This window comes from Kribbella sp. NPDC051770 (genome assembly GCF_040681455.1).
In the GTDB taxonomy this organism is placed as follows: domain Bacteria; phylum Actinomycetota; class Actinomycetes; order Propionibacteriales; family Kribbellaceae; genus Kribbella.
Window position 1 is genome coordinate 1,031,513 of sequence record NZ_JBFAYT010000001.1, and the last position, 53,553, is coordinate 1,085,065.

General features: G+C 70.0%; 62 protein-coding genes and 2 tRNA genes (2 of these 64 only partly in view). 29 read left to right on the plus strand and 35 right to left on the minus strand.

Going from position 1 to position 53,553, the window contains the following annotated elements; all coding sequences use genetic code 11:
- The 10 genes from AB0M01_RS04925 to AB0M01_RS04970 all read right to left on the minus strand — a co-directional run.
- Nucleotides 1-1,187, minus strand: partial view of a discoidin domain-containing protein gene (locus tag AB0M01_RS04925; RefSeq protein WP_363665543.1) — the 5' portion only. The gene continues 2,323 nt to the left of window position 1, outside the view; only the first 1,187 of its 3,510 coding nucleotides appear in the window; it begins with the start codon at nt 1,185-1,187; the stop codon falls past the left edge of the window.
- A gap of 70 nt (nt 1,188-1,257) precedes the next feature.
- A complete protein-coding gene (locus tag AB0M01_RS04930; protein ID WP_363665544.1) occupies nt 1,258-1,980 on the minus strand; it encodes a hypothetical protein in 723 nt (240 codons plus the stop codon).
- 186 nt (nt 1,981-2,166) lie between these two features.
- Nucleotides 2,167-2,239 (minus strand) — tRNA-Ala (locus AB0M01_RS04935).
- Nucleotides 2,240-2,310: 71 nt separating this feature from the next.
- A complete protein-coding gene (locus AB0M01_RS04940) occupies nt 2,311-3,171 on the minus strand; it encodes a hypothetical protein (RefSeq protein WP_363665545.1) in 861 nt (286 codons plus the stop codon).
- A gap of 98 nt (nt 3,172-3,269) precedes the next feature.
- Nucleotides 3,270-3,887, minus strand: a complete 618-nt coding sequence (locus AB0M01_RS04945; RefSeq protein ID WP_363665546.1) for a GNAT family protein — start codon at nt 3,885-3,887, stop codon at nt 3,270-3,272.
- Nucleotides 3,887-4,375, minus strand: coding sequence for a MogA/MoaB family molybdenum cofactor biosynthesis protein (locus AB0M01_RS04950; protein ID WP_363665547.1), 489 nt, complete (start codon nt 4,373-4,375; stop codon nt 3,887-3,889). The genes AB0M01_RS04945 and AB0M01_RS04950 overlap by 1 nt, the downstream gene beginning before the upstream one ends.
- The gene (gene moaC, locus AB0M01_RS04955) at nt 4,372-4,890 is read right to left on the minus strand and encodes a cyclic pyranopterin monophosphate synthase MoaC (protein WP_363665548.1); all 519 of its coding nucleotides are present in this window, start codon (nt 4,888-4,890) and stop codon (nt 4,372-4,374) included. The genes AB0M01_RS04950 and moaC overlap by 4 nt, the downstream gene beginning before the upstream one ends.
- Nucleotides 4,887-6,113 (minus strand): gephyrin-like molybdotransferase Glp, encoded by a 1,227-nt coding sequence (glp, locus tag AB0M01_RS04960; protein WP_363665549.1) that lies wholly within the window; start codon nt 6,111-6,113, stop codon nt 4,887-4,889. The genes moaC and glp overlap by 4 nt, the downstream gene beginning before the upstream one ends.
- Entirely contained in the window at nt 6,110-6,589 is a 480-nt protein-coding gene (locus tag AB0M01_RS04965) for a GNAT family N-acetyltransferase (RefSeq protein ID WP_363665550.1), read from the minus strand. Before AB0M01_RS04965 ends, glp begins: the two co-directional genes overlap by 4 nt.
- 37 nt (nt 6,590-6,626) lie before the next feature.
- Nucleotides 6,627-8,015 (minus strand): UTP--glucose-1-phosphate uridylyltransferase, encoded by a 1,389-nt coding sequence (locus AB0M01_RS04970; protein ID WP_363665551.1) that lies wholly within the window; start codon nt 8,013-8,015, stop codon nt 6,627-6,629.
- Nucleotides 8,016-8,081: 66 nt separating this feature from the next.
- On the opposite strand from AB0M01_RS04970, the gene AB0M01_RS04975 reads away from it, so the two are divergent.
- Together AB0M01_RS04975 and AB0M01_RS04980 are read left to right on the plus strand one after the other, a co-directional pair.
- A complete protein-coding gene (locus AB0M01_RS04975) occupies nt 8,082-8,633 on the plus strand; it encodes a 5-formyltetrahydrofolate cyclo-ligase (RefSeq protein ID WP_363665552.1) in 552 nt (183 codons plus the stop codon).
- Nucleotides 8,634-8,660: 27 nt separating this feature from the next.
- A complete protein-coding gene (locus AB0M01_RS04980) occupies nt 8,661-9,584 on the plus strand; it encodes a phosphotransferase (protein WP_363665553.1) in 924 nt (307 codons plus the stop codon).
- A 3-nt stretch (nt 9,585-9,587) separates the two neighbouring features.
- Here AB0M01_RS04980 and AB0M01_RS04985 read toward each other — a convergent pair whose 3' ends face one another.
- Nucleotides 9,588-12,119, minus strand: a complete 2,532-nt coding sequence (locus AB0M01_RS04985) for a penicillin acylase family protein (RefSeq protein WP_363665554.1) — start codon at nt 12,117-12,119, stop codon at nt 9,588-9,590.
- 99 nt (nt 12,120-12,218) lie between these two features.
- On the opposite strand from AB0M01_RS04985, the gene AB0M01_RS04990 reads away from it, so the two are divergent.
- On the plus strand, nt 12,219-12,680 hold the full coding sequence (locus AB0M01_RS04990) for a DUF1203 domain-containing protein (RefSeq protein WP_363665555.1): 462 nt from the start codon (nt 12,219-12,221) through the stop codon (nt 12,678-12,680).
- Here AB0M01_RS04990 and AB0M01_RS04995 read toward each other — a convergent pair.
- Nucleotides 12,640-14,898, minus strand: a complete 2,259-nt coding sequence (locus AB0M01_RS04995) for a hypothetical protein (protein WP_363665556.1) — start codon at nt 14,896-14,898, stop codon at nt 12,640-12,642. The genes AB0M01_RS04990 and AB0M01_RS04995 overlap by 41 nt on opposite strands.
- A 188-nt stretch (nt 14,899-15,086) precedes the next feature.
- On the opposite strand from AB0M01_RS04995, the gene AB0M01_RS05000 reads away from it, so the two are divergent.
- From AB0M01_RS05000 to mscL, 3 genes are all read left to right on the plus strand, one after another.
- Nucleotides 15,087-15,431 carry an FmdB family zinc ribbon protein gene (locus tag AB0M01_RS05000; protein WP_363666210.1) on the plus strand — a complete coding sequence of 115 codons (345 nt, stop codon included), beginning with the start codon at nt 15,087-15,089 and terminating at the stop codon, nt 15,429-15,431.
- Between the two features lie 70 nt (nt 15,432-15,501).
- Entirely contained in the window at nt 15,502-16,110 is a 609-nt protein-coding gene (locus AB0M01_RS05005) for an SAF domain-containing protein (RefSeq protein WP_363665557.1), read from the plus strand.
- A gap of 144 nt (nt 16,111-16,254) precedes the next feature.
- A complete protein-coding gene (mscL, locus tag AB0M01_RS05010; protein ID WP_344180713.1) occupies nt 16,255-16,668 on the plus strand; it encodes a large conductance mechanosensitive channel protein MscL in 414 nt (137 codons plus the stop codon).
- A gap of 13 nt (nt 16,669-16,681) precedes the next feature.
- On the opposite strand, the gene AB0M01_RS05015 is transcribed toward mscL, so the two are convergent.
- From AB0M01_RS05015 to AB0M01_RS05030, 4 genes are all read right to left on the minus strand, one after another.
- On the minus strand, nt 16,682-17,170 hold the full coding sequence (locus AB0M01_RS05015; RefSeq protein WP_363665558.1) for a GNAT family N-acetyltransferase: 489 nt from the start codon (nt 17,168-17,170) through the stop codon (nt 16,682-16,684).
- Nucleotides 17,171-17,249: 79 nt separating this feature from the next.
- Complete coding sequence (locus AB0M01_RS05020; protein ID WP_363665559.1) at nt 17,250-17,909, minus strand: alpha/beta hydrolase; 660 nt, start codon at nt 17,907-17,909, stop codon at nt 17,250-17,252.
- Complete coding sequence (locus AB0M01_RS05025; RefSeq protein ID WP_363665560.1) at nt 17,906-18,049, minus strand: hypothetical protein; 144 nt, start codon at nt 18,047-18,049, stop codon at nt 17,906-17,908. The genes AB0M01_RS05020 and AB0M01_RS05025 overlap by 4 nt, the downstream gene beginning before the upstream one ends.
- Nucleotides 18,050-18,194: 145 nt before the next feature.
- Nucleotides 18,195-18,881 (minus strand): hypothetical protein, encoded by a 687-nt coding sequence (locus tag AB0M01_RS05030; RefSeq protein ID WP_363665561.1) that lies wholly within the window; start codon nt 18,879-18,881, stop codon nt 18,195-18,197.
- Between the two features lie 199 nt (nt 18,882-19,080).
- Here AB0M01_RS05030 and AB0M01_RS05035 point away from each other — a divergent pair, with 199 nt between their 5' ends.
- From AB0M01_RS05035 to AB0M01_RS05065, 7 genes are all read left to right on the plus strand, one after another.
- Nucleotides 19,081-19,698 (plus strand): hypothetical protein, encoded by a 618-nt coding sequence (locus AB0M01_RS05035; protein ID WP_363665562.1) that lies wholly within the window; start codon nt 19,081-19,083, stop codon nt 19,696-19,698.
- Nucleotides 19,699-19,857: 159 nt separating this feature from the next.
- Nucleotides 19,858-21,222: an alpha/beta hydrolase gene (locus AB0M01_RS05040; RefSeq protein WP_363665563.1), complete on the plus strand. Its 1,365-nt coding sequence runs from the start codon at nt 19,858-19,860 to the stop codon at nt 21,220-21,222.
- A gap of 92 nt (nt 21,223-21,314) precedes the next feature.
- On the plus strand, nt 21,315-21,809 hold the full coding sequence (locus AB0M01_RS05045) for a SigE family RNA polymerase sigma factor (protein WP_363665564.1): 495 nt from the start codon (nt 21,315-21,317) through the stop codon (nt 21,807-21,809).
- Nucleotides 21,810-21,846: 37 nt separating this feature from the next.
- Nucleotides 21,847-22,446, plus strand: coding sequence for an META domain-containing protein (locus tag AB0M01_RS05050; RefSeq protein WP_363665565.1), 600 nt, complete (start codon nt 21,847-21,849; stop codon nt 22,444-22,446).
- Nucleotides 22,447-22,540: 94 nt separating this feature from the next.
- Entirely contained in the window at nt 22,541-23,848 is a 1,308-nt protein-coding gene (locus tag AB0M01_RS05055; protein ID WP_363665566.1) for a S1 family peptidase, read from the plus strand.
- Between the two features lie 105 nt (nt 23,849-23,953).
- Nucleotides 23,954-24,346: a hypothetical protein gene (locus tag AB0M01_RS05060; protein WP_363665567.1), complete on the plus strand. Its 393-nt coding sequence runs from the start codon at nt 23,954-23,956 to the stop codon at nt 24,344-24,346.
- Between the two features lie 89 nt (nt 24,347-24,435).
- Nucleotides 24,436-25,167 carry a class I SAM-dependent methyltransferase gene (locus tag AB0M01_RS05065; protein ID WP_363665568.1) on the plus strand — a complete coding sequence of 244 codons (732 nt, stop codon included), beginning with the start codon at nt 24,436-24,438 and terminating at the stop codon, nt 25,165-25,167.
- Here AB0M01_RS05065 and AB0M01_RS05070 read toward each other — a convergent pair.
- Both AB0M01_RS05070 and AB0M01_RS05075 read right to left on the minus strand, forming a co-directional pair.
- On the minus strand, nt 25,124-25,618 hold the full coding sequence (locus AB0M01_RS05070) for a putative immunity protein (RefSeq protein ID WP_363666212.1): 495 nt from the start codon (nt 25,616-25,618) through the stop codon (nt 25,124-25,126). The genes AB0M01_RS05065 and AB0M01_RS05070 overlap by 44 nt on opposite strands.
- 61 nt (nt 25,619-25,679) lie before the next feature.
- Nucleotides 25,680-26,198: a DUF1990 family protein gene (locus AB0M01_RS05075; RefSeq protein WP_363665569.1), complete on the minus strand. Its 519-nt coding sequence runs from the start codon at nt 26,196-26,198 to the stop codon at nt 25,680-25,682.
- Nucleotides 26,199-26,237: 39 nt separating this feature from the next.
- Here AB0M01_RS05075 and AB0M01_RS05080 point away from each other — a divergent pair.
- Nucleotides 26,238-26,310: transfer RNA gene (locus AB0M01_RS05080), tRNA-Arg, on the plus strand.
- Between the two features lie 49 nt (nt 26,311-26,359).
- Nucleotides 26,360-26,692 (plus strand): hypothetical protein, encoded by a 333-nt coding sequence (locus AB0M01_RS05085; RefSeq protein WP_363665570.1) that lies wholly within the window; start codon nt 26,360-26,362, stop codon nt 26,690-26,692.
- Here the strand turns inward: AB0M01_RS05085 and AB0M01_RS05090 are convergent.
- The 4 genes from AB0M01_RS05090 to AB0M01_RS05105 form a co-directional block, all read right to left on the minus strand.
- Nucleotides 26,632-27,315: a phosphatase PAP2 family protein gene (locus AB0M01_RS05090; RefSeq protein WP_363665571.1), complete on the minus strand. Its 684-nt coding sequence runs from the start codon at nt 27,313-27,315 to the stop codon at nt 26,632-26,634. The two genes, AB0M01_RS05085 and AB0M01_RS05090, sit on opposite strands and share 61 nt — an antisense overlap.
- Entirely contained in the window at nt 27,252-27,959 is a 708-nt protein-coding gene (locus tag AB0M01_RS05095) for a phosphatase PAP2 family protein (RefSeq protein ID WP_363665573.1), read from the minus strand. Before AB0M01_RS05095 ends, AB0M01_RS05090 begins: the two co-directional genes overlap by 64 nt.
- A 412-nt stretch (nt 27,960-28,371) precedes the next feature.
- Complete coding sequence (locus AB0M01_RS05100; RefSeq protein ID WP_363665575.1) at nt 28,372-29,310, minus strand: GNAT family N-acetyltransferase; 939 nt, start codon at nt 29,308-29,310, stop codon at nt 28,372-28,374.
- Nucleotides 29,311-29,350: 40 nt separating this feature from the next.
- The gene (locus tag AB0M01_RS05105; protein WP_363665577.1) at nt 29,351-30,121 is read right to left on the minus strand and encodes a phytanoyl-CoA dioxygenase family protein; all 771 of its coding nucleotides are present in this window, start codon (nt 30,119-30,121) and stop codon (nt 29,351-29,353) included.
- A 125-nt stretch (nt 30,122-30,246) separates the two neighbouring features.
- Here AB0M01_RS05105 and AB0M01_RS05110 point away from each other — a divergent pair, with 125 nt between their 5' ends.
- The 4 genes from AB0M01_RS05110 to AB0M01_RS05125 all read left to right on the plus strand — a co-directional run bounded on the left by AB0M01_RS05110 (nt 30,247) and on the right by AB0M01_RS05125 (nt 33,854).
- A complete protein-coding gene (locus tag AB0M01_RS05110) occupies nt 30,247-31,704 on the plus strand; it encodes a serine/threonine-protein kinase (RefSeq protein WP_363665579.1) in 1,458 nt (485 codons plus the stop codon).
- Between the two features lie 273 nt (nt 31,705-31,977).
- A complete protein-coding gene (locus AB0M01_RS05115; protein ID WP_363665581.1) occupies nt 31,978-32,265 on the plus strand; it encodes a YiaA/YiaB family inner membrane protein in 288 nt (95 codons plus the stop codon).
- Between the two features lie 3 nt (nt 32,266-32,268).
- Entirely contained in the window at nt 32,269-32,844 is a 576-nt protein-coding gene (locus AB0M01_RS05120) for a nucleotidyltransferase domain-containing protein (protein ID WP_363665583.1), read from the plus strand.
- Nucleotides 32,845-33,029: 185 nt separating this feature from the next.
- Entirely contained in the window at nt 33,030-33,854 is an 825-nt protein-coding gene (locus tag AB0M01_RS05125; RefSeq protein WP_363665585.1) for an alpha/beta hydrolase, read from the plus strand.
- Here the strand turns inward: AB0M01_RS05125 and AB0M01_RS05130 are convergent.
- The 3 genes from AB0M01_RS05130 to AB0M01_RS05140 form a co-directional block, all read right to left on the minus strand.
- Entirely contained in the window at nt 33,851-34,225 is a 375-nt protein-coding gene (locus AB0M01_RS05130) for a YchJ family metal-binding protein (protein ID WP_363665587.1), read from the minus strand. The two genes, AB0M01_RS05125 and AB0M01_RS05130, sit on opposite strands and share 4 nt — an antisense overlap.
- A 23-nt stretch (nt 34,226-34,248) precedes the next feature.
- Entirely contained in the window at nt 34,249-34,644 is a 396-nt protein-coding gene (locus tag AB0M01_RS05135) for a hypothetical protein (protein WP_363665589.1), read from the minus strand.
- A gap of 86 nt (nt 34,645-34,730) precedes the next feature.
- Nucleotides 34,731-34,907: a hypothetical protein gene (locus tag AB0M01_RS05140; protein ID WP_363665591.1), complete on the minus strand. Its 177-nt coding sequence runs from the start codon at nt 34,905-34,907 to the stop codon at nt 34,731-34,733.
- A 128-nt stretch (nt 34,908-35,035) separates the two neighbouring features.
- Here AB0M01_RS05140 and AB0M01_RS05145 point away from each other — a divergent pair, with 128 nt between their 5' ends.
- Both AB0M01_RS05145 and AB0M01_RS05150 read left to right on the plus strand, forming a co-directional pair.
- Entirely contained in the window at nt 35,036-35,719 is a 684-nt protein-coding gene (locus tag AB0M01_RS05145) for a PadR family transcriptional regulator (protein ID WP_363665593.1), read from the plus strand.
- Nucleotides 35,719-36,171: a DUF1707 domain-containing protein gene (locus AB0M01_RS05150; RefSeq protein ID WP_363665595.1), complete on the plus strand. Its 453-nt coding sequence runs from the start codon at nt 35,719-35,721 to the stop codon at nt 36,169-36,171. The genes AB0M01_RS05145 and AB0M01_RS05150 overlap by 1 nt, the downstream gene beginning before the upstream one ends.
- Here the strand turns inward: AB0M01_RS05150 and AB0M01_RS05155 are convergent, their stop codons facing one another.
- A complete protein-coding gene (locus tag AB0M01_RS05155; RefSeq protein ID WP_363665596.1) occupies nt 36,172-36,552 on the minus strand; it encodes a VOC family protein in 381 nt (126 codons plus the stop codon).
- Between the two features lie 55 nt (nt 36,553-36,607).
- Between AB0M01_RS05155 and AB0M01_RS05160 the strand changes: the two genes are divergently transcribed.
- Nucleotides 36,608-37,345, plus strand: a complete 738-nt coding sequence (locus AB0M01_RS05160; RefSeq protein WP_363665598.1) for a DUF2993 domain-containing protein — start codon at nt 36,608-36,610, stop codon at nt 37,343-37,345.
- Here AB0M01_RS05160 and AB0M01_RS05165 read toward each other — a convergent pair.
- The gene (locus AB0M01_RS05165) at nt 37,342-37,593 is read right to left on the minus strand and encodes a DUF3817 domain-containing protein (protein WP_363665600.1); all 252 of its coding nucleotides are present in this window, start codon (nt 37,591-37,593) and stop codon (nt 37,342-37,344) included. The two genes, AB0M01_RS05160 and AB0M01_RS05165, sit on opposite strands and share 4 nt — an antisense overlap.
- Before the next feature lies 1 nt (nt 37,594).
- Nucleotides 37,595-38,023: a hypothetical protein gene (locus AB0M01_RS05170; RefSeq protein ID WP_363665602.1), complete on the minus strand. Its 429-nt coding sequence runs from the start codon at nt 38,021-38,023 to the stop codon at nt 37,595-37,597.
- Nucleotides 38,024-38,152: 129 nt separating this feature from the next.
- Here AB0M01_RS05170 and AB0M01_RS05175 point away from each other — a divergent pair, with 129 nt between their 5' ends.
- Both AB0M01_RS05175 and AB0M01_RS05180 read left to right on the plus strand, forming a co-directional pair.
- Complete coding sequence (locus tag AB0M01_RS05175) at nt 38,153-39,127, plus strand: helix-turn-helix domain-containing protein (protein WP_363665604.1); 975 nt, start codon at nt 38,153-38,155, stop codon at nt 39,125-39,127.
- 59 nt (nt 39,128-39,186) lie between these two features.
- A complete protein-coding gene (locus AB0M01_RS05180) occupies nt 39,187-39,867 on the plus strand; it encodes a GAF and ANTAR domain-containing protein (protein ID WP_363665606.1) in 681 nt (226 codons plus the stop codon).
- A gap of 3 nt (nt 39,868-39,870) precedes the next feature.
- Here the strand turns inward: AB0M01_RS05180 and AB0M01_RS05185 are convergent, their stop codons facing one another.
- The 3 genes from AB0M01_RS05185 to AB0M01_RS05195 form a co-directional block, all read right to left on the minus strand.
- Nucleotides 39,871-41,289, minus strand: a complete 1,419-nt coding sequence (locus AB0M01_RS05185; RefSeq protein ID WP_363665608.1) for an AAA family ATPase — start codon at nt 41,287-41,289, stop codon at nt 39,871-39,873.
- 80 nt (nt 41,290-41,369) lie between these two features.
- Nucleotides 41,370-45,035, minus strand: a complete 3,666-nt coding sequence (locus tag AB0M01_RS05190) for a CARDB domain-containing protein (protein ID WP_363665610.1) — start codon at nt 45,033-45,035, stop codon at nt 41,370-41,372.
- Nucleotides 45,036-45,285: 250 nt separating this feature from the next.
- A complete protein-coding gene (locus AB0M01_RS05195) occupies nt 45,286-46,113 on the minus strand; it encodes an SAM-dependent methyltransferase (RefSeq protein ID WP_363665612.1) in 828 nt (275 codons plus the stop codon).
- Nucleotides 46,114-46,362: 249 nt separating this feature from the next.
- Here AB0M01_RS05195 and AB0M01_RS05200 point away from each other — a divergent pair, with 249 nt between their 5' ends.
- Together AB0M01_RS05200 and AB0M01_RS05205 are read left to right on the plus strand one after the other, a co-directional pair.
- Nucleotides 46,363-47,790, plus strand: a complete 1,428-nt coding sequence (locus AB0M01_RS05200; RefSeq protein ID WP_363665614.1) for a polysaccharide lyase 6 family protein — start codon at nt 46,363-46,365, stop codon at nt 47,788-47,790.
- A gap of 59 nt (nt 47,791-47,849) precedes the next feature.
- Complete coding sequence (locus AB0M01_RS05205) at nt 47,850-48,383, plus strand: dihydrofolate reductase family protein (protein WP_363665616.1); 534 nt, start codon at nt 47,850-47,852, stop codon at nt 48,381-48,383.
- Here the strand turns inward: AB0M01_RS05205 and AB0M01_RS05210 are convergent.
- Nucleotides 48,370-48,663 carry a hypothetical protein gene (locus AB0M01_RS05210; protein WP_363665618.1) on the minus strand — a complete coding sequence of 98 codons (294 nt, stop codon included), beginning with the start codon at nt 48,661-48,663 and terminating at the stop codon, nt 48,370-48,372. The two genes, AB0M01_RS05205 and AB0M01_RS05210, sit on opposite strands and share 14 nt — an antisense overlap.
- 74 nt (nt 48,664-48,737) lie before the next feature.
- Here AB0M01_RS05210 and AB0M01_RS05215 point away from each other — a divergent pair, with 74 nt between their 5' ends.
- The gene (locus tag AB0M01_RS05215; protein ID WP_363665620.1) at nt 48,738-49,268 is read left to right on the plus strand and encodes a GNAT family protein; all 531 of its coding nucleotides are present in this window, start codon (nt 48,738-48,740) and stop codon (nt 49,266-49,268) included.
- On the opposite strand, the gene AB0M01_RS05220 is transcribed toward AB0M01_RS05215, so the two are convergent.
- Nucleotides 49,258-50,022, minus strand: a complete 765-nt coding sequence (locus AB0M01_RS05220; RefSeq protein ID WP_363665622.1) for a methyltransferase domain-containing protein — start codon at nt 50,020-50,022, stop codon at nt 49,258-49,260. The two genes, AB0M01_RS05215 and AB0M01_RS05220, sit on opposite strands and share 11 nt — an antisense overlap.
- Before the next feature lie 16 nt (nt 50,023-50,038).
- Nucleotides 50,039-50,971 carry an SDR family oxidoreductase gene (locus AB0M01_RS05225; RefSeq protein WP_363665624.1) on the minus strand — a complete coding sequence of 311 codons (933 nt, stop codon included), beginning with the start codon at nt 50,969-50,971 and terminating at the stop codon, nt 50,039-50,041.
- Nucleotides 50,972-51,065: 94 nt separating this feature from the next.
- On the opposite strand from AB0M01_RS05225, the gene AB0M01_RS05230 reads away from it, so the two are divergent.
- Nucleotides 51,066-51,755, plus strand: a complete 690-nt coding sequence (locus AB0M01_RS05230) for a TetR family transcriptional regulator (protein WP_363665626.1) — start codon at nt 51,066-51,068, stop codon at nt 51,753-51,755.
- Here AB0M01_RS05230 and AB0M01_RS05235 read toward each other — a convergent pair.
- On the minus strand, nt 51,721-52,560 hold the full coding sequence (locus AB0M01_RS05235) for an HAD family acid phosphatase (protein WP_363665628.1): 840 nt from the start codon (nt 52,558-52,560) through the stop codon (nt 51,721-51,723). The two genes, AB0M01_RS05230 and AB0M01_RS05235, sit on opposite strands and share 35 nt — an antisense overlap.
- A gap of 137 nt (nt 52,561-52,697) precedes the next feature.
- On the opposite strand from AB0M01_RS05235, the gene AB0M01_RS05240 reads away from it, so the two are divergent.
- Nucleotides 52,698-53,553, plus strand: the 5' portion of a protein-coding gene (locus tag AB0M01_RS05240; RefSeq protein WP_363665630.1) for an MFS transporter. The gene runs 323 nt beyond the window's last position; only the first 856 of its 1,179 coding nucleotides appear in the window; its start codon is at nt 52,698-52,700; the stop codon falls past the right edge of the window.

Below are 53,553 nucleotides of genomic sequence, written 5' to 3' on the forward strand. Positions count from 1 at the left end.
GGCGAGTCCTGCCAGAGCTTGCCGGACTGGACGAACGCCTGCCCGGCGTCGCCCTTGTCGCCCGGCTGACCCGGGTGCGGCATCGGCGTGATCCGGACCGCCAGCGCGTTCTTCGCCTTCAGGTTCACCTCGAACGCGGCCCGCGCGAACGGCGACTTCACCGTGCCGACCTGGACGCCGTTGAGCCACGCGTCGGCCTGGTGGTTGATCCCGTCGAACTCCAGCCAGATCCGGCGGTCGGCGCTGACGTCCAGCCCCTTCGGCAGGTCGAACGCCCGCCGGTACCACCAGCTGTGCCGGCTGAGCGCCTCCGGGATCTCCAGGTTGTTCATGCCCTCCACCGGGTCGGGGAAGTGCCCCTGCTCGACCAGCGTGGCCAGCACCGTGCCCGGTACGACGGCCGGCAGCCAGCTGGACGTGTCCTGCCCGGTGCTGCTCAGCGTGGCGCCGTCCTGGGTGGCGGCGAAGTCGTCCATGGTCAGCGACCAGCCGGATTCCAGCGGAACGGTGCCGTCGGGCTCTGCCTTCAGCGCGGGCGGTGTGCCGTGGTGGGTGCCCCAGGAGGTCCAGCCGGTCGCCGGGGGACGACTGCTGGAGGCGGTGCCGTACACCTGGAACCCGTTGAGGCCGAGCGGGTTGGCGTTGGCCTGCTTGGTTCCGGTCAGCCGGACGTAGCGAGCGTTGACCGGCGTGGTCAGCGCGACCTGCACCTGGCCACCCGGGCTGTTAGTCGCCTGGTGGACCGTGCGCCACGTCGTACCGTCGGTTGAGGTGTCGACGCGGAAGTCCAGCGCGGAGCTGGAGAGGACCTCGTGGCCCTGCGTCTGCCCGTACGGGTTGCCGCCGGACAGGTCGAAGGCAGGGTCACCAGCCTTGCCTTCGAAGGTCAGCGTGACCGCCTCCACCCGGCAGCGCGCCTGGAGGTCGACGACGATCCACTGCGGGTCGGCGCTCGCTGCACGCCAGCCGGAGCCCTGGACGCCGGTGTGCGCCAGCCCGTCGACGGCGAACTGGGCCGGCGTCGCGGCGTACGCGGTCGAGGAGACCTTCACCGGACGGTTGAGGGCCAGGTCGATGCGCGCTGCCGTGCTCGCGGCCAGCGCTTGCTCCGGCAGGACCGACCCGACCGAGATGCTCGCGAGCACCCCTCCGGTTCCGGCCATGAATGTTCTACGTGACAGCGTCATACGTCGCTCCCAGGGCGGTGGGGGTTACTTGAGGATCTCAAGTATGTCCTGCTCCCGGGCGCTGTCCAGATTAATTCGTAAGAATTATCGGCCGGCCCCACGTGTCGTCGGCGTCGTCGGCGGTCGCGCGCAGCTCCTCCGCACACTCCCCCGCCGGTACGGCGACCGTGAACTCGCCGCGCTCGGCGTCGGTCCCGGTCTTCGCGAGCTCCGACCAGTTCTCGCCACACCGCTTCTCGACGGTCACGCCGACGCCGCCGTACGGGACCAGGCCCTTGTCGTCCGGCGAGTACTTCAGGACGACGTACGTCGACTCGACCCCGCCGTCCTCCTGGGGGATGCTCGCCACCGGCTGGATGTCGGTCCCGAGCCGGATGTCCATGTCCACCGGCTGCGCCTCGACCCCCTGCGGGCCGCGCCAGGTCCGCCGGCCGAGCGGGTCCCCGTCGTACACGTGCACCTTGGCCAGGTCGGACTCGACGAACTCGACCCCGTCCAGGTGCTGACTGCCCTGCCAGCTCTCCCACATCCCCGCCGCGGGACACGTCGACTTCGCCATCAGGAACGCCGCCGGCGTGAACACATGCCCCTTCACCAGCCCCGACGCTTCCCTGGTCACCATCAACGGCGGCTCCTCACCGCTCCCCCGCCCAGCCTCCGGCGGCGCCCCTTCGAGCAGCAGCTCGCACCCCTTGGCCTCGGCCCGGTCCTGCACCGCGTTCCCGTGCCCCGCCGCGACCCCCGCCATCGCGAACGCCACCACGAACAGCCCCGCCGCCACGCGCTGCCTCACGCCACTCACCTCCACGCGCCCACCCGACGAGCTAACCCTGGCACACGCCACCCCCAACCAGAACCGGCCCCCGCAGCAACATGGCCGTTCCCCACTCCCGCGCTCCCCTGGCACCAGGTTGCCCGCAGCAACAAACCCGGCAACGCAAAAGGTCCTCTCCGAAGCGGAGAGGACCTTTTCTCTGGGTGGAGCTGAGGGGATTCGAACCCCTGACCTTCTCATTGCGAACGAGACGCGCTACCAACTGCGCCACAGCCCCAGACCACATCGCCGGTGTTCCTGGCGACCGCGAAACTCTAACACGGTCGAGGTCGGGATTTAAAACCGGGATCAGTCGCCGACCGCGCGCTTGATCTCGGGCTCGACGACCGGCTCCTCGGCGACCTCGTCGGGGACGATCGGGGGTGCGACCGGCTCGGGCTCGACGATGCGGGCCGACGAGAAGACCTCGGGGCCGGACAGGTTGATCGTGCGCACCGTGCGGTCCGGGGCCTTCTCCTTCAGGACGTACGTCGGGAGGGTGACGGGCACCGGATCCCAGAGGCCTTCGGAGGAGATCGGCTTCGGTTCGGGCTTCGGCGGCTCGGTGTCGGGGAGCTTGACCTCGACGGTCATCTCGTTGTCCGGCGACGACGGCGGTGCGACGGCCGGGCCGCGGTCGTGGCGGGCGGCCGCGCGGGCCTTGCGCTCGGCCAGGACCAGGGCGCGCTCGCGCGCCTGCCGGCGCAGCTGCACGCGGGTCAGTACGACGAACGCCACCATCAGCGCGACCGGGATCGACACGCTCCACCACAGCAGCATCCCGAGCCCGGCCAGTGCCGTCATCGACAGCAGTGAAAGGGTCAGGATCGACAGCACCCGCCGGCGGCGCATAGCGGCCACCCGGCGGGCTCGGTTCGGGACGTATCGAGGCGGCGGAGGCTCAGCCAGCGGAGTGCCGGTGGCGGTCACCGTCGCGCCGTGCACCGACGTACCGGTCACAGTGGTCCCGGCCGGTGTGGTGACACCGGCACCGGGCGGCCGTACGGCGTAGCCTCCGTCGGTGCGCGACAGCACGCGCGCGGCCGACGACGAGTACGCCTCCGCCGAGCGGCGCCTGCTCGCCTCGTCGTTGCGCTTCAGCATCATCGGGACGAGATAGGCAGCCCAAGCGGCGACGATCGCCACGTAGATCAGCCCTGTCGTCCCCATGCGACGACGCTAAGACCACGGGCGGGTCAGGTCGGGTACGTGGGACGGTGTGTCGCAAGAAGACTCGTGTGACTGGTGTGAACAACCACGGAGCGTGATCAGGTCAGCCGGGCCACCAGACCGGGCCCGACCTCCTCGGCGTTGAGGGCGAAGATCCGGTGGTCGCGCCACTCGCCGTCGATGTGCAGGAACCGCGGCCGCTCCCCCTCGTACCGGAAGCCGAGCTTGTCGACGACGCGCAGGCTGGCCTTGTTCTCCGGGCGGATGGCGACTTCCAGCCGGTGCAGCCCGAGCGTGAACCAGCAGTGGTCGGCCGCCATCGCCACCGCGGTCGGGACGATGCCGCGGCCGGCGTACTGCTCGTCGACCCAGTAGCCGAGGTTCGCCCAGCGAGCTGAGCCGTAGGTGATGCCGGAGACGGTCAGCTGCCCGACCAGCGGCCACTTGGCGCGGGCACCGGCGCCCGCTGCACCGCCGTACGTGATGACGAAGGGCAGCATCCGTCCGTGCCTGGCCTGCCGGTTCCAGTCGCGGGCCATCGCCCGGAACGTCCGTGCGCCGTCGTCGGCACCCGGTGGCTGGGTGGCGTCCCACGGCCGCAACCAGCTGATGTTCCGCTGCCGAGCGGCACTCCACTCGGCGCCGTCACCGGCCCGAAGCGGCCGCAGCCCAACTTGTCCGTGCTGCAGCTCCACCGGCCAGTGGACAACCGCCATCAGTCGTCGTCCGTCCGGACGTGGTCACCGCCGGCGACCTGGTCGACAGCGTGCCGCAGCAGCGGCTCCAGCACCACCAGTCCGTCCTTGACCCCGCCCCGCGAGCCCGGCAGGTTCACGATGACGGTCTTGCCGGCGATACCGGCCACACCACGCGACAGCGCCGCAGTGGGCACGCCCTGCGCGATGCCGTAGGCCCTGATCGCCTCCGCGATGCCAGGGATCTCCTTCTCCAGCACCCCGGCGGTCCGCTCCGGCGTCTCGTCGGTCGGCGAGATCCCGGTCCCACCGGTCGTCACCACTACCTGGTACGCCGCGTCGACAGCAGCCAGCAGCGCCTCACCCACCGGCGCACCGTCCGGTACGACCTGCGGCCCGTCGACGCTGAAGCCCCACTCGGCCAGCCGCTCGGCGATCAGCGGACCGGTCGTGTCGGAGTAGATCCCCGCGGCGGCCCGGTTGGAGATGCTGACGACAAGGGCTCTCACGCGCGCTCCCAGTGACCGGTCTTGCCGCCGTCCTTCGTCTCCACCCGTACGTCGGACAGCACCGCCGCCGGGTCGAGCGCCTTCACCATGTCGATCAGCGCGAGCCCGGCGACGCAGACGGCGGTCAGCGCCTCCATCTCGACGCCGGTCCGGTCGGTGGTCTTCACGATCGCCTCGATCAGCACGGCGTCGTCCACGACCTCGAGCGCGACCTTCACCCCGGTCACCGCGATCGGGTGGCACAGCGGCACCAGGTCCGGCGTCCGCTTCGCGCCCATGATCCCGGCGATCCGGGCCACGGCCAGCGCGTCACCCTTCGGTACGCCGTCGCCGCGCAGCGCCTCGACCACCTCGGCCGACACGTAAACCTTGCCGGAGGCAACTGCTCGCCGGGCGGACTCGGTCTTCTCCGAGACGTCGACCATCCGGGCGGCGCCGGAGGCGTCGACGTGCGTCAGCCCGCCCGCACCCGCGTCCGCGGCGTGGTCAGCCGCGTCTGGGCGGTCCTGCGTCATCCGGTCTCCTCGTCCAGCAGCCAGAGCTCGACCTGCTCGCCGGCCCGGACGGAGGTGACGTCCTCGGGCACCACGATCAGGGCGTTCGAGCGGCTCAGCCCGCCGAGCAGGTGTGAGCCGTGCCCGCCGACTGTACTGGCCATCCAGCCCTCGTCGCCGGAGGTGGCCGCTGCGCGGACGAACTGCCGCCGCCCCGGCGGCGAGCTGAACCCGTCCAGGCAGACCCCCTGCACGCTGGTCCGCCGGTACGGCATCTGGCCCATCAGCTTGCGCAGCGCGGGCCGTACGAACACCTCGAACGACACGTACGCCGACACCGGGTTACCGGGCAGCGTGAAGATCGGTACCTCGTCGTCGCCCATCACCCCGAAGCCCTGCGGCTTGCCGGGCTGCATGGCCACCTCGGGGAAGTCGATGGTGCCGAGCTTGGTCAGCACCTCCTTGACCACGTCGTACACGCCCTTGCTGACGCCGCCGGAGGTGATCACCAGGTCGGCACGGACCAGCTGGTCCGAGAGCGTGTCCATGATCTTCTTCGGGTCGTCGTCGACAATGCCGACCCGGTAGACCACGGCACCGGCCTGCCGGGCAGCGGCCGCCAGGGTGTAGCTGTTGGAGTCGTAGATCTGCCCCTCGCCCAGCCGCGTACCTGGTTCGCGCAGCTCGGCACCGGTCGACACCACGACCACTCTGGGCCGTGGACGCACCTTCACCCGGGCCCTACCGACAGCAGCCAGTACGGCGACCTGCCGCGGCCCCAGCACGGTGTCGGCGTCCAGCACCTTGTCGCCGGCCTTCAGGTCCTCACCGAACCGGCGTACCGATGCTCCGAGCGCCGGCTGCTGCGCGATGCGCACCTGCGCCGCGCCGCCGTCGGTCCACTCCACCGGTACGACGCTGTCGGCGCCCCGCGGCATCGGTGCGCCGGTCATGATCCGCACACAGGTCCCGGGCGTCACGACGATCGGCTCACTGCGTCCGGCGGCGATCTCGCCGACCACCGGCAGCGTCACCGGCTCCTCCTGCGACGCCCCGGCCAGGTCGGCCGTCTGCACGGCGTACCCGTCCATGGCGGAGTTGTCGAAGCCCGGCAGGTTCACGCCGGACACCACGTCCTCGCAGAGCACCAGCCCGAGCGCCTCCATCAGCGGCTGCTCGAAGGGAGGCAGGGCGCGCACCCTGCCGAGGACTACTTCCAGGTGCTCGTCAACGCTGCGTCTCACACCTGCGACTCTAGTCGCTCCGGATGGGCGCCCCAGACCATCCTCACGTCCGGCGCCTTCTCCTCGTTGGCGCTGCCGTCGGTGCGGCGTACTTCGGTGAACCCGTGCCGGCTGTAGAACGCCTGCGCCCTGGTGTTGGTCTGGAACGTCCACAGCGCGAGCCCGCCGGGCCGCAGGTCCTTGGCCAGGTCGACCAGCGCCGAGCCGATGCCCTGGCCGGCGACCGGCGGGTCGACGTACAGCTGGTCGAGGTCGTCACCGTCCAGCGTCAGCACCGCGACGATCCGGCCGTCGTCGAGGGCCACCCAGGTCTGCCCGTCCGGCAGCAGCACCTCGGCGAACCACTTCCGGACAGCGGGCTCGGTGTGGATCGCCGGCGGCAGCTGCGAGCCCTCGGCGTGCCGGGCGGCCCACCAGACCGCTGCGGCTTCGTTGGTGTCCCAGGGCTCCAACGGACGGATCAGCAGGTCTTCCATCAGGTCCCCCCGGTCAGCCGATGTGGTCGTTGGGCGGTCAGCCGCGCAGCTCGGTGCCGTCGGCGATCTCCAGCCGCTCGCCCTCCGGCGCGCTCACCTCGACCTCGCCGACCACCACCACGTCCTTGCCGAAGGCAACATCACCGCGGACCTCGAGCCGGTCCGCCCGGACCAGCGACGGCGGACCCGCCGGGAACCGCGCCTCGAAGTCGGCCAGGATCTTGAAGAAGTCGCCGTCCAGGTCGACGTACGGCTCGTCGCCCTGGTGCGTGGTGGTCAGGTCGCCGGCCTCGTCCAGGTCGTAGACGTCCGAGCGCAGCACCAGCAGGTCGTTGGTGGTCTTCACCGGCTTGAACCGGCTGCGGTCCACGACCACCGCCTGCGACCCGTCGAAGGTCTCGATCGCCGTGCCCATCCCGGTCTCCAGCTGGATCACCTTGGGCGACGACGGGTCGGCCGGGTCGACGGTCTTGCGGTTCACGATGATCGGCAGCCCGAGCACACCGTCGTGGCCGGCCATCAGCTCGGCCAGCCGGTCCAGGTCGATCCACAGGTTGTTCGTGTTGAACGTGGTGTGCAGCTTCGTGTTCTGGAAGGAGTCCACGTCGTCGGGGTGCACCTGCGCGCTGTCGCGCAGGATCAGCCGGCCGTCGGCCTTGCGGACCGCGACGTGCCCGCCCTTGCGGTCCGAGCGGGTCCGGCGGCAGACCTCCATCCCGAACGGCACGTCGTGCTCGGCCATCCAGGCGGCGATCCGGCCGTCCGGGGTGGCGCCGAGGTTGTCGGCGTTGGAGATGAACGCGTGCCGGAAGCCGCGCTCGCGGAGCGTGTCCAGCATCCCGGAGGCGACCAGCGCGGTGAACAGGTCGCCGTGGCCGGGCGGGCACCAGGCCAGCTCCGGATCGGCCGGCCACTCCGCCGGGGTCAGGTCGTCGGCCAGGAGCTTGGGCTCCATGTTCTGCTGGAAGTCCAGCGGGATGCCGTCGACCGGCAGGTCGTCGTACTTGCTCAGCACGGCCAGCGACTCGTCCTTGGTCCGGAACGAGTTCATCAGCACCAGCGGCAGCGGTACGCCGTACTGCCTGCGGGTGGCCAGGATCTGCTTGGCGATGATGTCGAGGAAGCTCAGCCCGTCCTTGACCGGCAGCGCGGACTTCGGCCCGGTGACGCCCATCGAGGTGCCCAGGCCGCCGTTCAGCTTGATCACCACGGTCTCGGCCAGCGCCGCGCGCATCGCCTCGGCGTCGGTGTCCAGGTGCTCCAGGTGCGGCAGGTCACCGACCGGCTCGATCTCGTCCTCCCGGATCGTGCCCTGCTGCCCCGCCTCCAGCAGCCGGTAGTAGTGCGAGAAGACCGTGATCGCGACCTCGGCCGCCCCGGCCGCCCGCATCTTGTCCTGTGCCTGCTGAAGCCCCGCCTCACTCATGGCCCAACCCTAGGGGACGGTGTGTGGTGGGCCGATGGCGAGTGGCGTGCTTCATACAATCCAGGGGTGATCTCCACCAAGGCTGCCGTGCGGCAGTCACTTCTGGACGCCCGTCGCTCGCTCCCGGCCGGTCGGGGGCTGCTGGACGCCGCCCGGGCGACCGAGCAGGTCCAGCAGGCCCGGCGGGTCGCGCTGTACGTGTCGAAGGGCCCGGAGCCGCAGACCGGTTCGCTGATCGACTGGCTGCTGGCCGGCGACCACGAGGTGCTCCTCCCGATCCTGTACGCCGACAACGACCTCGGCTGGGGCCTCGCGCCGGGTGCGGCCGACCTGGTCCCGGGCCGCCTGGGCATGTCCGAGCCGCGGGTGGACCTGGGCTCGGAGGCGATCGCGACGGCCGACCTGGTGATCTGCCCGGCGCTGGCCGTCGACCGGACCGGCGTACGGCTGGGGCGGGGCGGTGGCTCGTACGACCGGGCGCTGGCCCGCGTGCCGGCCGGCGTACCGGTGTGGGCTGCGGTGTTCGACAGCGAGATCCTCGACCACCTGCCGAGCGACCCGCACGACCGGCCGGTGCATGCGGCGCTCACACCCAGTGGCCTAATCCAGCTGACCTGACCCCGCTCCGGCTGGTTGGATGGCCAGATGACTACGGAACGTGCAGCCCAGGCCGCAGAGACCGCCGCAGCCGCAGGACGCGAGCTGGGCCTGGAGGTGACCGAGCCGACCGTCCTGTACGACGTGTTCTCGGCGGTGGTGCACCTCAAGCCGTCCCCAGTCGTGGCGCGCATCCCGCTGGTGCTCCCCGGCTCGCTGCTCGAACCGGAGCACGCCGGCGCTCGCCAGCAGCGCGAGCTGGAGGTAGCGCAGTGGATCTACGAGCAGGGCGAGCTGGTGGTCCGGCCAAGCCCGCTGGTCCCGCGGCGCTCGGTGCAGCGCGACGGCTTCTCGGTGTCGTTCTGGGAGTACGTCGAGCACGACAAGTCGACCGAGCCGGACTACACGCAGGGTGTGGTCCGCTCTGCGGCGATGCACGCGTTGCTGGCGGAGTACCCGGCTGAGCTGCCCTGGTTCGCGCCGGTGACGCACGCCGTACCGGAGGCGCTGGAGCAGCTGTCGGCCGACACGCCAGTGCTGACCGCTGCGGACGTGGACCGGGCTCGGAGCGAGTGGGAGCTGCTGGAGCCGCTGTGCTCGACCAGGGAGGCCTGGGAGGCGGCATTCCCGGGCTCGCAGGTCCAGGCGATCCACGGCGACGCGCCGTACTACAACATCATCCCGACCGCGCAGGGCGTGCTCTGGTCGGACTTCGAGGACGCCAACCTCGGTCCGATCGAGTGGGACCTGGCTGGTGTACCCGCGGAGTACGTGGAGGTCTACAACAAGGCCGCTGCCGAGCTGGGCCGACCAGTGCTCGACGAGCGGGCCCAGGTCGCGGCGAACCTCGCCCGGGCCCTCCAACTGCTCGCCGTACTGCCGCTCACCCCGCAGATGCCCGGCATGGCCGACGCGCTGGAGCCGCTGGTCGGCCACTGGCGGGCCATGCCGTTCGCCTACGGGTTGGAGTAGCTGCTACCGCTCGGGCTTGGTGAAGGTCAGCGTGTGCTCGCGCTTGGCCTCCACCGCGCCCTTGCTGAACGCCCAGGGCAGCGTCTCGCCCTTGACCCACAGCTCGGTCTGGTCGGTGTAGTTCCCGGTGAAGGCGTGGCCGGAGACACCGGTCAGGTTGATCCAGCGCGACTTGTCGAAGTCGGACAGGTCGACGACCATCCGCATCGACGGCGTCGCGGTCACGCCGTACCCCTCGGAGGCGTCCCAGCCGGTCGCGTTGACCACCGAGGCGCCGCCGCCCAGCTCGTACGGGCCGCGGTTGAACAGCTTGTCGACCACGCCGATCCCGGACTTGCCCAGCGTCTGGTTGGTGAGCGTCAGCTTGTGCAGCCGCCCCCACTGCCAGTTGCTGGGCTCGCGGGCCATCTTGGTGGTGATCTCGGCGCGACCCTGCACCAGCGCCTCGCGCAGGATGTCGTCGCGGCTCTCCCGCTGCGGCGTCCGCAGGTCGTCCCACCACCAGCTGTTCGGCTGGACCAGCAGGTTCCGGATCACCTCGAACCAGCGCGAGCCGCCGTCCGGCCAGACCGCCTCCGGCAGCTGGTCGTGGAAGGTCAGCGCGAGCAGGTTGCGCCAGACGATGTTGAAGTACGCCGCCGGCGCGGAGTCGGCCGGCTGGGTGAAGTCCCAGCCCTTGAGCGTGTCCTGGCCCTGCTTGTCGAACTCGTCGTTGATCCCGATCCGGAGCAGGTACGGGACCAGGGTCTCGGCGTTGCGGTTCTTGGTGTCCAGCTGGATCGAGGTCATCGCGTTGACGTCGAGCTTGCCGGCCGCCTGGATCCGCTCCAGGATCTGCTGCGACCGGTAGCCGTAGTCCCAGTCGTTGGTCAGGTTGTAGCGGTACGACTTCGGGACCACGGCCTGGTTCGCGGTGACGATGATCCCGTCGGCCGGGTCGAACTCGGTCGGCATCGCCTGGAACGGGATGAACCCGGCCCACTCGTAGCGCGGGTCCCAGCCGGGGACCGGCCAGTCACCGGTGCCGACCCGGCGGATCGGGACCTTGCCCGGCGCCTGGTAGCCGATGTGGCCTTCCTTGTCGGCGTACACCAGGTTCTGCGAGGGGACCTCGAACAGGGTCGCGGCGGTCCGGAACGCCGACCAGCTCTGCGCCTTGTTCATCGCGAAGATCGCGTCCGCGGTCCGGCCCGGGGTGAGCGCGGTCCACTTCAGCGCGATCCCGTACGGCTCGGTGCTCTTGCCCTTGGCGGCCAGCTCACCGGCCTGCTCGGCGTCGTCGTCGACGTCGGAGATCAGCGGGCCGTGCCGGCTCTCCCGGACGATGATCCGCTCCGGCTCGTCACGGCCGGCCACCTTGAACTCCTCGGTGCGCAGCTTCAGCGGCTCGACCTTGCCGTTGTAGAGCGCGCCGTTGCCGGACAGGCGCTCCAGGTACAGGTCCATCACGTCGGGGTCGAGGTTGGTGAAGCCCCAGGAGATCGCGCTGTTGTGGCCGATCACGACCCCGGGCAGACCGGAGAAGCTGAAACCGGACACGTCGAACGGGCACTGCGGGCTGAACTTGTTGCAGTGCAGCCCGACCTGCGTCCAGATGCCCGGCATGGTCGCCCCGAGGTGCGGGTCGTTGGCCAGCAGCGGCTTGCCGGTGGTGGTGTGCTCGCCGGAGACGACCCAGGAGTTGGAGCCGACGCCGTCGCCGCGGCCGAGCAGCAGCGGCAGGCCCTTCGCGACCTTGTCCACGCTGTCCAGCGACTTCAACAGGCTCTTGCTGAACATGGCCCGGTTCGGCGCCTGGCTGTCGACCGGGGCGGTGGTGAACTTGCCCTCCTCGTCGACCGAGCCGCTGGTCAGGATCGGCTCGTTCCGCTGGTACGGGTACGCCGGGTAGAGGCTGTCGATCGTCTTGGGCGGCAGCGACGCGGCCAGCTTGGTGCGGGTGATCTCCGCTTCCATGTTGCCGCCGAGGTCCCAGGCCATCGCCTTCAGCCAGGCCAGCGAGTCGGCCGCCGTCCACGGCTCGGGCCGGTAGTCGGTGCCCTTCAGCGACAGTACGGCGTACTCGAGGCTGAGCCCGGAGCCGGAGTGCTGGTCGAGGTAGGAGTTCACGCCGCGGGCGTAGTCGTCCAGGTACTGCCGGGTGGCCGGGCTGAGCAGCCCCAGCTCCTTCTCGGCGACCCGGCGCCAGCCGAGCGTCCGGACGAACTTGTCGGTCTCCAGGGCGTCCGGGCCGAACAGCTCGGACAGCCGGCCGCCGGTGACGTGGCGGCGGAAGTCCATCTCGAAGAACCGGTCCTGGGCCGCGACGTAGCCCTGGGCGGCGAACAGGTCGGCCGGCTTGTCGGCGTAGATCTGCGGGATGCCGTTGCCGTCGCGGACCACCTCGACGTCGGCGTCCAGGCCGGTCAGCTCGATCGTGCCGTCGTAGGAGGGGAAGGAGTGGCGGACCACGAAAATGCCGGTCCCGGCCACCACGAGCAGCAGGGTGGCCAGCGCAATTCCGCTGATGACGAGTAACCGAAGCAGGCGACGCACGGACCCAACCGTAGAGAATGCCGCCGCGCACCCCAAATGCTGATACCGGTCCTTAACGCTGCGTACTCACACCGCCGGGGCCCGCGGCGTTCCAGAGTCATGTTCAGCGAGCTCGAGTTCCTGCCCGTTCCGGCCACCGATCTGGACCGGATCCGATGCAACGGCCACGACGACCACGCCAACCCGCTGGTCGCCTTCGACTCCGGGGAGGGCGCACCGCTGCGCTGCTGCCTGCGGATGTCCACCGAGGGTGAGCGGATCGCGCTGATCGCCTACCGGCCGTCACCGCTCGGCGGCCCGTACGCCGAGGTCGGGCCGGTGTTCGTGCACGCGTCGGCGTGCTCCGGGTTCGTCGGGCCGGAGTTCCCGGCCGGCTTCCGCGAGCGGCGCGCGGTGCTCCGGCCGTACGACGCCGCCGGGCGGATGCTCGACGGCGTGCTGGCCGAGCCCGGGACCGCTCCCGGCGAGCTGAAGCGGCTCTTCGACGACCCGGAGGTGGCGCTGGTGCACGTGCGGAACGTCATCGCGGGCTGCTGGAACTTCTCGGTCCGCCGGGCCTGACCGGGTCGCCCGTCGGCGCGGTCAGCGCGTACACCGCGACCGCGCCGACGCTGTACCGGTGCTCGGCGAGCCCGTCGAGCTCGCCGGACGGGCGGTCGAGGTTGGTGTCGAACACGAGCCAGCGGACGCCGTACTGGTTCCAGAGCTGGTCCAGGACGCGCCGGGTCGGCCGCTTGAAGGCGCGGTCGTTCAGCTGCAGGAGGGGCTGGTTCCAGAACGGGCCGTAGATGGCGTCGGCGTTCTGGCGGCTCTGGGCGGTGGGCGTGTAGGCCCAGCCCTCGACGAGGACCCGGCGTTCGGCGTACGCGGAGAGCCAGAAGTTGCGGGCGTCGCAGGTGCGGTCGGCGTAGACGGGGGTGCAGTGGGAGTTGGTGGCGAGCCGGTCTGCGATGGCTGAGTGGTCGCGGATGTAGCGGGCGGCTTCGGCTCCGCCGGAGGGGACCTGTCGTCTGGCCTGGCGGCACTCGGGGCGGTCGGGGCCGGCAACGCAGACCTGGTCGGTGAGGGTGGTCAGCATCGTCTTGGGGACGTTGACGGCGGCTACACCGAGGACGATCAGTACGCCGAGGCCCAGTGCTACTCGACGCTCTGCTGTCCACCGGAGAACGACTACTCCCAGACCTGCCACCGCTAAGACAGCCAGCCACGGCCAGACCAGCTGGAACCCCACTGCCGCCACACCCTGTGCGCTGCGCGGTCTGCGAGGTGTCAGAGCTGCCACGACTTGTGCCAGCACCATCCCGACCGCCAGAGCCAGCAACACCCGGGGGCCGACGTGGCGGAGCCGGAGGTCCTTCAGCAGGACGGTCAGGCCCCAGGCTGAGGCAGCGATGGCGAAGGGGAAGGCTGCTCGGAGGAAGTGCGGCCCGCTGAGTTTCATCAGCGCAGCCGCTGCTGTTCCGGCTGCTGCGAAGCCTGCGAGGAACACGGCGGCCGGGTCCTTCCAGCGGCGGACCAGGCCCAGCATGCCGAGGCCGGCGAGCGACCAGGAGACGAGGAGCGTGGCGCCCGTCGTACCGAGGACTGCGGCGGTCGTCAGGTAGCGGCTCTCGAAGCCGACCCGACCGGCGAGGGCCCGGAAGGCCTGCCCCGGGCCGAAGTCGACTCCGGACGGGCCGGCGCTGAGCAGTACGAAACTTAACGCAGCGAGGACGGCCAGACCGAGCACTACCGAGGTCCGGTCGAGCCTCCGCTCGGTGATCAGCTTGACTGCGGCGACCAGCGCTACCGCGACCACGAGCATCGGTACGAAGGACGCCTTGGTACCGGCGAGCGCTGCCAGGCCGACGGCAAGCAGCAGCCAGTTGCCGCGATGCGGGTCCTGGCGGAGCAGGCAGACGATCACCCAGACCACCGGGAACGCCAGAACCACGGCGAATGCGTGGCTGGGGCTGTACATCAGCGCAGAGCTCGAGTACGCCGCCTGGCTGATCAGGTCGCGGCCGCCCCAGCCGTACACGTCGAAGCTGGTCACGGTCAGGAGCAGCCAAGCCGCGAGCGGGCCGGCCCAGGACTTGCGGGCGAGCCGGGTGGCCAGGGCGGCGACGGAAAGGACTGGTACGAGCGCGGCTGTCACCGGCATCAGGCGACGGAGCAGGAGGTCGAGCTCGATGCCGGTCTGCCAGTTGGCCGCGGCCAGCTCGGCGTGAAGGAACCAGTGGTGGTTCAACTGCTCGCCGAGGACGAACGGGACCTGGCCGGGGAGGTGGTGCTTCAGCTCGGCTGCGAGGGCCAGGTGGTACGGCAGGTCGGCGTACTGGAAGGCGGCGTCGGGGAACGCGATCGGCTCGATCTGGAGACCTGCGCGGGTGATCACCCAGAGGCCGAGCGCTGCTGCGCCTGCTACCGACCAGCTCCACCACAGCGGTGCCGGCGGGCGCGTGCTGCGCCAGTACGGTCGGAGTTTCTTGAGCAGACCGAAGGTGATGGCTGGCACGATCAGCGGTAGGAGCGGGAAGCCGATCGCGCGGCCGGGTAGGTAGGTCAGGATCGAGAGCGCGAACCCGAAACCGGTGCCGAAGGCCAGGTCGGCGGCGAACCCGTCCTGGTTGCCGCGGAGCAGTCGCCACAGCAGGACCCCGGGAAGCATGATGCCGAGGCCCAAGTAGGCGCTGTACGCCAGGACCGCTCCCCACGGCGTCCCGTACTGCGCGAGCAGCACCGCGGCGCCCGCCCAGACCGCCGCCCCCGGCAGCGCTCGACCGGCCCCTGCGCGCACGGCGCTGCCCAGGCCCCTCCCCAGTGGTCCCACGACCGTGGAGACGCTCAGCGGGGGCGGTTGGGTTGCACGGCTGCCGGAAGTGGCCGGAATCCGGTCTGGACCGCCGGAGTTGGAATACTTCGGCGCTCTGACGCATTATTAGCAGTCGAGTAGTAGGAGTGCCAGACGTCCTGAAGGGGAAGAACGTGCCGACGTACCAGTACCAGTGCACCGACTGCGGCGAAGCGCTCGAGGTCCGGCAGAGCTTCACCGACGACGCGCTGACCGTCTGCCCGAACTGCCAGGGCACGCTGCGCAAGGTGTTCAACGCCGTGGGCGTCGTGTTCAAGGGCTCCGGTTTCTACCGCACCGACAGCCGGTCGTCGAGCACGAGCACGGTGAGCGCGAAGTCCGACTCGTCGTCGTCCTCGTCCTCCTCGTCGGGCAGCAGCTCGTCCTCCTCGTCGTCGTCCTCGGACTCGTCGAAGTCGTCTTCGTCGTCCTCCTCCTCGTCGGGCTCGTCGGGCTCCAGCAAGACCAGCGCCGCCTGATCCCCGCGGGCCCGGGCGGCCTGTGGACAACGAGACGGGCGTTTCGGGGAAAACTCGTACTTTCCCTGGCATGACGAACTTCTGGCACGACCTCATCCGCGCCGCCCGCTGGCACCGCCGGCTCCTCGCCGGCCTGTTCGCGGCGGCCGCCGTGTACTTCGGCCTCGCCTCCTTCGCACCACCGGCCGCGGCCTCGGCCCCCGTCCTGGCCGCCGCCCGCGACCTCCCCGGCGGCATCACCCCGACCCCCGGCGATCTCCGCACCCTCCGCCTCCCACCGGCGGCCGTTCCCAGCGGAGCGCTGCAACCAGGCGCCGACCTCTCCCAACGCATCCTGGCCACACCGGTGCGCTCCGGCGAGCCGTTGACCGATGCCCGCTTCCTCACGCCCACAGCGGTTCCGGCAGGCCTGGTCGCCTATCCGTTGCGCCTCGACGACCCCGACATCGCCGCGTTGCTCCGCCCCGGCGACCACGTCGACCTGTACGCCGCCTCCGCGACAGCAGCCCCCACCGCGACCGCGTTGGCAACCGCCGCACGAATCCTCGCCCTGCCGGCCCCGACCCGTTCCGCGGGCGCCCTCCTGGTCCTCGCCACCACGCCCAGCACAGCGGCTCGCCTCGCCCAATCCACAGCCAACAGCAAAATCTCCGTCGCCCTGACCCCCGACACCAGCTGACCTCGGCGTCACTGAGCGGACATCTGCGGCTACGATCCGCAGTCCCCCGGCGCGGTCCCTCGCCTGTCCCCGAGCAGAGTCCTACGTTGACGAGGTACAGATCGCCGCGGGTCCACCGGGACCCTCTCGTGGAGGCAGAAAGAGATGCTCAAGGGCTTCAAGGAATTCCTGATGCGAGGCAACGTCCTCGACCTGGCGATCGCCGTCGTCATCGGCACCGCCTTCGCCACCGTGGTGAAGACCGTCGTCGACAACCTGGTGAACCCACTGGTCGCTTCCCTCGGCGGCAGCAACGTCAGCGGACTGTCGTGGCAGATCGTCGACGGCAACACGAAGTCGATCATCGACTTCGCCGCCATCATCAACGCGTTCATCGTCTTCTTCCTCACCGCCCTGGTCGTCTACTTCGTCCTGGTCGTCCCGATGAAGAAGATCCAGGACCGCCGAGCCGCCGCGGCCGCCGCCAAGGGCGAACCCGAGCCGGAGCCCGAACCCCTCACCATGGACCAGCAGCTCCTGATCGAAATCCGCGACGCCCTCAAGTCCCGCCAGCAGTAGACCTTCCGACTGCCTACACCTGGCTGCTCGTCGGGTACTGCATCCAGGTGTAGGCGACCGGTTGGTTCTTGTTCCACTCGTCGGCGAGATCAGCCGGCACGTACTCGAACCCGACGCGGCGGTAGGTCCGGATCGCCACGTCGTTGTCCGGCCGAACCCTCAGAAACACGTCGGAGTACCCAGCCTCGAGCGCCGGCCCGAGCAGTGCTTTCACGAACGCCGTCCCGATCCCCCGTCCCCGCGAGCCCGGACGCACGATGATGCGGGCGAGCTCGACCTCGTCCTCCTCGTCGTCCAGCCACAGCTCGGCGTACCCGACCGGTTCGCCGTTCACGTAGTACAGGTACGACCGCACGTCGTCCGCGACCTTCGGCCAGCTCCCCACCAGCTCACCCGGGAACGGGTACGCGTTCCGCCCCGACAGCAGCCCGACCTCCTGCGCCGAGGTCGCCCACCCCGCAACCTCCGCAGCCTGCCCCACCTTGAACGCCCGCAGCTCCATGCGCCAAGCATCACGCGATCCCCACCGAACCACCACGCTTTATCCGAGGGCTCAGCACGGAGGCATCAACCAGCGCGACTCATCCGCCCCCGGCGAACGCGGCGACCGTCGCCACCAACCGATCCTGCTGAGCCTCGAAGCCAGGCACCGGCGGCTCCAACGACCCCGGCAGCTCCACCGCCGAAGGCATCAACCGCAGCAACGCATCCACCGTTCTCCTTTGGTGCGAAGGGTTTTCCGGCACCGAAGGAAGCACCCCGATCGGCATCCCCGGCCGCCAAGGCCCGCGATACTCCCCCAGCTCCACCAACTGCGCGTCAAGCACCCCACGCAATGTCTCCCCCGCCAACAACCCGTCAGCCACAGCCCCCGAAGCCCCACGCTCGACCAACCCAGCCCGCCCCCGAGCATCGACTTCCGGATCCCCACCGGTCGCCGGCCAAGCAAGCAGCAACCGCCCAACCGACTCCGGATACGCCAGCGCCAGCAGCACCGCGACAGTGCACCCGTTCGAAGCCCCCACCACAGTCACCGGCTCCGGCCCGAGAAACCCACCGAGCGCAGCAACCTCCTGCCCCCAACTCACCGGCCGCCGCACACGATCCGGCGCCACCACCGTCAACCCAGCGGCCTCGAGGCCGGCCACGATCCCCGGCCGATACCAGAACATCTCGGCATCGGTCCCGTCCCACAGTCCCCCGTGAACCAGCAGCACCCCAGCCGCCACCGGTTCACTCACGAACCATGATGCGGAGGTACCTCGCGCAGGATCCGTTCGTCGTCGTCGCTCCCGCTGTCCCGCTCGCCCCAGCTCCGCGCGTCGTCGTCACGCGTCTGCTCAGGAAACAGCGGCTCGTCATCCTCGTACGGCGTACTCATACGTCCAGATTACGGGAGCCCACCAGCAAGCCCACGCCCGTCAGCAGGTACGCACCTCGGCCCGACGCTTCTGCTATTTCTCTTCCCGGCCGCAGCGGCCTCAGCCCCCGCCGACCCTCCCGGCCGCATCGCAAGCAACCCGAAGTCAGTCCTGCCCAGGAATCCGCGGCAAGTTCCCCTGCTGCCCGCCCTCGATCTGCCCCTGACCGCCCTGCCCCGGCGCGACCTGCGGATTCGCCGCGTGCAGCAGCGGCGCGATCCCCGGCTCGCTCTGCCACCGCTCAGCACCGAGCACCGACCAGGCCGTCAAAACCGACAACGTAGGAGTAGCCAGCCCACCCAGCTGCAGCGGCTCCGCCTGCTGGAAGCCGAACGTCACCGTCCAGTTCGCCGGATCCGGATAGAACTCCTGCACCGAGTTGTAGTAGAAGCTCAACCACCCGCGCCGCTGCAGATGCGTCATCAGCCGGTAGTTGGTCGCGATCAGCTGCACCTCTTCCAGGTCACGCCACAGCAGCTGCATGTCGCGCCGCGCCGCGGCCTTCCGGCTCGAGTTGACCGCGGCGTTGGCCGCCATCATCCCGAGCACGAAACCCGTGCTGCCGAAGAAGAATCCGCCGCTGCTGTTGTAGCGCCCGTCGCCGCCGTACAGCCGCGCGTAGTGCACCGAGGTCTGCAGGTACGCGACCTCCCCGGGCTCCAGAACGATCCCGTACAACGGCAGCGCCTGCGGCTGTCCGCCACCGCGCAGGAAGCGCGCCCAGTCCTGCCCGAGCTGCCACTCCTCCTGCTCACGGCGTGCGAGTTCGGCCGAGTCTTTCCTCTTGCCCACGTCCGTCCTTCCTCCGGCTGCACCCGGCATCATCCCATTTCTCCAGGGTGAACAGCGCGCACCGGTTACAGCTCTGCTGCTTTTGCCACTCGATCGCGCCCGTGACCGGATAGACGCGCCTCCGTGACACTCCTGCCACGGTCTGTGAGACCTGGTTCGACCATCATGGTGGTCCTTGCCAACCCGGAAGGACCGAGTCGTGAGTGCATCAAGGACACGGGGCCTGATCGGAGCGTCGTCACTGGTAGCCGTCCTCGCCGTCACCGCCGCCTGCGGTGACGAGAGCGGCTCCTCGGGACCCGCCGCCCAGCCCAGCGCAACCCCCACCCCCACCCCGACGTTGCCGACCGAGAGCGTCACCCCGCCCACCCCCAGCGGAACACCGAGCACGGACTGCCCGGAGACGATCACCGCGATCCGCAAGTCCGTCGACGCCGCCGTCTGGGGCAAGGGCAGCGCGAAGTCGGCGTTCCAGCCGGTCAGCGTGACGATCTGCCAGTACGACGCCCAGGCGTCCGGGCAGGACTACGCGACGGTGACGACGAAGCGGATGGCCGGCCAGGCGACCGCGTTGTTCGCCCTGGTCAACGCGGCCAAGCCGGAGCCGAAGAAGCCCGGCTTCTGCACCAAGGAGCTCGGTCCGACGTACGTGCTGCGGTTCACCGACAACGAGCGCGGCGTGCTGTCCTTCACGGCCGAGGCGTTCGGCTGCCACCGCCTGGTGGCGACCTCGTTCGAGGGCCAGGGCAAGCCCGGCGACCTGCCGGCGCCGCGGTCCGCCACACCCGAGCTGGTGAAGTCGCTCGGCCTGCGCTGACCCTGCACCGGACGCGCCCCCCGAAGCCGTCCGGGACGGGGTCATCCCGCCCGCCTTGCGGGTCCCCCTGGGGTCGACCCGCAAGGTGGGTGGCAGAGCCTTGCCCCAGCACCGCGTTGCCTGCACCCTGTTCGGCAAGGAGCCCTTCAGGGAGGCCGTATGCGGCTGGTCGCACTGGTAGCCGCGCTGCTGCTCGTCTGCTCTGCCTGCTCCGACCCACCCGAAGAGACTCCGCCGCCCAACGTCGCGCGGCAGTGCGACAACATCCCCGGCTTCACCTGTACGACGCTCAGCGTGCCGCTCGACCACTCCAAGCCCAGCGGCCAGAAGCTGGAGCTCAACGTCGCGGCCGCAGCGAACACCGACGCACCCCGCGGGGTACTCCTGATGCTTACCGGCGGCCCTGGTCAACCAGGCCTCCCGCTGGTCTCCCGCATCCGCTCGTACCTCGACCCGGCCGTGCTGCGTGAGTACCAGCTCGTCATGTTCGACCAGCGCGGCACCGGCACCAAGGGCATCGACTGCCCTGAGCTGCAGGCCGCAGTCGGCGGATCGGACTTCCTCACCCCACCGGCGAACGCCGTCGACGCCTGCGCCCGCCAGCTCGGCCAGAGCATCAACTTCTACGGCACACCCGACACCGTCGACGACATCGAGCTGCTGCGCCGTTCACTCGGCCGCGACCAGCTCACGCTCAACGGCACGTCGTACGGGAGCTTCACCGCGGCGCAGTACGGGCTGAAGTACCCGGACCGCGTCCGCTCACTCGTGCTCGACTCCGTCGTCCCGCACCGCGGCTTCGACCCGTTCGGCGTCGACCTGATGGCCCACACCGGCGAGGTCCTCGCAGCGACCTGCAAACGCGACCCCGCCTGTACGACGGACCCGGTGGCCGACCTGGCCTGGCTGGTCCAGCGCGGCCGTCTCGACGGCGCACCGGTGAACGGCACCAGCCTGATCGAGTCGCTGTCGATCCTCAGCCTCAACTCGGTCAACCCGTCACTGGAAGGCATCCCGAAGGTTCTGCACGACGCACGCAACGGCGACACCGCCGCGCTGGAGGAGATGTTCCTGCGCGCGACCAGCCGCGGTACGCCGTACGACGAACTGTCGGCAGGCCTCCACCTGGCCACCCTCTGCTCCGACCTGCGCTTTCCCTGGAAGCCCGACACCCCAGCGGCCGACCGCGCGAACCTGCTCAACGCAGCAGCCGCCAAGCTGATCCCCTCCCAGCTCCACCCGTACGACGTACGCACCGCGCGCAACCAGCTCGTCGTCGACGGCTGCCTGCGGTGGCCGGCCACCCGCGCCTCGACGTACCCGGCGAGCCAGGAGCTGCAGCCGCGGACGCTGATCCTGCACGGCAGCAACGATCTGTTCTGCCCGACCGAGTGGGCGGAGTGGGAACGCGACCACGCCCGCCAGGCGGAGCTGGTCGTCGTACCGGGCAGTGGTCACGGGGTCCAGCGCAGCCAAGTGGATCAGACCGGAAGGGCTCGTGTCAGAGCGTTCCTGCTGGGCTGAGATCCAACTGTGCGTGATTGTCTGCAGCACCTTGTGCGGCTCGATGCGTCTAATAGTCGTGAGGTGTTGTACGCCCAGTCGGGGAGTTGCCGGTGGAGTTCGAGGAGTACGCGTCCGCGCGCGGGCAGGAGCTGGTCCGTCTCGGGTTCACCATCTGCGGCGACTACCAGCGCGCCGAGGACCTGGCCCAGATCGCGCTGATGCAGGCGTTCCGGTCCTGGCGCAAGGTGCAGCGGGCCGACGACCCGCACACCTACGTCCGGCGGATCCTGGTCAACTCCTACCTGTCGATGACGCGCCGGCGGTCCTTCACCGAGGCACCGGCGGCCGATCTCGACCCCGACCACACGGTGCCCGACCCCGCCACCGACATCGTGAACTCCGACGACCTCTGGCGCGCGCTGGCCGGGCTGTCGGCCCGCGAGAGGGTCGTCCTGGTGCTGCGCTACTACCAGGACCTGGACGACCGGACGATCGCCGACCTGCTCGGCATCAAACCGTCCTCGGTCCGCAGCCTCGCGAGCAGAGCGCTCGGCACGCTGCGGAAGGCGAGGCAGTCCCACCGCGTCGACGAGCGGTTGCCATGAGCAGCCGCCGGCGCACCCATCCTGTGAAGAGGTTGCCGTGAGCAGCACCGAGCTCGAGGAAGACCTGCGCGCGACGTTCGACCGCGCCGCCGCTTCCGTTCCACCAGCCCCCGACCTGGTCACCCGGGCCACCGGCGGCGTCCGCCAGGCCCAGCGGCGTACGTTCGTCGCCGCCGGCGCGGCCGTCGCCGCGGTCGCCCTGATCGCCGGTGCCGGGTTCGCCCTCGGCGGTCTGCGTGACTCGACCGACCCGCAGCCCGCCGCGCCCAGTCCGTCGACCGCGATCACCAGCGCTCCGGCCGCCGACGCGTCCAAGCTGGCGGGCACGTGGCAGCCGCTCAAGCTGGAGGGGTTCAACGCGCTGAAGACGGCCCGGCCGGACAACCCGTCCCTGACCTTCAACTCCGACGGCACCTGGACAGGCTCCGACGGCTGCAACGGGATCAGTGGCACCTTCACCATCGGCCAGCGCGGCGAGTTCACCGCGAAGGCCGGCCCGCAACGCCTGATCGACTGCGACGCCGTACCGCACACGGCCGTCCTGCAGGCCGCGCGACGCATCTCGGCGGACGACAAAACCCTGCGCTTCTACGCCGGCGACGGGCGTGAAGTTGCGATCTACGCTCGCAGAGGGTAGCGGTATTTGCTTGCGGAAAGTAGTCAGCACTTGACTATCCGAAGTCCTTCCTTGAAGGATCTACGCAGGCCTGTCCACCGATAAGGGGAGCTCAGTGCGACTCTCAGCAACCGTCCCGCTGCTCGCTCTCGGCTCGTTGTCACTCGTCGCAGTCGCTCTGCCCGCCGGATCCACTCCGCTCCCCCGCGCTGCGGCGGCCCCCACGGCGGTTGCTGTCTGCAACCACAACGACCCGGTCTCGACCGCCGAACACTCCCAGCGACTCTCCCAGCCGACCAGCGCCAAGGACCCCCGGCCGCTCGGCCAGGCCCTCGGCGAAGGCGTCTCGGCCGCGGTCCGCTCGATCGAGCCGCTGGACGCGACCGGCCGGCCGAAGTCCGGGCTGCCGTACGGGCTGGGCGCCGGCATCATCGGCGTACTGGGGACGCAGGAGACCGGGTACAAGGTGGTGCTCGACGACTCGGTCGTCGACGAGAAGAAGTACCAGGCCGCGGTCCAGAAGAACGTCCCGGCCGCGGGCAAGCCGATGCTGACCGTCGAGCGCAGCTGCCGCTCGGCGCGCTCGGTCGCCGCCGCCTGGAAGGCCGTCGGCGGCCGCGCCTGGTCCGCCGACGCCGCGAAGACCGCCTTCACCGCCGACCTCGACCCGGCCAGCGAGGACGTCGTCGTCGAATACGACGCCGCGACCACGTCACCGGCCAGCGCCGAGGCGCTCGACGGGCTCGACGGTGTCGACGCCGTACCGACCGGCGTGGCCCGGACGAGCCGCTTCAACGACACCCCCAAGGGCGGCCACTGGGGTGGCGCGCGGATCACCTCGGCGCTGAAGAACTGCACGGCCGGCTTCTCGGTCGTCCGCAAGTCGAACAACACCCGCGCCTCGGTCACCGCCGGCCACTGCGGCGGCCCCGGCACCATCTGGCGCAGCGGCTCGAACTACTACGGCACGACCTCGGTCCGCTCCAACTACCCCGACTACGACCAGGCCCTGATCACCGGCAGCTCGTACGGCGCCAAGATCTGGACCGACGGCCCCGGCGACTCTGCCGACACCCGCACCGTCAAGGGCGGCGACGACCCCGCCGTCGGCGCCTCGGTCTGCCAGTCCGGCTCGTTCAGCACGTCCCTGTGCGGCATCACCGTCCGCTCACTGAGCGCCAAGTACTGCGACTCCGACGGCTGTACGACGTACGTGATCCGCGCGACCCGCAACAACCAGATAGCCATCATCGGCGGCGACTCCGGCGGCCCGGTCTACTCCCGTCCGACCTCGACCACCGCCACCATCCGAGGCCTCGCCTTCGCCGGCTCCGGCTGCAACGCATCCCGCTGCACCACGCTGTACGCCGAACGCTACAAGTCGATCGCCGGGCACCTCGGCGTACGGGCTCTGACCGGCTGACTGCAGGTTGGTGCAATCGGGTTCCGCTCGGAGCGCCCGGCCGCGCAAACTGACCGCTGAGCGATGCGCACGCGTCGCAGTTCACGTCCAGGCAAGGGGTTCTTGATGCGTCGGTGGTTCTCGGTCGGACTGGTGGTTCTCACGGCGAGCGTCGTAGGCCTCGCGCCCTCGGCGCAGGCCAGCACGACCAGGGAGTTCAACCTGACCTACGGCGCCACCTACACCCGGGGCACCATCACGTTCTACAACCGGTCAGCCAAGATCGTCGGTGTCCAACGCGCCGTCCGGGCCGACATCAGCGGCTGCCGCTACACGGACTTCTGGGCGAACCCCGAGGGCGGCAGCATCACCACCGACAACACCTGCAACGGCACCCACAACTACTCCTTCACCATCGAGCTCGACCAGCCGGGCGGACCGCGCTCGATCAGCATCTACTTCCACTACAACCTCCCGGAGCAGGACAGGACCGTCGCCCAGGCGACGATCAAGCGGTAGCGAACGAGCAGGCCAACTGAAGGACGACCTGCCCCACCCGCCGGTGCGCTCACCGCCCCCCTGACCGCCCGACCGCTTAGTGTCGGCCGGTGACCTCCCCACGCCTCCACACGCTCGACCAGCTTCTCGAACTCCTCGACACGGTCGTCGCCTCCAGCGCCCGCGGCGACCGCTCCCAGAAGTCCGCCGCCGACTTCTGGACCACGATGCTCACCAAGCCCGGCCACCCACTGGCCACACAGCTCCCCGACGAACCCCTCGTCGACTGGCACTCCCGCGGCCTCCTCGGCGACCTGCGGGATGCCCGCGTCCTCGACATCGGCTGCGGCTCCGCCCGCAACAGCCGCTGGTTCGCCGACCAGGGCGCAACCGTCGAGGCCATCGACCTGGCCGCGCCGCTCCTCGACGCGATCCGCCCCACGATGCCGCCCGGCGTACAGCTGACAGCCCTCGACTTCCTCCGCGACCCGCTCCCCGCGGGAACCTTCGACGTCGTCTACGACTCAGGCTGCTTCCACCACATCGCCCCCCACCGCCGCCTCACCTACCAGCAGCGCCTCGCGACCCTCCTCCACCCGGGCTCCCGCTTCGCGATCATCACCTTCGCCACCGGCCTGGTCGACACCCCCACCGACCAGGAGATCCTCACCGACGGCGACACCGGCGGCGGCATGTCCTTCACCCTCGACGACCTCCGCGAAACCTTCGCCGCCCTCACCCCCGTCGAGCTCCGCGCCGTACAGGCCGACCGCGAAGGCACCTTCGGCGCAGACTTCCTCAACGCGGCCCTGTTCGCAGCCCCTGATCCAGCAGCCGACTGAGCACGCCCACGCGACTCTTCCCAAACGTTGCCTGAGGCAACTCAACCACCATCCCCCGTACGCCGGCCGGCGCGATCTCCACCGCCCACCGCACCGCATCCTCCCCGACTTCAGGCACGCCGGCCGCCAACTCCTCAGCCAACGCCATCTGCACCGCCGGCCCCAACACATGCTTCACCTGATGCGCACTCACCAAATCGTGAACGTACGCCGCCCCCGCCGCATACCCCGCCGCCCGAGCCGCCGCCGTCCACACCGGATCCCCGCTCTCCCGAGCAGCCGCCAACGCACCCCAAGCAGCATCCCGAATCCTCTTCGTCCGCTCCCCACCAGCAGCGAACCCCTCAGCCGCCTCCACCGCACCCCGAACCCGCGGATCCCCCTCGACCAACCCCACCACCCGCACCGCACACTCCGCAGCCCACCCCACCAGCACGCGCCGATCCGCCATCTCCACAACTCTCAACCCTAGCTTTGAACCTCCCCGTGGAGACTCCTCGCAAAGCCCTCGCTCAGCCCACCCCCAAACCCTCAAACGCCCGCAGGTACCGCCGCCGATAAACCCGCTGCGCCACCAGCACCGCCGGAAACACGACCCGCCACCACCCCCGCCCAGCCCGAGTCACCGACCGAATCGTCAACCACACCACCCCGTCGCGGCCCCGATGCACCACAAACGCCTCCTCCCCCACGACGGGATGCCCCACCCGAGTCCCATACGCAAACCCGCACCGATCTCCCGTCTCCACCACCTCCACCACCCGAACCGGCTCCCGCACCCGAACCGGCCCCACCCCCACCACCAACACACAGTCCTCCCCCACCACAGCGACCTCCGCCCCCTCCACCCCAAACCCACTCCGCGTCTTAACTCCCCACCGCATCACCGCCTCAGCGGCGGCCCCCCAAACCTGCTCCCCTTCCCCCACCCGCACCGTCCCCTCAAACCCCCGAAACCCCACCGGCGCCCCGACCCACACCGCGTCCCCCACCCCCGTAGCCCCCACCGGCGCGTAGTTCACCTCACTCATCCCCCACTCCTCCGATTCCGCTAGGCTGTCCCATCGTGCGCCCCCGTAGCTCAGGGGATAGAGCGTCGGTTTCCTAAACCGTGCGTCGCAGGTTCGAATCCTGCCGGGGGCACCTCTCGAACACGCTCCTCGCGGACCCTCTGCGCTGTCAGACTCTGTTGATGGAGGAACGGCAAGGGGAGGAACCCGAGGTGAAGGCCTCGGATGAGCCGCGTGCGGGGGTGATGCGGCAGTTGTTCGACACCAACACCTTGTACTACTGGGGCCCGGGGTGGGTTCGGTGGTTCGTGTTGCGGTTCGTGCTGCTGGTGATCGGGACCGAGGTCGGGGCGGTGCTGTGGCGAGTCGTGGTCGACTCCGACGGTGAGCGGTCGTTCTTCGAGCGGATGCTCACGAACGTCTACATCTGGGCCTGTCTGATCGCCACACTGATCTACGCCATAGTCGACCGCCGGGCTCGGCGGCGGGAGGAGCAGTGGCGGTACCAGGCGTAGGCGAGTAGCGCGCAGAGGGTGCCGTTGAGAATGCCGGCGGTGACGTCGGTGACGTGGTGCATGCCTCGGTAGAGGCGGGAGAACGCCACGAGCAGGGGCATCGCCAGGCAGACGATGATGGTGGTCCAGCGGAGCCAGGTGGTTTCGATGCGGGTCGCCAGGAGCGCGAAGGCGACGTACAGGCCGGTGGATGCTCCTACGTGGCCGCTGGGGTAGCTGGCGGTGGGTGGGGAGGCGTCGAGCTTCTCCACCTGGGGGCGATCTCGGTCTACGACCTTCGCCGAGATGAGGAAGATCAGGCCCTGCATGGCGATCGCGACGGGAGGGACCAGGGCGAGGCGCAGGTCGCGGGTTCGCCAGAGGATGAGCGACGCCACGACGATGCAGACGGCGATGACGCCGATGGTGTTGCCGATCTGGGACCAGACGGCGGTGATGGTGTTCCAGGTGCCGGTCCGGTCGGTCGCGAGGTCCTTGTTGACGGTTTCCTCGGAGTGGCTGAGGGCCTTGAGTGGGCCTTGGAGGGCGAGGCCGAGGCCGATGATCACGCCGCCGAGGGCTACGCCGGGTGCGACGGTCCTGGTGAGGAGGTCGACGCCGTCCTGCCGATGAATCCGATCCATGAAGCGAACATAATGCCCAGACCGAGTACGTGCCCGGCGAGAATGTCGGACGGGAAGTGGGCACCGATGAAGAGGCGGTCCAGGCCGACGATCACCGGTACGACGACCGCGAGCGCGACGGCGACGCGGCGCTGGGTGGTGGTGAGCAGCGGCCAGAGCAGGAAGACCATCACTGCGGCCGCCAGCGTGATGTTCGACGTGTGGCCGGACGGGAACGAGTAGCCCTCGGCGTGCGGGAGCGTGTCGTCGACCAGCGGCCGGGCGCGTTGCGCGATCGGTTTGGCGATCCCGCCGATCGCCCAGCCGGCCATCATCGTGACGAACGCCCAGAGCGCGCGGCCCTTGAGGTTGCGGGCCTTCCAGGTCCAGATCGCGACGCCGGTCGCGACGGCATACACGAAGATCGGCAGGCTGACGACCTGGATCACGGTCAGCAGCGGGATCAGTCCGTGCCGGATGCTGAACCCGGTCGACGCGCGGATCGCCGCCTGGTCAGCGCGGATCAGCGGGTCGAACTGCTGCCGGACGGCGAGCCCGAGCAGCACCACCGGCAGCGCGAACACCAGCATCGCCACGACACCGCGCAGCAACCGCCGCCGCCGCGTCTGCACGACGGCGACCGCACCAGCCCACCGCGTCGCCATGGCCACCCTGTACCCATCGGGCGCGACTTACCCCAAACCCATCGGGCCGGACTTACCCCAGACCCGTCTGGCGCGGCTTACCCCTAGCGCTTGACGAGCCGCGCTGACCGTCCGGCCGCCGTCGCCGCCCCGCCTGCCCTTCCTAGTTGAGTTTACAAGCGGGAGGCTGGGCGGCTGGTGGGTTGTCCACAGGCCCTTACGACGGCGAATGCCCTCGCTCACCGAGTCGGGCCGTGGGCGGCGAGTTGATTGACTTTGTCGGTGGCCTGCTGGTGGCGGCATCGGTCCTCGTGGGTCTCACCCTGCGCCGCCGCGTAGACACAACGGCGACCGCACCAGCCCGCCGCGTCGCCCTAGCCAGCATCGTGGTCGGCGGCATGAGGTACCGCACCCTGTACCCATCGGGCGCGGCTTACCCCAGGCGTTTGACCAGCGGCGCGTCGCGCGAGATCTCGCGGAAGCCCAAACCGTAGTACAGCCCGCGCGCCCGCGGATGATCGGGCGCACCGAGGCAGACCACCGTCGCGTGCGTCGCTCCGGCGTCGCGCGACAGCCGCATGGCGTGCAGCATCATGGCATTCGCCAGGCCGAGCCGACGGTACGCCGGGTGGGTGCCGACCGGCTCGAACTCGACGGTCCGGTTCACCTGGTCGAACCATTGGATCGCCGAGCACGCCATCGTCCCGTCGGGTGCCTCGACGAGCACGTGCAGGTCACCCCGGTACGCCGCTGTTTGTCGCACTCCCTCGTAGCGGTCCAGCGTGTAGTACGACGGCGCCCACGCATCGACATGTGCCTGGACAGCGGCCTCCGGCGAGACCTCGTCAGCTGTCCGGAAGCGGAAGCCAGCAGGCAGCACCGGCTCCGGCAGCTCGGCCAGGTCGCGTCGGTTGAGTTGGGTCCAGTCGCCGTCGTCGGCGAGCGCGACCTGATCGGGCTCGTAGCCGTGCGCCGCCCACCGCTGCAGTGCGAACGTCTCCGCGGTCGTCGGGCACGCCGTGCGCTCCAGGCCGCGCGTCACCTCGTCGTACGACTCGATCAGCTCGTCGACGAGCTCCAGGTGTTCGGGGTGGACCTGGTAGGTCAGCGAAGCTCCGGTGATGTCCCTGACCGACCCGTCCGTACGCCGGATCCGCCGCGGCAGGAAGGCCCAGCTCCACGCGACCAGCTCGTCGCCGGCGAACCAGAGGCGTCGCCGCCAGGCAGCGCCGTCGGCGGCCCAGCCCTTGCCCCAGATCCAGGCCAGCTCGCCGTACGACGCGCCTGCGCTGATCAGGTCGGGCCGTACGGCGGTGACGCGCTGGGCCAGGCCCTGCATGAGTGGGAGGTCCGTTGGGCTCATCAGCTCCATCGCCGTACTGTCGCAGCAGACCAGTGCGCCGTCGAACGGTTTAGCTGGGGTCGGTGACGTCCAGCAGGTAGCGCTGCGCGGGAGTGAGGCGCTGGTAGGTGTCGGCGCGCAGGTACTCCTGCTGGTTGAGCTGCTGCGGCAGGTGGCGCAGGGCGAAGTACGAGTGCATGGCTCGGCGGGGGCGGGTGGTGTGGTTCTGGGTGCCGCCGTGCCAGAGGTGGCTGTTGAAGATGACGACGGTGCCGGCCTTGCCGGTCAGCTGGATCTGGTCGGGGTGGGTGGCGGCGGGGTCGGGCATCTCGTCGGCCGGCATCGTGCCGCGGCGGTGCGAGCCCGGTACGACGCGCGTCGCGCCGTTGTCCGGCGTGAAGTCGTCGAGCAGCCAGATCGAGTTGCAGACCTCGTACTCGCCGGGGTCGACCGGGTGGTCGAAGTCGGCGTGCAGGGACTGGTGGCCCTGGCCGGGCAGGGCGGCGCGGCTGTTCAGGGAGGAGAGCCGGAACGACGGGCCGAGGACGTACCGGATCGCGGCCAGGACGCGGGGGTGGCTGAAGCAGACCTCGAACATCGGGTCCTTGTTGATCAGGTCGGCCAGGCGGTCGGTGCCCTGCTCCTGGTGGACCTCGAGGCCGGCCCGCTCGCCCTCGGCCGCTGTGAGCTCGGCCATCCGCTGGTTGACGGCGTACACCTCCTCGGGGGTCAGGACGTCTTCCAGGGGAAGGAAGCCGTCGCGGTCGAGCTGGTCGCGCTCGGGATCGGTGAGCAGGTCGCCGGTCACGCCGAGGTCGCTCAGCGCGGTCGCCATGTCCATCAGGTGCTCCTTCGCGAATTCGGAAACGATTCCACCATCGAGGTGTTGGGTTCGTGGGGCAAGATGGCCCGGGGTGGTCAACGGGCGAAGGTTGGGGCGGAGTGTCGGTGGGTACGGGCGACGGGGTGTTGGTAGCGAAGCGGTACAGGCTCGGCGAGTCGATCGGGCGGGGTGGCATGGGAGAGGTCTTCCGTGCCGTCGACGAGGTTCTCGAGCGGCCGGTCGCGGTCAAGCTGCTGCTGCCGACCGAGCGGGACACGAGTGCGAGCGAGCGGTTCCAGCGCGAGGCGCGGGCCGCCGCGCGGTTGAGCGACCCGCACGTGGTGTCCGTGTACGACTTCGGGCAGCACGGGGACGGGTTCTTTCTCGTGATGGAGCTCGTCGAGGGCCGTACGGCGTCCGGTGAGCTCGAGGAACACGGCCCCCTGGAGAAGGACCGGGCGATCGACATCGTCGAGCAGGCCGCGGCCGGGCTGGCGGCGGCGCATCGGGTCGATGTCGTGCACCGCGACGTGAAGCCGGGGAACCTGCTGGTCGCGCAGGACGGGACCGTGAAGGTCGCGGACTTCGGGATCGCGCACGTCGCCGATCAGGGCGGTACGACGCTGACGGCGACCGGGCAGATCGTGGGGAGCTCCCACTATCTGGCGCCGGAGCGGGCGCGGGGTGGGCGGGCTGGACAGCCGTCGGACGTGTACTCGTTGGGGTGTGTGCTCTATCAGTTGGTGATGGGGCGGCCACCGTTCACGGCTGAGCATCCGACGGGGATTCTGTACCAGCACGTCGATGCCGAGCCGGAGCCGGTGAGCGCTGAGCGGGCTGAGCTGGCGGGAGTGTTCGAGCAGGTGCTGCTGCGGATGCTCGCGAAGGACCCGGAGGAGCGTCCGACGGCGGCGGAGATCGCCGGTGGGGCGCTGCGGGGTGCTGGTGCGGGTGGAGGCGACTGGCGCGGGGTTGCGGCGGTGCGGACTGCGGTGGACGTCGCGGCGGCGGGCGCTGGAGCGGCAGCTGGCGCAGGAGCAGCAGCTGGCGCAGGAGCGGCAGCTGGCGCAGGTACGGCGCCAGGCGCCGGCGGCCCCGAGGACCCGACCGGCGAACCAGCCCCTCCCACCGGCCCGTCGCAGACGCGCTCCAAAGCCATGATGATCGCCGCAGCCGCCGTACTGGCCACTGCTGCAGCGGCGACGGCGGCAATCCTCATCTTCACCAACGACCCCGACCTCCCACCGTCGACCGACCTCCGCCCCGACCAGACCCCCACCGCACCAGCCGCCGGTACGACGGGCCCGAGCACCTCCAACGACCCGACCCGCACCAACCCGACCGGCCCAGCCACTACCGGCCAGCCAACGCAGACGCCCACCCAGACGCCGTCCAGCACGCCCACGCCAACAACCACCCCGTCGGGCACACCGACGCCTAGCACGACCCCCTCCTCCCCCAACCCCAGTAGGACCCCCAGCACCCCGCCCCAGAGCACCCCGACCCCTGACAACACCCCGTCGAGCACCCCACCGCCGGACACCCCCACCCCGACCCCGCCCGCCGGCACCCCGACCCCGCCGGCCGAGCAGGCGGACTAGCCAGACAACCTCCCCAGGGGCGACCGCACTCTTTCGTGGTGACAACAACCGAAGGAGAACGGACATGAAGAAGGCTCTGAGCCTCACCGCCCTGCTCGGCGCGCTCGTCCTGGGCGGAAGCCTCCAGCAAGGCTTCCACCAGAGCGGGCACCCGTGGGACAACGTCACCGCCGGCCACCCGTGGCACGGGTGGCCACGGGCAGCGGACATCCCTGGGACAACTGAGTGGTTTTCCTCATGCGCGGACGCTCGCCCGGCCTCAGGATCTTGCGTATGACGAAAACCGTTCAGCCCTCCCAGACGGGGGCTTTCTACGCACAGGCCGTGGCATCGTTCGGGCTCTCGATGGGGGCGATGGTGATCGGGCTGATCTACCTGCCCGCCGAGCCGTGGGTCCGGGGGTTTCTCGCGCTCGGTCTCCTGTACGTCGTGACCTCGACGGTCGTGCTCTGCAAGGTGGTCCGCGACCGCCAGGAGCTCGCGGGCGTGTCCAACCGCGTCGACCAGGCCCGCCTCGACAAGCTGCTGAGCGAGCACGATCCGTTCAAGGTGGAGGTCTGAGACTTGGAGGACGCGGCGCGCTGGCGGCTCGAGGCGGTGCGGCCGCTGCTGTCGGCGTACGCCGAGACGGCCGGCGTGGACGCGGTGATCGTCGGTGGGTCGACGGCGCGCGGGGACGCCGATCGGTGGTCGGATGTCGAGGTGGGGGTGTTCTGGGAGCGGTCGCCGACGACTGAGGAACGGCGGAGCGTCCCGGCAGCGGCCGACGTACGGCTGGTGAACCAAGGGCCGCCCTGGAACGACCAGCTCCACCTCGGCACGAAGGCCGGGCTGATGGTCGAGGTCGAGCACAACCTCACCAGCTCGGTCGAGCGGACGCTCGACAGCGTGCTCACCGAGCACAGCACCGACGGGACGGCGCTCGGGTTGGTGCAGGGGATCGTCGACGGGCGCGAGATCGCCGGCGTGCGGGCGGACGTCGTACGACGTTGGCAAGCGCGGGCCGCGGCGTATCCGCGCGGGCTGGCGGTCGCGGTGGTCGAGTACAACGGGGCGATCGAGAAGTTCTGGCGGCTGACGATGCTGGCGGAGCGCGAGAATCCGTTGCTGGTGGCCCGGGAGAAGCCCGCGCGGAAGTAGTGCGCGAACTCTTCGAGGAGAGCTTCGACCTCGTGGAGATCCACCTGCCGGAAGTGGATGTCGAGCGGCTCCGCCGGATCTTCCGAACTCGACGTGAACCGTTGGAAACCCTGCCCGGGCAGGGTTAACGTGGCCTGGTGCTGGGGGCACGCCGGGTCCATTGAGCGTGCGAAAGGGGCGGGACAGTGGGGACGATCACGACCAGCGACGGTACGGAGATCTTCTACAAGGACTGGGGTAGCGAGCAGCCGATCGTGTTCAGTCACGGGTGGCCGTTGTCGAGTGACGACTGGGACGCGCAGATGCTGTTCTTCCTGCAGCAGGGGTACCGCGTCGTCGCGCACGACCGGCGCGGGCACGGGCGGTCGACGCAGACCGGTGACGGGCACGACATGGACCACTACGCCGACGACCTGCGCGCCGTCGTCGAGCACCTCGATCTGCGCGACGCGATCCACGTCGGGCACTCGACGGGTGGCGGCGAGGTCGTGCACTACCTGGCGCGGCACGGCGAGGACCGTGCGTCGAAGGCCGCGATCCTGTGCGCCGTACCGCCGTTGATGGTGAAGACCGACGCGAACCCCGAAGGTCTGCCGAAGGACGTGTTCGACGACCTGCAGGCGCAGCTCGCGGCCAACCGGTCCGAGTTCTACCGCGCGTTGCCGAGCGGGCCGTTCTACGGCTTCAACCGCCCGGGCGCCGAGCCGTCCGAAGCGGTGATCGCGAACTGGTGGCGCCAGGGCATGATGGGCGGCGCGAAGGCGCACTACGACGGCATCGTCGCGTTCTCGCAGACCGACTTCACCGAGGACCTGCGCCAGATCGGCATCCCGGTGCTGGTGATGCACAGCGAGGACGACCAGATCGTCCCGTACGTCGCCTCCGGCCCGAAGTCGGCCGAGCTGCTGAAGAACGGCGTCCTCAAGACGTACGCCGACTACCCGCACGGCATGCCGACCACACACGCCGACGTCATCAACGCGGATCTGTTGGAGTTCCTGCGCTCCTAGCGCGGCTCGACGTAGACCCAGTCGCCGTTCTCGCGGGTGAACAGGCTGTTCTCCTGCTGGACGCCGCCGGCGTACGACGCGCGGAACTCGACGGTTCCCTCGCTGTGGAAGGCGGTTCCGGCGGTCGTGCCGAGGATCTCGAGGCCGGTCCAGTCGGTGGCGTCGAGGGTGAGCGACGGCGGCCGGGTCTTCGCCGACCAGGTGCGGAGCAGGTAGCCGGTGTCGCCGACCACGAACGCGGAGTAGCGCGAACGCATCAGCTGCTCCGCGGTCGCGGCGGTCTTCTCACCTCGGTGGAGCATCCCGCAGCAGGACTCGTACGCCGTACCGGATCCGCACGGGCAGAAAACCGCCGAACGTCGTTTCGCCATGGCGACGATTGTCGCCTACGGCGTCAGCGCTGGGTCGGGTCGATGTGGCTGGTGGCGTTGTCGACGTGGCCCTGGGCGGCCTCGGTGGCCTGGTCGATCGGTACGTCGACGCCGGTGGCCGCGGTGAACTGGTCGGCCGCGCCCTGAGCCTGGTCGACGTGGCCCTGGGCCTGGTCGGCGAATCCGTCGACGTGACCCTGGGCCTGGTCGGCCAGGCCGTCGGCGTGGCCCTGGGCTTGATCGGCAACGCCTTGGGCCTGGTCCGCGACCCCTTCGGCCTGGCCGGCCACGCCTTCGGCGGCGCCGCCGAGGTGGTCGGTGACGCCGCTGACGTCGATACCGGTGGCCTCGGTGACCTTGTCACCGGCGCCCTGCAGCATCTCGGTGGCCTTGTCCTTGAACTTGTCGAAGATGCTCATCGCGAAATCCTTCGGGTCTGGAGGGTTGGGGACGAGCTAGGAGTTCACCAACCTACAGACCGCGTTCAACTGAACGCTCAACGTTGTCAGCTCTGCGACGGCGGCGTCCCGTCGTCGTGCTTGACCTCGCGGTCGGCCAGGCCGGACTCCTCGACGGTGCCGTCGTGCTCGAGGGCCTCGTTGATCTCGGAGTCGGTGACCTGGTGGGTCTTCTCGAAACGGGTCGGGGTCAGGTTCTCGTACCGGTTGCTCGGGTTCGTCATCGCTTTCCCTCCTACCGCATTGAACACCTCAGGTACCCCGCCGCACACCCGTTCGCGCCGGCACCTTGGGTGACGACAGTTCGCGATATATCGTCGAACTATCGCAACCTCTGGGCAAGGAGACGGTGATGGGTGGATCGGCGTACGCGGCGGGATGGCCGTTCGCGCAGTTCGGGCAGGCGGGGTTCGGCCGCGGCTGCTCGTCGTTCGAGGATCTCAAGGAAGAGCTGCGGGCCGCGATGACCGGGCGGCAGCGGCACGGTGGTGGGCACCACCAGGCGTTCGGCGGGATGTGGGGACCGGGCTTCGGCGGGCCGCCGTGGGCCGGCGGGCCGGGTCCGCGCGGCTGGCGGCAGGCGAAGGCGCGGCGCGGTGACGTCCGGGCGGCGATTCTCGCCGTACTGGCCGAGGAGTCGATGAACGGCTACCAGATCATCCAGGTCGTGGCCGAGCGCAGCGGCGGGGCGTGGAAGCCCAGCCCTGGTTCGATTTATCCGACGTTGCAGCAGCTCGAGGACGAGGGCCTGGTGACGGCGGACGCGGCGACCGGGCGGCGGACGTTCTCGCTGACCGACGAGGGGCGCACGTACGTCGCCGAGCACGCCGACGAGGTGTCGGCGCCGTGGGAGGCGATGAGCGCCGGGACCGATGACGAGAACGGGCTGAAGCCGTTGCTCGGACAGGTCGGCGGGGCGCTGTGGCAGGTGCTCGCGACCGGTACGCCGGAGCAGCAGGCGAAGGCGCGCAAGGCGCTGATCGAACTGCGGCGCACGCTGTACGGCATCCTCGGCGACGACGAGCAGGAGAGCTGATGAGCTCCCCGGAGCGCCTCGGCGCTGGGTGGGGCAAGGCCGAGCGGAGCGGCGCGTTGCGGATCGGCGATGCCGAGCGCGACCAAGCCGTTGCAGCACTGGGCGATCACTTCGTCGCCGGGCGGTTGACGCAGGACGAGTTCGAGGAGCGCAGCGAGCGGGCAACCAAGGCCCGGTACGACGAGGAGCTGGCGCCGCTGTTCGCCGATCTGCCGGACCAGGCCGTCGTACCGGTGCAACCTGCGTGGGCCGCGGCTCGGGGTCGACAGCCGTCCTGGGTCGCGCAGGGCCGGCCGCCCGCGTTTCTGTTCGTGCTGCCGTTCCTGATGGTCGGGCTCGTCATCGCGAGCGTCTCGTTCGCGGCGCCCTGGGTGCTGTGGGTGTTCTTCTGGATCGCGCTGTTCGGCGGCCCGATGCACCACCGCCGGCACCGCCACACCCAGCGCCGCTGATCAGCTCCCGCGGGTTCGCGTCCGCGGGATCTCCTGCGCCAGCTCGACCACGAACCCGTCCGGGTCGGCGAGGTGGACCGTCCGGTGACCCCACGGACGGTCCGCCGGTCCACTGATCACGTACGCCGCCAGCCGCGCCGCCTCCGCGTCGACGTCGTCCACCAGCAGCACGATCTCCGCGGCCGGGCCGGGCGCGACCGGGCCGCCGGTGAGCCACTCGGCGCGGCGCCGCTCGTACAGGGCGAACCGCGGCGCCTCGGTGCCGAACTCGGCGTACCCGGCGTCGGTGAACCGGTACGGGAGGCCGAGAACGTCGCGGTAGAAGGCGATCGAGGCGTCCAGGTCGCCGACGTACAGGATGACGTAGCCGATGCGGTGCACCCGTTCACGCTAGACGATGCGGCCGGTGGCGCCGGAGGTCGCTAGGCTCGCGCCCGTGAGTACTCGTGAAGACCGTCCGAAGCCGCGCCGCCGGGGCCGTGGGTTCCTGATCTTCCTGGTGATCGTGCTGATCATCCTGGTGGTCGGCGACCGGGTCGCGGAGTCGGTGGCCGAGAAGCGGCTGGCCACCGAGGCGGTCAACGAGGCCGCCCAGTACGACGTGACCGCGGCGAAGACGACCGCGGAGATCGGTGGCTTCGGGTTCCTGCCGCAGTTGGCGAAGGGCGAGTTCTCCGAGATCACCGTGACGATGGACCAGCCGAGCGTCTCCAAGGTGTCGGCCGAGGAGCTCACGATGGTGATGCAGGGGATCCAGATCCCCCGCGAGCTGCTGACCGGCGACACGAGCGCGACGGTGACGGTCAGCCGGGCCGACGTACACCTGAAGATGTCGCCGGCGGCGCTCACCAAGCTGACCGCGGCGGCGAGCGGAATCGAGGGCCTGATCCTGTCGGCCGTCGACGACAAGCTGCAGGCGAAGCTGACCGTCCGCGGCTTCGACGCGACGGCGACCGTGCGCCCAGAGGTGAGCAACGGGCGGATCGGTCTGGTCGTCGAGAACCTGCCCGAGAGCGTGCCGGCGCGGATTCGCACGGTGATCACGGCGCTGCTTGCGCGCGGGGTGCGAATCCCGGACCTGCCGTTCGGCGCGCGGGTGACGGCGGCCGACGTTCAGGGTCAGTCGCTGCTCGTCACTGCGACCGCGACGGATGTGCAGCTCTCCGGTTCCTAGTTGCTCTGGGCAACAGCTTGCCGGCGGAGGACGAGCAGCCCGCCGATGGCAGGAATCAGCGCGAGGAGCTTGGTGCGCGTGGTGGCGCCGGGCGTGCGGGCGGTGAGGGCGACGACCGCCAGGTAGCAGCAGCCGTGGATCGGGCCAAGCAGGGAGGCGACCGGCGGCCAGTGCACGGTGAAGAGGTTGCCGAGGAGGATCGCCAGGGAGGCGATCTCGATGGTCGCGGCGATGCGGAGGGCGCGCATCTCAGACTCCCGTCGTGGAGCCGGGGCGGGTGATCATCAGGATCGTGACGGTGGCCCAGAGCAGGTTGAAAACGCCGACGTGCGCGGCCAAGCGGCCAGGTGGTGTAGGTGTTGTGAGCGCTCGCTCCTGACCCGGGAGGACCAGCAGGATCAGTACGGCGGCCGCCGCGGCGGTGAGGGTCATCGAGATGATCAGCCAGGGGTCGCCGAGGACGCCGAGGCTGGAGGCAGTGGCCAGGCCGAACACGGGGACGGCGATTCCGACGACGGCGTAGACGCGGCAGATCTTGTGCAGCAGGCGGAGCTCGCTCAGGTCGCGCTCCGGTTCGAGCCGGCGGAGTGCGCCAGGGAAGCGGCTGGCGGCGACGGCGACCGGGCCGACGGCGAGGATCGCGGCGATGACGTGGAGCGAGAGCAGGAGCTTGGTCACGCGGTGACGGTAGTCAGTGGTGGATCATTCGGGAACTGGCTGGAATGCCAGGATCCAACGGATTCTCGCCAGCGTCCAATCGCCAGAATTGCGCTTGGCCGGATTCAGTCGGGGACTTACGATCCAGCCATGCACACCGTGGCGATTCTGGCCCTCGACGACGTGATCCCGTTCGATCTGGCGACGCCGATCGAGGCGTTCACGTGGGCGCGGCTGCCCGACGGGCGGGCGGCGTACGACGTCCGCGTCTGCGGGGTGACGCGCTCGGTGGACGCCGGCGCGTTCACGCTGCAGCCGCCGTACGGGCTGGAGGCGCTCGCCGCTGCGGACACGATCGTGCTCCCGGGATGCCGGGACCTCGACCGGCCGGTGCCGCAGGAGGTCATCGACGCGCTGCACGACGCCGCTGACCAGGGCGCCAGGATCGCGTCGATCTGCGTTGGCGCCTTCATCCTCGCGGCGACCGGACTGCTCGACGGCGAGCGCGCGACGACCCACTGGTTCGCCGCCGACCTCCTGGCCGAACGCCACCCGCAGATCGAGGTCGACCCGAACGTCCTGTACGTCGACAACGGCCAGTTCCTCACCTCGGCGGGCGCGGCCGCGGGCCTGGATCTCTGCCTGCACGTCATCCGCCGGGACCACGGCTCGGCCGTCGCCGCCGACGCGGCCCGGACGGCCGTGATGCCGCTGGAGCGCGAAGGCGGTCAGGCGCAGTTCATCGTTCACGACCAACCGCCGGCACCCCGCGGGTCAGAGCTCGAACCGCTGCTGCGCTGGATGGACGAGCGCTGCTCGCACGACCTCAGCCTGGAGGAGATCGCGGACCAGGCCGGTATGAGCACCCGCACCCTGAACCGCCGCTTCCGCGAGCAGACCGGAACCACCCCGCTGCAGTGGTTGCTACGGGCGAGGATCCGCCGCGCCCAGTCGTTGCTCGAAGCGACCAGCCACCCAGTCGACCGAATCGCCGGCCGCGTCGGCTTCAGCTCCCCCACCGCCTTCCGCGAACGCTTCAAACGCGTCGTCGGCACCACCCCGCACGCTTACCGGTCAGCTTTCCGCCAGAGCGAACACACCGCAGGGTCCCCTGCGAGCCGCTGACGCTCCCCACGCTCACCGCGCGCTGGTTGAGTCCGCCGGTCGCGGGGTACCGCAGGGGAATGACTGACTCGCGCCTGCTCGAGACCGCGAGGTTGCTGTCCCGGGCACTGACTCCCGGCGACCTCGACCACACGCTGCGTCAGATCACGACCGCGGCGGTCGAAGTTCTGCCCATGGTCGAGTACGCGAGTATCACGGTGCTGCAGCACGACGGGAAGCTCACCACTGCGGCCCCGACGGATCGCGTGCTGCTCCCGCTCGACGCCGCGCAGTACGAGCTTCGCGAGGGCCCGTGCTACTACGCGGCGGTCGACGAGGCGCACGTGATCTCCCCCGATCTCGCCAACGACGCGCGCTTCCCGCGGTACGCCGGTGTCGCCGTACCGACCGGGATCCGCGCGCAGGCCGGCCTGCGCCTGTACGACGCCCCGAAGTCCAAGGGCGCGCTGAACCTGTACTCGTCGACGGTCGGCGCCTTCGAGGACTTCGAGTCGCTCAGCCAGCTGTTCGCTCACCAGGCCGCGACCGCGATCGCGTATGCGCAGGAGATCGACGACCTGCAGCAGGCGATCCACACCCGCGGCACGATCGGCCAGGCGGTGGGCATCGTCATGGAGCGCTACCAGCTCAACGACGAACGCGCCTTCGCCTTCCTCACCCGGCTGTCGCAGGACAACAACATCAAACTCCGCAACGTCGCCGAGGAGATCGTCAAGGAGCTCGACACCCGCAGCAACTGACGCTCAGAACCGAAGCGCCGTACGGATCTCACCAACCAGTACGCCGGCAGCCTCGCTCCGGCACCAGATGCTGACCACGTGATCCACCAGCACCGGCTCGTCGATCAGCAACGTCCTCGCCAGTACCGAGAACCACCGGTGGTGATCCTCGAGCCGGCAGGCTTCCAGCGCGATCCGCACCGCCGTACCGGTGCGTCCGGAACGGTTCGCCAGCAGCTCCGGATCGGCCAGCACCGGGGCGAGAAGCTCCGGCTCGGGTGCCTGGCCGGGCAGGAAGACCAGCGGCATCCCGGCATCACCCTTCCGCTCGGCGTGTCGCTGGTCGCCGTCCAGTACGACGCACGCGCGCAACCGCTCCGAGGCCTGAAAGGCGCGGCCCAGCTTGCGCGCCTTGCTCTCCCCCTCAGCGACGATCACCTCGGCCCGCACCGCGAGTTCCGGCGCGAACGTCCCGAGCACCGCCCGGACGACGGTCGCCGCCACAACGTCCTCGACCAGGATCACCGCGGAGATCCCGACCTCGTGCCCGAGCAGCCGCAGCGCGTCGGTGGGTGAGTCCGGGGTGAGCACGCGCGCGCCGTCCGTCCCCGGGACGAGCAGCCGGATCGAGGCCGGCGGGGCCTCCCGGATCATCGTCGTGGAGTGCGTGGCGATGATCGTCTGCAGCCCGTTGGCCAGTGTCAGCCGCGCGAGCTCGTGGTAGAGCGCGGCCTGTCCCGGCGGCGAGAGGAACGCCTCGGGCTCGTCGACCAGCATCACCGCCGGAGCCGGCGTCACCCGGAACGCCCAGAGGATCCAGTGCACCCAGAGCTCGCCGCTGCTCATCGTCGCGTTGCTGATCGTGCGGCCGTCGACGCCGGCTTCGAAGACCGGTACCGGCATCTCCAGGTCCACCAGCTCCCGCCACCGGAAGAACTCGTACCGGCGACCGAGGATCGCCCGGAGGACGGGCAGTTCGGTGGGTTTCAGCTCTCCACCCGGACGAATGTGCCGCTCGTGGTACGGCCGTAACGGAAGCTCCTGGAACAGCATCCCGTACTCCGAGAACGCCGAGGCCGGATCCAGATAGCGGCTCGGGATCAGATCGGTCTCCGGCGCGACTTGCGAGAAGTCGGACAGCCACTCGGAGCCCGGCCCGGAAGGGTCGACGAAGGACGTCCGGTAGACCCCCCGGACCGTGCCTTCGTGCTCGACGACCCCACGCAGGAACGGCGGCCCGGTCGGCGGCATGTTCCAGTTCGGCAGGATCTCGTTCAGCACTCTGAGCAGGTACGACTTGCCGACGCCGTGCATCCCGGTCAGCAAGGTGAAGCGGTCGAGAGCGACCTCCTGCGGCGCGAGGACCGGCGACTCGAGCACGGTCAGGCGATCGACGCGGTCGACCTTCTGCTGAGTCAGTTGGTCGAGGATCTTCTGGTTCACCGGAAGAGACTGGCCGGATCACCCGCGAACGGCAAACCGGGCCCGGCGCTGTGGCGCCGGGCCCGGTTCTCAGGTGGGGACTACTGACCGGCGATGGTGAACTGTGAGCCGGGTTCGACCAGGACGTTGCCGTCTCTGGAGTTGGTGATGGTGACCCCGGTCAGCGTTGCGTTGCCGCGGGCGCCGCCCATGGCGAGGATGCCGGAGCCGTTGTTGGACTTGTCGATGCGGACGTTGGTGATCGCGACGTTCGGCATCAGGCCGCCGCCGGTCTTGAACTGGATGCCGTCGTAGGTCGAGTCGAGGATCTCGGTGTCGCGGATGGTCACCCCCGGGATCGGGAGGTTCTGCGGGAACAGGGTGATCGCGCCGAACTCCTGGTCCTCGTTCCAGAACACGCCGCCGCAGCGGTACAGGCCGTTGTTGGCGATCAGGGTCTGACCGGAGAACGGCAGCGGGTCGTGGTCGGTGGCCAGCATGATGCCGGGGTAGTTCATCGTGTCGTAGATCAGGTTGTTCTCGATCTTGTTGTCGTAGCCGCCGTAGATCGCGATGCCGTTGGCGCGCCAGGGCAGCTGGACGGTGTTGTTGGTGAACGAGTTGGTGTGACCGATGTCGACCGACTGGTCCTTGACGTACTTGTTGGCCCAGACCGCGAGCGCGTCGTCGCCGGTGGTGCGGAACGACGAGTTGAACACCTTCGAGTTCCGGGTGCCGTTGCTGAAGTTGATGCCGTCGGCGTAGGTGTTGCGGATCCGCATCCCGCTGAACTCCAGGCCGTCGGCCGGACCCCACAGCTCCTGGATGTTGTCGTAGTCGCGGCCGACCCAGACGCCGACGTTGGCGTGCTCGATCCAGACGTTGGTGATCTTGGTGCCGACGCCGAACCGGCCGTTCAGGCCGACGCCGCCCTCGGCGTTGCCGTCACCGCCCCGGATCCGGCCCGACCCGAAGATCGCGAGGTCCGAGATCTGGGTGTTCTTGTCGATGTCGAACCCGAAGTTCCCTTCGTGCGGGTGGTTGATCCCACCGGCGTTCTGCGGCTCGGTCGTCGAGTACAGCTGCGAGTACCACATGCCCGCGCCGCGGATCGTGGTGTTGCTGATCCCGACCTGGTTGTACTGACCGCGGTTCAGCGGGTCGTCGGTGAGGATCTTCTTCTCCTGCCGCCACTGCCCGGCCGGGATCCAGACGCAGCTGATCACGCCGTTCTGGTCGTCGGTGACCGCGCGCTGGATCGCGTCGGCGTCGTCGATGCCGTCGTTCGGTACGGCGCCGTACTGCGTGATCGACGTGCACCCGGCCGGCTGGCTCAGAGCGGGAGCGACCTGCTCGAGGTCGATCGTGTCGATGATGTAGAACGACGCGCTGTCGCCGGCGTCGCGCTGCAGCTTGAACTTCGTCCCGGCCGGGTACGACGTCCCGAGCAGCGCGCTCGACTCGTCGAACAGGCGGCGCGCGTCGCCACCCGGCGTGTTGGTGAGCCCCTCGGGCTGGTCGGTCGAACCGTACAGCCAGCTGTGCCGCGACGACAGCGTCAGCTTGCGGCTGAAGGTGCCGTTCACGTACAGGCTGATCGTTGCCTCCAGCCCCTGTCCGTTGGCCGAGTCGGGGATCGAGTTGCGGACCACGATCGAGTTCGACTGGTTGGTCGAGGTGAACTCGACGAACTGGCCCTGGCTGTTCAGCCGCACCGAGCTGCGCCCCGAGGACTCGGTGGCGAAGTTGGTGTGGCCGAAGGTGCGCAGCGGATCGGCGACGAGCAGCTGACCGGTGTAGTTCGCCGCCTCCGCCTCGTACGACGTGTACGGTACGGCGGCGCCGCGGCCGACCACGATCGCCCGGGCGAACACGTTGTTCGTCTCGTTGGTCTCGGCAACGACTCCGGTCGCGTCAGCGGTGGCTGTGATGGTGGCGCCGCCGTTGGTCGCCGTCCAGGTGCCGCTGATCGCGACGTTGCTCGTGGCACCGGCCGCGACCGCCGCCGTGGTCCCGTTGAGCGTCGTACCGCCGACGACCACGCGGGTCACCGAAGCCGCCGAGGCCGAGGTCCCCCGGTTGTTGACGGCGACGGTGAAGCTGACCGCCTGGCCGATCGCCGGGTTGGCCGGGTTGGTGGTGATCCCGGTGACCTGGAGGTCCGGGCCGGGCGCCTGCGCAATCACCAGTTGCGTCGGCGCGGTGAACGCGTTGTTGTCGTTGTTCTGCTCGACGACGGTGTTGGTCGGGTCGACGACCGCGCCGACGGCGTACGAGCCCTGGGCGCGGGTGCCGGCGTTGAAGGTGACCGTGGTCGAGGCACCGGCGGCGAGCGCGCCGACCGGGGCGCTGCCGACGACCGTGCCGCCGAGGGTGAAGTTGACCGTGGTCGCGGGGGCCGCGGCCGAGCCGATGTTCTGGACGGTGCCGGACAGCGTGATCGGCGAGGTCTCGCTCGGCGAGGCCGGGGTCCAGGTCAGGCCGCTGACGACCAGGTCCGGGTTCGGCGCCGCCGTACCGATCACCTGGAGCTCGGCGACCTGGCCGCCGGGGGCTCCGGTGTTGCTGAAGAACTGCAGCCGCAGGTCGGCGACCCGGCCGCTGACCGGGATCTCGACGGTGTTCTGCGCCGACGGATCGAAGGCGTGGTTGGCGCGGCCGGACAGCGAGGTGAAGGCGGTCGCGTTCTGCTCGCGGCCGAGCACCTCGAAGTTCTGGGTGCGGGCGCCCCAGGCCTGGTCGGGGTTCAGCTTGACGACGACCGAGCTGACGTCGGCGTTCGAGCCGAGCTTGACCGTCAGCGTGGCCGGGAAGCCGTTGGACTCCCAGTACGTCGCCACGTTGTTGTCGTTGGCGTTCGCGGCGACGAAGGTGTGGATCGTCGACGACGCCTCGATCGGCTTGCCGGTGGCGAGGTTCGCGCCGCCGCCCTGGCCGGCCCGGCGGACCCGGTTGCTGTCCCCGGACTCGTTGCCTGCGGCATCCTTCGCGCGGACGTAGTACTCGACGGTCGCCGAGGCGGGCTGGTTGTCGGTGTAGGTGAGGACGTTGCCGGCGACCGTGGTGACGGCGGTGTTGTTGTTGCGGTAGACGACGTAGCCGGTGACACCGACGTTGTCGGTCGCGGCGGACCAGGCGAGCCGGATCTGGCCGGACGACGGCTCGGTCAGCGCCAGGTTGCCGGGCGCGGTCGGCGCCTGGGTGTCGCCGCCGGTGTCGGGGCCGTGCACCTCGAACTCGGAGAGCTGCCCGGCGGGCCAGCCGGTGTTCGCGGTGATGTTCAGCCGGACGTACCGGACGCTGGTCGCCGGGAAGGTGATCGTCACGGTGTTCGCGTTGGCCGGCGTGAAGGCGTAGCCGGTGCTGGTGACGATGTCGCTGTACGCCGTGCCGTTGGTGCTGCCCTGGACCGCGAGGGTCTGGGTCCGGGCGCCCCACGACGCCGGGAGCTTCAGCACGACGCGGTCGACGCTCTTGGTGGCGCCGAGGTCGGCGCGCAGCCACTGCGGGAACTGGTTGTTGGTGCTCTCCCAGTAGGAGTTCTGGTTGCCGTCACCGGTGTTGGTGGCGGGGTACTCCCCCAGCTGGCTGCTCGCGGACAGGGTGCGCGGGAGCGCAGCCGCGGGGGCGGCGGCTGCGGTCGGGGCGGACGGGGTGGTCGCGGTCGTGGTGCTCGCGGAGGCGATGGCCGGTGTGGCACCGGCGAGGATCAGGGCTGCGGAGAGCAGGCCGCTGATCAGCCGCCTGCGGGGGTGGCTCCGTTTCATGGACGTCCTCAGGTCTGGGCGGGGAACTGCAGTCTGAGCTACGTAACTTGCGCGTCATTGCTAACTTCTTGCGCCGTAGGTAGCCAAAGCTTGCAGGCGCTGATGCGGTTCGTCAACGGCTCGTCACTGGTGGCGCACGAGAAAGAGCGCAGGAAGGAAAGCCGCGACTGGGGTGGCGGAGGGGGGATGGGTGACGTGCGCCTGGAGGGGCGACTACTTGCTGTGGCCGGCCATTACAAAGGCTGGGCGACTACTTTCGGGCTAGTACCGCCATCACCAGGCGGGTTACGCCGGTGGGCTTCGCGCTCTGGTCGCCCGTCGGGCAGGAGTCGGCGAGCGTCGTCAGCCCGGGAGGCAGGAGCTCCAGGCCTTCGACCAGCTCGGCGACCTCGGCCGGCGTACGGAAGGCGATCGGCTGGACCGCCGGGCGCAACGCTTCCTCGACCGCGGCGGAGAACTCCGCCAAGCGGCCGCCGTCGCGCGGGTTGATGGGATGCGTGAGCGCCAGGTGCGACCCCGGCGCCATCTCCGACAGGTACCCCTGGACCGCCTGCCGCGCGCGGTCCTGGCCGGGGATGTGGTGCAGGACCAGACCCTGGAGTACGCCGACCGGCCGATTCAGGTCGAGGACCTTCGCGACCACCGGGTCACCCAGCACCGCGGCGGGATCGGTCAGGTCCGCGTCGACGAAGTGGACGGTGCGTTCGTCGGCCAGCAGCGCGAGCCCGTGGGTGACGACGGTCGGGTCGTTGTCGACGTACACGACGGTGGCCCGCGGGTTCAGCCGCTGGACGATCTCGTGGGTGTTGTCGGCGGTGGGCAGGCCGCAACCCAGGTCGAGGAACTGGTCGACGCCGCCCTCCTTGACCATGGTCTCGATCATCCGGGCCTGCCAGCGCCGGTTCTCGCGGACCAGGTTCGGGATCTCGGGGGCGACCTTCAGCAGCTCGGCGTATAGCTGCCGGTCGACCTCGAAGCTGTTCTTGCCGCCGAGCAGCAGGTCGTAGACCCGGGCCGCGTTCGGGCGACTGGTGTCGACGTCGGGCAGGAACGAGCGGCCGCTGCCGTCCACCACCACTCGCTGTCACCTCGCCCGCGCCGAAGGATCCGAAAACCCCGATTGTCGGCGAGGTTATCGCACCTGACGGGCGGCCAGAACCTTCTGCCCGGCGGAACTACCGGACGTGATCGTTCCGGTGCACAGAAACCGATTCCCGTTCCTTCGGTAAACGCTTGCCAGGCGTCGGGCGGACCTCCAGACTGACGCCACCCGTCCCGCCGAGAGGTGGCGACGGGACCGCCCCGACCGACCCACGGAGGACCGCCCATGCACCGCCGTACTTTTCTCACCTCGACAGCCGCCCTCGCTGTCACCGGCCTGACGGCCGCACCTGCCCGCAGCGCCACCACCACCCGGGCCCGCGCGACCCGCGCCCGCACCCTCGACGAGCTCCGCAGCCAGATCGCCTCGGCCGGCCCGGGCGCGACCATCACCCTGGCCGACGGCACGTACGACGTACCGGCCGACCGCCCGCTCGCCGTCAACGGCCGCCGTGGCACCGCGAGCGCCCCGATCACCATCGCCGCCGAGCACCGCGGCCGCGCGATCCTGACCGGCCAGCGCGGATTCACCTTCGCCGACTCCTCCTACGTGACCGTCAACGGCTTCGTCCTCAAACAGCGGTCGACCATCGAGCTGCCGCTGAGCTGTCACCACCTGAGGCTCACTCGCAACGACGTCCAGCTCACCGACTCCGACGGCCTCAACTGGCTCCTCGTCAAGGCCGACCACACCAAGCTCGACCGGAACCACTTCCATGGCAAGGCCACCCTCGGTGTCTTCGTCGGCGTCGAGGGACCCGGCGGCGACGGCATGGCCAAGGGCCTGCACATCCTCCGGAACTACTTCTCCGACCACACCTTCACCGGTGACAACGGCGGCGAGCCGATCCGGCTCGGCCTCAGCGGCCGCTCGCTGGCCGACGCCGGTGCCCTGGTCGAGCAGAACCTGTTCGAGCGGGCCAACGGCGATCCGGAGGCGATCTCGGTGAAGTCGAGCGGGAACACGATCCGGGACAACACGATCCGGAACAGCCTCGGCGGCATCGTGCTGCGGCACGGCAACCGGTCCCGGGTCGAGGGCAACTTCATCCTTGCCGGCAGCAACGGGATCCGGATCTACGGCAACGACCACCTGATCGTCAACAACTACGTCGAGCGGGTGGCCGGCGCCGGGATCGTGCTCGGCAGCGGCTCGGTCCGCGACCACCTGGCCACCGACTCGCCGGAGAGCCGGCGCGGCAACGACGCCCCGGACCGGGTGACGATCGCACTGAACACCGTGCTCTCCTCCGGTTCCGCGATCGTCGGCGAGAGCCAGCGCACGCTCCCGCCGCTGGGCTGCACGATCTCCGACAACCTGCTGGTCGGCGACTCCGGCGAGCTGGTCGCGATGCCGTACCAGCAGGGCATCACCTGGTCGGGCAACCTGCTCTGGGGTGCGGCGGCTAACGGCAACATCCCGGCGAACGGCTTCCGGCGGGTCGACCCGAAGCTCACCACCTCCGGCGTACGGCGGCTGACCGCGGGCAGCCCGGCGATCAACGCCGCCAGCCGGTCGTACCCGACGGTGACCCGCGACCTCGACGGCCACCCGCGGTCCGGCCGGGCCGACGTCGGCGCCGACGAGTACAGCACCGCGGCGCCGCTCAACCGCCCGCTCAACCCGTCCGACGTGGGACCGAACGCCGTCTGAGCCGATGATTTCTTCCGGGTTGTCCCGTCTCAACAGCAGACAACCCGGAAGGAATCCTGATGGCCAAGACCCTGTACTCCGTCTCGATGTCGCTCGACGGCTTCATCGCCGGCCCCGGCGGCGACATGTCGTGGCTCACCGGCCACCTCGGCCCGAACCCGCTGGTCGGTGAGCTGCTCGGCGACATCGGCGCCCTCCTGGTCGGCGCCACGACGTACGGCGGCGACGATCCGCACAAGGACGACGAGGGCGCCGGCCAGGCGTTCGGCGGCGGCTGGGAGGGACCGCAGTACGTCGTCACGCACCACCCCGGCGCCGACACCGACGACCTGTTCTTCGTCCCCGACGTGCTCACCGGGCTCGACCGCGCCGAGGCCGCCGCCGGGGACAAGTACGTGAACGTCATGGGCGCCGACATCGCGCGGCAGTGCCTCGAGGCGGGCCGGCTCGACGAGATCCTGACGATCGTCGTACCGGTCCTGCTCGGCGGCGGCACTCCCCTCCACCGCGGCGACCAGGTGCAGCTCGAGCGCATCCACCACAGCGCCGTACCGCAGGCGAACAACCTGTGGTTCAAGGTCAGTAGTCGCTAGCCGCCGAGAACATCACCGGCCGGACGTCGACGCCCGCGCCGTCCTGCGTCGCCTCGGGCAGCAACGCGGCGAGCTCCACGGCGCGGGCCGCGGAGTCGACGTCGAGCAGGTAGTAGGCATGGATCGGCGGCCCCGGCGTCCCGAGCGCGATGCCGAGCGACGGGTCGGCGAGCGTCTGGCCGTCGACCAGTTCGCCCGCGTCCTGGGCCGCGCGCCGGAACGCCGCGTGGTCCGGTGGGCAGGGCTGGTCGGCGGCGTGCAGGATCACCAGATACCTCATGCGGCGGGCTCCGATCGTCAGGCGCTGTCACCCAGGGGTCGAGACCGGGCCGCGGATTTTGACATCATCGGCGGATGATCCTGGCGACGGAGCGGTTGGTGCTGCGCAGATTCACCGAGGACGACGCCGCGGCGTTGTCGGCGTACCGGTCGGTGCCGGAGGTGGCGCGCTACCAGTCGTGGGACGCGCCGTTCTCGCTGGAGCAGGCGGTCGAGACCGTGCGCTCGTACGCCGAGGGCGATCCCGACGCGCCGGGCTGGTTCCAGTACGCGATCGACCTGGACGGCGTACTGATCGGCGACATCGGGCTGCACCTGGCCGACAACCTGCAGCAGGCCGAGCTCGGGTTCACCCTGGCGCCGGCGTACCAGGGTCAGGGGTACGCCGCCGAGGCGGTCGGCGCGCTGCTCGACCGGTTGTTCACCGAGAAGAACCTGCACCGGGTCTCGGCCGAGTGCGACGCCCGCAACGACGCGTCGGCGCGACTGCTGGAACGGCTCGGCTTCGAGCGCGAAGGACTGCGCCGCGCGGCGAGCTGGTGGAAGGGTGAATGGACCGACGACCTGCTCTTCGGCCGCCTGCACCCGGATTGGCCTAGGAGCTGATTCCCCGCACGGCCCAAGCCCGCGCGGTCAGCCGGATCGACCCGTCGGGCTCGACCGGAAGCCTCTCCTGCAAGGCGATCCGGATCTCCTCGCGGGTCCCGTCGTCGACCGTGCTCAGGTACGCCGGCGCCGCACCCTGCCCGCCGAGGAACGGCGTCCAGTAGTCCTCGAACGACGTGAACACCGTCGGCACCGTGATCCCCCGGCTCGCCACGTCGGCGAAACCGGCCCCGGTGAACATCTCCTCCAGCGCGTCCGGCCGGCAGAACGGGAACCGGGTCGCCTCGTTCAGGTCGCGCCACGCGGGATCGACCTCGCCCGCGACCTCCCAGAAGTGCGTCATCAGCTGCATGCCCTCGGCGTAGTCCCACACGTACGCCGCGACGACGCCGCCGACCCCGTGCAGCCTGCGCAGCAAGGCCTCCCGGTCCGGCACGAAGTTCAGCACCAGCCCGGAGACGACCACGTCGAACGACCCGTCGGTCAGGTCCTCGGCGGCCCGGACCTCGAAGGTCGCCTCGGGGACCGTCCGGCGCGCGTACTCCAGAAACCCTTCCGAGCGGTCGATCCCGAGCACCGAGGCCGGTTCGGCATCCCGTACGACGGTGCCGGTGAGCGCCCCGGTTCCGCAGCCGACGTCGAGCCAGCGCAGGCCGGGCGGCTGGTCGAGCCAGGCGACGAACTCCGTCGCGACCAGCCGGCTCCAGCGTCCGACGTACGGCTCGTACTGCTCACCACTGGCCCATCGCTCCATTCGGAAAGGCTAGAACTCAAGCCGCGATCGCGGGAAGGGACAAGCCCGTCAGTTCCTCGGCCTTGGCCCACAAGCGCAACGAGACCTCGTCGTCGAGCGCGGTCCGCGGCGTCTTCGCGATGTCGGCCGGGCCAACCAGGCCGAACAACCCCGACGGCCCGTAGTACGAACCGGGCTGCGCGGTGGGATCGGTCGCGGCGACGAGCAACGGCTCGGCACCCTGCTCGACTCCCTGCGAGGGCAGCGGGTTCCAGCGGAACAGGATGCGGTTCGCCAGCGCGGGCCGTTCGCGGCCGAGGGTCGCGCCCGCGGTCTGCAGGTTCGTCCGGGTGAAGCCCGGGTGCGCGATCGTGCTGAGCAGCGGCCAGCCGCGCTCGGCGGCGATCGTCGCGAGCCGCCGGCCCATCATCAGGTCGGCCAGCTTCGACTGGGAGTACGCGCGGGCCGGGCTGTACCGGCGGCGCTCCCACTGCAGGTCGTCGAAGTCGATCCGGCCCCAGTTGGCCACGCCGCTGCTCATCGTCGCGACCCGCGGCGCGGGCGCCTGCAGCAGCAACGGCAGCAGCCGCAGCGTCAGCGCGAACGGCCCGACGAAGTTGCTGCCGAACTGCAGCTCGAAACCGTCGGCCGTGCTGTGCCGCTCCGGCGGCGTCATCACGCCCGCGTTGTTGACCAGGAGATCCAGCGGTACGCCGTCCGCGAGCAGACCGTCGGCGAACTCCCGCACCGACGCGAGGTCGGCCAGGTCGATCCGGCGCACCTCCAGCTGTACGCCGGGGTGCCGCTCGAGGATCTCGGCCCGGGCCGCTTCGCCCTTCGCGACCGTGCGCACGGCCATCACCACGCGGGCGCCGGCCGCGGCCAGCCGCCGCGCGGTCTCCTTGCCGGTACCGCTGTTGGCGCCGGTGACGACGGCGTACTTGCCGCTCTGGTTCGGGACGTCGTACATGATCGCTCCTTTAAAAGACTGCCGGTCTGTTGTCGTCGACGCTAACAGACCGTTGGTCTGATGACAAGAGACCGGCGGTCTGTAGACTGGCGGCATGACCTTCCAGCGGGCGCGCAGCGAGGAGCAGCGGGCCGAACGGCGACGGGTGATCCTGCGGACGGCGACGGAGATGCTGGCCGAGCAGCCGGTCGCCCAGCTGACCCTGAACGAGCTGAGCCGCCGCGTCGGCCTGGCGAAGTCGAACGTGCTGAACTACTTCGAGTCGCGCGAGGCCGTGCTGCTCGAGCTGATGAACGTCGAGACCGCCGCCTGGCTGGACGCGCTCGAGACCGAGCTCACGAAGGTCGCCCCGGCCGCGCCGATCGAGCAGCGCGGCGAGCAGCTGGTGAGCACGCTGGTGGCGACGCTGACCGCGCGGCCGATGCTGCTGGAGCTGACCAGCGCGCAGGCCGCCGTGCTGGAGCACAACATCTCGACGGAGATCGCGCTGCAGTACAAGCGCGCGGCGTCGGCGGACTACCGGCGGATGGTCGCGGCGGCGCTGTCCGCCGTACCGGAGCTGGGCGAGGAGGCCGCGGCGCGCTTCATCGCGTCGGCGGCGTTGCTGGCCGGAGCGTACTGGACGCACTCACGGCCGTCGGCCGCGGTGCTCGCGGCGTACGAGGCCGCGCCAGAGCTGACCGCGTTGCGGATCGAGTTCGAGCCCGCGCTGCGGTTCGCTCTGGACGGCCTGCTGTTCGGGCTGGTGCCTAGGGCAAGTAGTAGTTCGGGTTCGGGAGCTTGAAGGTCCGGTCGGCGTAGCCGCCCTTGAGGTCGCTGAACTGGTCGCCGAAGTTCGCGACGATGTCGTAGCCGAGCGACTCGATGTGCGCGCGGGTCGCCGACTTGTAGTGGATCGTCGTGCAGGACCCGTTCGGGTCGGCGGCACAGGCCTTCTTCAGGTACGCCGGGTAGTCGGTGACGGCCGGCTTGGTGAACAGCCCGTCCTCACCGTTCTTCAGGCCGGTCGGCTTCGGGTAGCCCGCGTCGATCCCGACACCGTCCGCGGTCAGGTTGCCGAGCGTCGCCTGCTCCTGCGCCGCACCGCGACCGGTGAGGAAGAAGACGGCGTACCCCTCACGCTCGGCGGTCTTCACCAGATCGACCATGCCCGGCACGGCCGGGAACTTCTGCTCGGTGACGAACTGCCCGTTGGTGGTCGGGTTGAACGCCCAGTTGCTGGCGATCTCGTAGTTCCAGGTGGCCAGCGCGGTGTCGTCGACGTCGAGCAGGATCGCCTTCGTCCCCCGCGTGTGGTGCCGCGTCGAGATCCACCGCTTCCCGTCGGCGGCGACCCCGCGCGCCTCCTTCGCGTAGTTGCTGTCCGCCGCGAACTCCCCACTGCCGAGCGGGTCGCCGTAGTAGTTGCGCAACTGCTGCCGCAGTACGTCGATGTTGGTGACCTGCCGCTCGGTCCGCGGCGTCGACGTCTGAATCGCAGGCTGCTGCGCGGCAACACCCGCCGAGTAGGCGACCCCACCGGCGACCGAGGCGATCGCCACGGCCGCCCCGGCGACCAGCAACGGCCTGCGCCAAGAACGCTTGAACATGATGTCTCCCCACAAAAAGATTGCTGACCAATGCAAGCTAACCCCTCAGCGGTCATCCAGTCATCGAGACACCGGCACCGGCCGCACGACAGTGGTTTAGATTTCAGTTTTGACAGGAGTCTTCTTAAGGGTGGCTGATGACGCGGGGTTCCAACTTCCGGCTGTACTTCGCGGCGCGGACCACCTCGTTGCTCGGGGACGCGATGATCCCGGTGGCGCTGTCGGTCGGGGTGCTGGACGCCGGGTACGGCGCGACCGGCGTCGGGTACGCGCTCGGGGCGTGGCTGGCGGCGGTGGCGTTGTGCATGCTGTTCGGTGGTGTGCTCGCCGACCGGTTCACGCCGCGGCGGATGATGGTGCTCGCCGACTTCGCGCGGTTCGGGCTGCAGGCGTTGACGGCGGTGCTGTTCGCGGTCGGTACGCCGTCGCTGCTGCTGATCGTGGTGCTGCAGTTCCTCAGCGGCGCGGCGACCGCGATGTTCCAGCCGGGTGTCGCGAGCATGGTGCCGCAGGTCGCCGACGACGTGCAGCGGGCGAACGGGACGCTCCGGATCGCGGAGTCGATGGCCGGTGTGCTCGGGCCGGCGCTGGCCGGCGTACTGGTGAGCGTGTCCGGCCCCGCGGTCGTCTTCGCGATCTATGCCGCGACGTACGCCGTGAGCGGTGCGTGCCTGCTCGCGCTGAAGCTCGACACCGCGCCGCTGGCGATGGCCTCCTCGTTCCTCGGCGAGCTGGCCGCGGGCTGGCAGGCGTTCCGGGAACGCACCTGGCTGTGGTCGGTGATCGCGATCTTCGGCCTGTACGGCTGCTTCGTCGTCGGTACGTCGCTGCCGATCGGCGCCGAGCTGGTGATCGGCCACCTGAGCTCGACCGCGCTCGGCCTCGGCCTGGCGGCGTTCGGCGCCGGCGGCGCGATCGGCGGGACGGTCGCGATCCGCTTCCGGCCGCGGCGCCCACTCGCGGTCGGTTCGATCGGGTGGGCGCTCTTCGCGA

What these genes read in the sequence shown, in the direction of transcription:
- AB0M01_RS04940 (WP_363665545.1), bottom strand. Translation starts at nt 3,171, where the DNA reads ATGGGGACGACAGGGCTGATCTACGTGGCGATCGTCGCCGCTTGGGCT.
- AB0M01_RS04945 (WP_363665546.1), bottom strand. Translation starts at nt 3,887, where the DNA reads ATGGCGGTTGTCCACTGGCCGGTGGAGCTGCAGCACGGACAAGTTGGG.
- moaC (WP_363665548.1), bottom strand. Translation starts at nt 4,890, where the DNA reads ATGACGCAGGACCGCCCAGACGCGGCTGACCACGCCGCGGACGCGGGT.
- AB0M01_RS04965 (WP_363665550.1), bottom strand. Translation starts at nt 6,589, where the DNA reads ATGGAAGACCTGCTGATCCGTCCGTTGGAGCCCTGGGACACCAACGAA.
- AB0M01_RS04970 (WP_363665551.1), bottom strand. Translation starts at nt 8,015, where the DNA reads ATGAGTGAGGCGGGGCTTCAGCAGGCACAGGACAAGATGCGGGCGGCC.
- AB0M01_RS04980 (WP_363665553.1), top strand. Translation starts at nt 8,661, where the DNA reads ATGACTACGGAACGTGCAGCCCAGGCCGCAGAGACCGCCGCAGCCGCA.
- AB0M01_RS04990 (WP_363665555.1), top strand. Translation starts at nt 12,219, where the DNA reads ATGTTCAGCGAGCTCGAGTTCCTGCCCGTTCCGGCCACCGATCTGGAC.
- AB0M01_RS05005 (WP_363665557.1), top strand. Translation starts at nt 15,502, where the DNA reads ATGACGAACTTCTGGCACGACCTCATCCGCGCCGCCCGCTGGCACCGC.
- mscL (WP_344180713.1), top strand. Translation starts at nt 16,255, where the DNA reads ATGCTCAAGGGCTTCAAGGAATTCCTGATGCGAGGCAACGTCCTCGAC.
- AB0M01_RS05015 (WP_363665558.1), bottom strand. Translation starts at nt 17,170, where the DNA reads ATGGAGCTGCGGGCGTTCAAGGTGGGGCAGGCTGCGGAGGTTGCGGGG.
- AB0M01_RS05025 (WP_363665560.1), bottom strand. Translation starts at nt 18,049, where the DNA reads ATGAGTACGCCGTACGAGGATGACGAGCCGCTGTTTCCTGAGCAGACG.
- AB0M01_RS05040 (WP_363665563.1), top strand. Translation starts at nt 19,858, where the DNA reads ATGCGGCTGGTCGCACTGGTAGCCGCGCTGCTGCTCGTCTGCTCTGCC.
- AB0M01_RS05060 (WP_363665567.1), top strand. Translation starts at nt 23,954, where the DNA reads ATGCGTCGGTGGTTCTCGGTCGGACTGGTGGTTCTCACGGCGAGCGTC.
- AB0M01_RS05070 (WP_363666212.1), bottom strand. Translation starts at nt 25,618, where the DNA reads ATGGCGGATCGGCGCGTGCTGGTGGGGTGGGCTGCGGAGTGTGCGGTG.
- AB0M01_RS05075 (WP_363665569.1), bottom strand. Translation starts at nt 26,198, where the DNA reads ATGAGTGAGGTGAACTACGCGCCGGTGGGGGCTACGGGGGTGGGGGAC.
- AB0M01_RS05085 (WP_363665570.1), top strand. Translation starts at nt 26,360, where the DNA reads ATGGAGGAACGGCAAGGGGAGGAACCCGAGGTGAAGGCCTCGGATGAG.
- AB0M01_RS05090 (WP_363665571.1), bottom strand. Translation starts at nt 27,315, where the DNA reads ATGGATCGGATTCATCGGCAGGACGGCGTCGACCTCCTCACCAGGACC.
- AB0M01_RS05095 (WP_363665573.1), bottom strand. Translation starts at nt 27,959, where the DNA reads ATGGCGACGCGGTGGGCTGGTGCGGTCGCCGTCGTGCAGACGCGGCGG.
- AB0M01_RS05100 (WP_363665575.1), bottom strand. Translation starts at nt 29,310, where the DNA reads ATGGAGCTGATGAGCCCAACGGACCTCCCACTCATGCAGGGCCTGGCC.
- AB0M01_RS05105 (WP_363665577.1), bottom strand. Translation starts at nt 30,121, where the DNA reads ATGGACATGGCGACCGCGCTGAGCGACCTCGGCGTGACCGGCGACCTG.
- AB0M01_RS05115 (WP_363665581.1), top strand. Translation starts at nt 31,978, where the DNA reads ATGACGAAAACCGTTCAGCCCTCCCAGACGGGGGCTTTCTACGCACAG.
- AB0M01_RS05130 (WP_363665587.1), bottom strand. Translation starts at nt 34,225, where the DNA reads ATGGCGAAACGACGTTCGGCGGTTTTCTGCCCGTGCGGATCCGGTACG.
- AB0M01_RS05135 (WP_363665589.1), bottom strand. Translation starts at nt 34,644, where the DNA reads ATGAGCATCTTCGACAAGTTCAAGGACAAGGCCACCGAGATGCTGCAG.
- AB0M01_RS05140 (WP_363665591.1), bottom strand. Translation starts at nt 34,907, where the DNA reads ATGACGAACCCGAGCAACCGGTACGAGAACCTGACCCCGACCCGTTTC.
- AB0M01_RS05145 (WP_363665593.1), top strand. Translation starts at nt 35,036, where the DNA reads ATGGGTGGATCGGCGTACGCGGCGGGATGGCCGTTCGCGCAGTTCGGG.
- AB0M01_RS05150 (WP_363665595.1), top strand. Translation starts at nt 35,719, where the DNA reads ATGAGCTCCCCGGAGCGCCTCGGCGCTGGGTGGGGCAAGGCCGAGCGG.
- AB0M01_RS05165 (WP_363665600.1), bottom strand. Translation starts at nt 37,593, where the DNA reads ATGCGCGCCCTCCGCATCGCCGCGACCATCGAGATCGCCTCCCTGGCG.
- AB0M01_RS05175 (WP_363665604.1), top strand. Translation starts at nt 38,153, where the DNA reads ATGCACACCGTGGCGATTCTGGCCCTCGACGACGTGATCCCGTTCGAT.
- AB0M01_RS05180 (WP_363665606.1), top strand. Translation starts at nt 39,187, where the DNA reads ATGACTGACTCGCGCCTGCTCGAGACCGCGAGGTTGCTGTCCCGGGCA.
- AB0M01_RS05190 (WP_363665610.1), bottom strand. Translation starts at nt 45,035, where the DNA reads ATGAAACGGAGCCACCCCCGCAGGCGGCTGATCAGCGGCCTGCTCTCC.
- AB0M01_RS05200 (WP_363665614.1), top strand. Translation starts at nt 46,363, where the DNA reads ATGCACCGCCGTACTTTTCTCACCTCGACAGCCGCCCTCGCTGTCACC.
- AB0M01_RS05205 (WP_363665616.1), top strand. Translation starts at nt 47,850, where the DNA reads ATGGCCAAGACCCTGTACTCCGTCTCGATGTCGCTCGACGGCTTCATC.
- AB0M01_RS05210 (WP_363665618.1), bottom strand. Translation starts at nt 48,663, where the DNA reads ATGAGGTATCTGGTGATCCTGCACGCCGCCGACCAGCCCTGCCCACCG.
- AB0M01_RS05215 (WP_363665620.1), top strand. Translation starts at nt 48,738, where the DNA reads ATGATCCTGGCGACGGAGCGGTTGGTGCTGCGCAGATTCACCGAGGAC.
- AB0M01_RS05220 (WP_363665622.1), bottom strand. Translation starts at nt 50,022, where the DNA reads ATGGAGCGATGGGCCAGTGGTGAGCAGTACGAGCCGTACGTCGGACGC.
- AB0M01_RS05225 (WP_363665624.1), bottom strand. Translation starts at nt 50,971, where the DNA reads ATGTACGACGTCCCGAACCAGAGCGGCAAGTACGCCGTCGTCACCGGC.
- AB0M01_RS05230 (WP_363665626.1), top strand. Translation starts at nt 51,066, where the DNA reads ATGACCTTCCAGCGGGCGCGCAGCGAGGAGCAGCGGGCCGAACGGCGA.
- AB0M01_RS05235 (WP_363665628.1), bottom strand. Translation starts at nt 52,560, where the DNA reads ATGTTCAAGCGTTCTTGGCGCAGGCCGTTGCTGGTCGCCGGGGCGGCC.